The organism is Coprococcus sp. HCN-4056, assembly GCF_037892645.1.
GTDB lineage: Bacteria > Bacillota > Clostridia > Lachnospirales > Lachnospiraceae > Coprococcus > Coprococcus ammoniilyticus.
Map to the genome: position 1 here is coordinate 1 of NZ_JBBKBL010000008.1, position 57671 is coordinate 57671.

55 protein-coding genes and 1 riboswitch (1 of these 56 running past the window's edge) are annotated in these 57671 nt (G+C 41.8%); of the genes, 53 read left to right on the forward strand and 2 right to left on the reverse strand.

Translation table 11 applies throughout. From position 1 onward, the window contains the following. Window positions 1-116 precede the first annotated feature (116 nt). The 44 genes from rplF (at window position 117) to WKT03_RS12165 (ending at window position 46422) form a co-directional block, all read left to right on the forward strand. The gene (rplF, locus tag WKT03_RS11950; protein WP_021944971.1) at window positions 117-656 is read left to right on the forward strand and encodes a 50S ribosomal protein L6; all 540 of its coding nucleotides are present in this window, start codon (window positions 117-119) and stop codon (window positions 654-656) included. 17 nt (window positions 657-673) lie between these two features. Continuing rightward, window positions 674-1042, forward strand: coding sequence for a 50S ribosomal protein L18 (rplR, locus tag WKT03_RS11955; RefSeq protein WP_008402729.1), 369 nt, complete (start codon window positions 674-676; stop codon window positions 1040-1042). 19 nt (window positions 1043-1061) lie between these two features. Next, on the forward strand, window positions 1062-1571 hold the full coding sequence (gene rpsE, locus WKT03_RS11960; RefSeq protein WP_008402728.1) for a 30S ribosomal protein S5: 510 nt from the start codon (window positions 1062-1064) through the stop codon (window positions 1569-1571). A 14-nt stretch (window positions 1572-1585) separates the two neighbouring features. Beyond that, window positions 1586-1768: a 50S ribosomal protein L30 gene (rpmD, locus tag WKT03_RS11965; protein WP_008402727.1), complete on the forward strand. Its 183-nt coding sequence runs from the start codon at window positions 1586-1588 to the stop codon at window positions 1766-1768. A 24-nt stretch (window positions 1769-1792) separates the two neighbouring features. Further along, complete coding sequence (gene rplO / locus WKT03_RS11970; protein ID WP_021944970.1) at window positions 1793-2233, forward strand: 50S ribosomal protein L15; 441 nt, start codon at window positions 1793-1795, stop codon at window positions 2231-2233. Between the two features lie 2 nt (window positions 2234-2235). Then, window positions 2236-3549 (forward strand): preprotein translocase subunit SecY, encoded by a 1314-nt coding sequence (secY, locus tag WKT03_RS11975; RefSeq protein ID WP_021944969.1) that lies wholly within the window; start codon window positions 2236-2238, stop codon window positions 3547-3549. Between the two features lie 170 nt (window positions 3550-3719). Continuing rightward, window positions 3720-4364, forward strand: a complete 645-nt coding sequence (locus tag WKT03_RS11980; RefSeq protein ID WP_118674722.1) for an adenylate kinase — start codon at window positions 3720-3722, stop codon at window positions 4362-4364. 1 nt (window position 4365) lies between these two features. Beyond that, entirely contained in the window at window positions 4366-5133 is a 768-nt protein-coding gene (map, locus tag WKT03_RS11985) for a type I methionyl aminopeptidase (RefSeq protein ID WP_021944967.1), read from the forward strand. A 49-nt stretch (window positions 5134-5182) separates the two neighbouring features. Next, window positions 5183-5401 carry a translation initiation factor IF-1 gene (infA, locus tag WKT03_RS11990; protein WP_008402721.1) on the forward strand — a complete coding sequence of 73 codons (219 nt, stop codon included), beginning with the start codon at window positions 5183-5185 and terminating at the stop codon, window positions 5399-5401. A gap of 178 nt (window positions 5402-5579) precedes the next feature. After that, window positions 5580-5693 (forward strand): 50S ribosomal protein L36, encoded by a 114-nt coding sequence (gene rpmJ / locus WKT03_RS11995; protein ID WP_015533797.1) that lies wholly within the window; start codon window positions 5580-5582, stop codon window positions 5691-5693. Window positions 5694-5938: 245 nt separating this feature from the next. Next, the gene (gene rpsM, locus WKT03_RS12000; protein WP_021944966.1) at window positions 5939-6307 is read left to right on the forward strand and encodes a 30S ribosomal protein S13; all 369 of its coding nucleotides are present in this window, start codon (window positions 5939-5941) and stop codon (window positions 6305-6307) included. Window positions 6308-6419: 112 nt separating this feature from the next. Next, the gene (gene rpsK / locus WKT03_RS12005; protein WP_008402719.1) at window positions 6420-6815 is read left to right on the forward strand and encodes a 30S ribosomal protein S11; all 396 of its coding nucleotides are present in this window, start codon (window positions 6420-6422) and stop codon (window positions 6813-6815) included. A gap of 19 nt (window positions 6816-6834) precedes the next feature. Further along, window positions 6835-7428, forward strand: a complete 594-nt coding sequence (rpsD, locus tag WKT03_RS12010; RefSeq protein WP_008402717.1) for a 30S ribosomal protein S4 — start codon at window positions 6835-6837, stop codon at window positions 7426-7428. Between the two features lie 133 nt (window positions 7429-7561). Further along, complete coding sequence (locus tag WKT03_RS12015) at window positions 7562-8518, forward strand: DNA-directed RNA polymerase subunit alpha (RefSeq protein ID WP_008402715.1); 957 nt, start codon at window positions 7562-7564, stop codon at window positions 8516-8518. Between the two features lie 71 nt (window positions 8519-8589). Beyond that, window positions 8590-9126, forward strand: a complete 537-nt coding sequence (locus tag WKT03_RS12020; protein ID WP_117807171.1) for a bL17 family ribosomal protein — start codon at window positions 8590-8592, stop codon at window positions 9124-9126. 70 nt (window positions 9127-9196) lie between these two features. Continuing rightward, the gene (locus tag WKT03_RS12025) at window positions 9197-11125 is read left to right on the forward strand and encodes an ABC transporter ATP-binding protein (RefSeq protein ID WP_340392260.1); all 1929 of its coding nucleotides are present in this window, start codon (window positions 9197-9199) and stop codon (window positions 11123-11125) included. A gap of 107 nt (window positions 11126-11232) precedes the next feature. After that, window positions 11233-12033, forward strand: coding sequence for an energy-coupling factor transporter transmembrane component T family protein (locus tag WKT03_RS12030; RefSeq protein ID WP_118616355.1), 801 nt, complete (start codon window positions 11233-11235; stop codon window positions 12031-12033). 15 nt (window positions 12034-12048) lie between these two features. Continuing rightward, window positions 12049-12786, forward strand: a complete 738-nt coding sequence (gene truA, locus WKT03_RS12035) for a tRNA pseudouridine(38-40) synthase TruA (RefSeq protein ID WP_118616357.1) — start codon at window positions 12049-12051, stop codon at window positions 12784-12786. Beyond that, the gene (locus tag WKT03_RS12040; protein WP_340392263.1) at window positions 12779-13924 is read left to right on the forward strand and encodes a glycoside hydrolase family 3 N-terminal domain-containing protein; all 1146 of its coding nucleotides are present in this window, start codon (window positions 12779-12781) and stop codon (window positions 13922-13924) included. The genes truA and WKT03_RS12040 overlap by 8 nt, the downstream gene beginning before the upstream one ends. Window positions 13925-14136: 212 nt before the next feature. Continuing rightward, window positions 14137-14571: a 50S ribosomal protein L13 gene (gene rplM, locus WKT03_RS12045; protein ID WP_008402709.1), complete on the forward strand. Its 435-nt coding sequence runs from the start codon at window positions 14137-14139 to the stop codon at window positions 14569-14571. A 17-nt stretch (window positions 14572-14588) separates the two neighbouring features. Beyond that, a complete protein-coding gene (gene rpsI, locus WKT03_RS12050) occupies window positions 14589-14987 on the forward strand; it encodes a 30S ribosomal protein S9 (protein ID WP_008402708.1) in 399 nt (132 codons plus the stop codon). A 189-nt stretch (window positions 14988-15176) separates the two neighbouring features. Next, window positions 15177-16427, forward strand: a complete 1251-nt coding sequence (gene purM / locus WKT03_RS12055) for a phosphoribosylformylglycinamidine cyclo-ligase (RefSeq protein WP_117807176.1) — start codon at window positions 15177-15179, stop codon at window positions 16425-16427. A gap of 135 nt (window positions 16428-16562) precedes the next feature. Continuing rightward, window positions 16563-17354 (forward strand): transporter substrate-binding domain-containing protein, encoded by a 792-nt coding sequence (locus WKT03_RS12060; RefSeq protein WP_021944958.1) that lies wholly within the window; start codon window positions 16563-16565, stop codon window positions 17352-17354. 52 nt (window positions 17355-17406) lie between these two features. After that, window positions 17407-18093, forward strand: coding sequence for an amino acid ABC transporter permease (locus tag WKT03_RS12065; protein ID WP_117785671.1), 687 nt, complete (start codon window positions 17407-17409; stop codon window positions 18091-18093). Between the two features lie 12 nt (window positions 18094-18105). Beyond that, window positions 18106-18885 carry an amino acid ABC transporter ATP-binding protein gene (locus WKT03_RS12070; RefSeq protein ID WP_021944957.1) on the forward strand — a complete coding sequence of 260 codons (780 nt, stop codon included), beginning with the start codon at window positions 18106-18108 and terminating at the stop codon, window positions 18883-18885. 156 nt (window positions 18886-19041) lie between these two features. Further along, a complete protein-coding gene (locus WKT03_RS12075) occupies window positions 19042-19875 on the forward strand; it encodes a metallophosphoesterase (RefSeq protein WP_021944956.1) in 834 nt (277 codons plus the stop codon). 220 nt (window positions 19876-20095) lie between these two features. Continuing rightward, a complete protein-coding gene (locus tag WKT03_RS12080) occupies window positions 20096-20998 on the forward strand; it encodes a sensor histidine kinase (protein ID WP_008402701.1) in 903 nt (300 codons plus the stop codon). 257 nt (window positions 20999-21255) lie between these two features. Beyond that, window positions 21256-22344, forward strand: coding sequence for an MFS transporter (locus WKT03_RS12085; protein ID WP_008402700.1), 1089 nt, complete (start codon window positions 21256-21258; stop codon window positions 22342-22344). Window positions 22345-22538: 194 nt separating this feature from the next. After that, window positions 22539-24245 carry a putative bifunctional diguanylate cyclase/phosphodiesterase gene (locus WKT03_RS12090; protein WP_021944955.1) on the forward strand — a complete coding sequence of 569 codons (1707 nt, stop codon included), beginning with the start codon at window positions 22539-22541 and terminating at the stop codon, window positions 24243-24245. Between the two features lie 107 nt (window positions 24246-24352). Beyond that, window positions 24353-25153 carry an SDR family NAD(P)-dependent oxidoreductase gene (locus WKT03_RS12095; RefSeq protein ID WP_008402696.1) on the forward strand — a complete coding sequence of 267 codons (801 nt, stop codon included), beginning with the start codon at window positions 24353-24355 and terminating at the stop codon, window positions 25151-25153. Window positions 25154-25601: 448 nt separating this feature from the next. Then, a complete protein-coding gene (gene thrS, locus WKT03_RS12100; RefSeq protein ID WP_021944954.1) occupies window positions 25602-27377 on the forward strand; it encodes a threonine--tRNA ligase in 1776 nt (591 codons plus the stop codon). Window positions 27378-27515: 138 nt separating this feature from the next. Beyond that, a riboswitch (NiCo riboswitch) is annotated at window positions 27516-27610 on the forward strand. 128 nt (window positions 27611-27738) lie between these two features. After that, the gene (locus tag WKT03_RS12105) at window positions 27739-28878 is read left to right on the forward strand and encodes a cation diffusion facilitator family transporter (RefSeq protein ID WP_262530048.1); all 1140 of its coding nucleotides are present in this window, start codon (window positions 27739-27741) and stop codon (window positions 28876-28878) included. A gap of 243 nt (window positions 28879-29121) precedes the next feature. Then, window positions 29122-29592 (forward strand): MarR family winged helix-turn-helix transcriptional regulator, encoded by a 471-nt coding sequence (locus WKT03_RS12110; RefSeq protein ID WP_021944952.1) that lies wholly within the window; start codon window positions 29122-29124, stop codon window positions 29590-29592. Continuing rightward, on the forward strand, window positions 29576-30907 hold the full coding sequence (locus WKT03_RS12115) for an MATE family efflux transporter (RefSeq protein ID WP_021944951.1): 1332 nt from the start codon (window positions 29576-29578) through the stop codon (window positions 30905-30907). Before WKT03_RS12110 ends, WKT03_RS12115 begins: the two co-directional genes overlap by 17 nt. 132 nt (window positions 30908-31039) lie before the next feature. Beyond that, complete coding sequence (locus WKT03_RS12120) at window positions 31040-31363, forward strand: DUF6110 family protein (RefSeq protein ID WP_021944950.1); 324 nt, start codon at window positions 31040-31042, stop codon at window positions 31361-31363. A 29-nt stretch (window positions 31364-31392) separates the two neighbouring features. After that, window positions 31393-33474 carry a heavy metal translocating P-type ATPase gene (locus WKT03_RS12125; protein ID WP_117807183.1) on the forward strand — a complete coding sequence of 694 codons (2082 nt, stop codon included), beginning with the start codon at window positions 31393-31395 and terminating at the stop codon, window positions 33472-33474. A 97-nt stretch (window positions 33475-33571) separates the two neighbouring features. After that, window positions 33572-34135, forward strand: a complete 564-nt coding sequence (locus WKT03_RS12130; protein WP_021944948.1) for a TetR/AcrR family transcriptional regulator C-terminal domain-containing protein — start codon at window positions 33572-33574, stop codon at window positions 34133-34135. A gap of 238 nt (window positions 34136-34373) precedes the next feature. Further along, window positions 34374-36656, forward strand: coding sequence for an efflux RND transporter permease subunit (locus tag WKT03_RS12135; RefSeq protein WP_021944947.1), 2283 nt, complete (start codon window positions 34374-34376; stop codon window positions 36654-36656). 20 nt (window positions 36657-36676) lie between these two features. Further along, window positions 36677-38992 (forward strand): hypothetical protein, encoded by a 2316-nt coding sequence (locus WKT03_RS12140; protein WP_117785679.1) that lies wholly within the window; start codon window positions 36677-36679, stop codon window positions 38990-38992. A gap of 619 nt (window positions 38993-39611) precedes the next feature. Next, a complete protein-coding gene (locus tag WKT03_RS12145) occupies window positions 39612-40235 on the forward strand; it encodes a TetR/AcrR family transcriptional regulator (RefSeq protein ID WP_021944945.1) in 624 nt (207 codons plus the stop codon). 99 nt (window positions 40236-40334) lie between these two features. Beyond that, window positions 40335-41036 (forward strand): ABC transporter ATP-binding protein, encoded by a 702-nt coding sequence (locus tag WKT03_RS12150; protein WP_021944944.1) that lies wholly within the window; start codon window positions 40335-40337, stop codon window positions 41034-41036. A 1-nt stretch (window position 41037) separates the two neighbouring features. Then, the gene (locus WKT03_RS12155; RefSeq protein ID WP_340392272.1) at window positions 41038-43548 is read left to right on the forward strand and encodes an ABC transporter permease; all 2511 of its coding nucleotides are present in this window, start codon (window positions 41038-41040) and stop codon (window positions 43546-43548) included. A 529-nt stretch (window positions 43549-44077) separates the two neighbouring features. Further along, on the forward strand, window positions 44078-45367 hold the full coding sequence (locus tag WKT03_RS12160; protein WP_340392274.1) for a dihydroorotase: 1290 nt from the start codon (window positions 44078-44080) through the stop codon (window positions 45365-45367). Window positions 45368-45429: 62 nt separating this feature from the next. Next, window positions 45430-46422, forward strand: a complete 993-nt coding sequence (locus WKT03_RS12165) for a Gfo/Idh/MocA family protein (RefSeq protein WP_117822093.1) — start codon at window positions 45430-45432, stop codon at window positions 46420-46422. Here WKT03_RS12165 and WKT03_RS12170 read toward each other — a convergent pair. Further along, the gene (locus tag WKT03_RS12170) at window positions 46405-47157 is read right to left on the reverse strand and encodes a helix-turn-helix transcriptional regulator (RefSeq protein ID WP_161117541.1); all 753 of its coding nucleotides are present in this window, start codon (window positions 47155-47157) and stop codon (window positions 46405-46407) included. The genes WKT03_RS12165 and WKT03_RS12170 overlap by 18 nt on opposite strands. Window positions 47158-47399: 242 nt before the next feature. On the opposite strand from WKT03_RS12170, the gene WKT03_RS12175 reads away from it, so the two are divergent. The 4 genes from WKT03_RS12175 to aguB all read left to right on the forward strand — a co-directional run bounded on the left by WKT03_RS12175 (window position 47400) and on the right by aguB (window position 52229). Then, window positions 47400-48017 carry a cytidylate kinase-like family protein gene (locus WKT03_RS12175; protein WP_021944939.1) on the forward strand — a complete coding sequence of 206 codons (618 nt, stop codon included), beginning with the start codon at window positions 47400-47402 and terminating at the stop codon, window positions 48015-48017. Window positions 48018-48200: 183 nt separating this feature from the next. Next, the gene (locus tag WKT03_RS12180; protein ID WP_117785683.1) at window positions 48201-49556 is read left to right on the forward strand and encodes a Na+/H+ antiporter NhaC family protein; all 1356 of its coding nucleotides are present in this window, start codon (window positions 48201-48203) and stop codon (window positions 49554-49556) included. 20 nt (window positions 49557-49576) lie between these two features. Further along, a complete protein-coding gene (locus tag WKT03_RS12185) occupies window positions 49577-51226 on the forward strand; it encodes an amidohydrolase (protein WP_340392278.1) in 1650 nt (549 codons plus the stop codon). A 148-nt stretch (window positions 51227-51374) separates the two neighbouring features. Further along, window positions 51375-52229, forward strand: a complete 855-nt coding sequence (gene aguB / locus WKT03_RS12190) for an N-carbamoylputrescine amidase (protein ID WP_340392280.1) — start codon at window positions 51375-51377, stop codon at window positions 52227-52229. Here aguB and WKT03_RS12195 read toward each other — a convergent pair whose 3' ends face one another. Beyond that, complete coding sequence (locus WKT03_RS12195; protein ID WP_340392283.1) at window positions 52230-52535, reverse strand: DUF1294 domain-containing protein; 306 nt, start codon at window positions 52533-52535, stop codon at window positions 52230-52232. Between the two features lie 173 nt (window positions 52536-52708). On the opposite strand from WKT03_RS12195, the gene WKT03_RS12200 reads away from it, so the two are divergent. The 5 genes from WKT03_RS12200 to WKT03_RS12220 form a co-directional block, all read left to right on the forward strand. After that, window positions 52709-53215, forward strand: coding sequence for a GNAT family N-acetyltransferase (locus WKT03_RS12200; protein WP_021944934.1), 507 nt, complete (start codon window positions 52709-52711; stop codon window positions 53213-53215). A 472-nt stretch (window positions 53216-53687) separates the two neighbouring features. After that, the gene (locus WKT03_RS12205) at window positions 53688-54371 is read left to right on the forward strand and encodes a hypothetical protein (protein ID WP_021944933.1); all 684 of its coding nucleotides are present in this window, start codon (window positions 53688-53690) and stop codon (window positions 54369-54371) included. Between the two features lie 18 nt (window positions 54372-54389). Then, window positions 54390-56861 carry a 1,4-alpha-glucan branching protein GlgB gene (gene glgB / locus WKT03_RS12210; RefSeq protein WP_340392286.1) on the forward strand — a complete coding sequence of 824 codons (2472 nt, stop codon included), beginning with the start codon at window positions 54390-54392 and terminating at the stop codon, window positions 56859-56861. Window positions 56862-56921: 60 nt separating this feature from the next. Continuing rightward, a complete protein-coding gene (locus tag WKT03_RS12215; protein ID WP_340392288.1) occupies window positions 56922-57485 on the forward strand; it encodes a GNAT family N-acetyltransferase in 564 nt (187 codons plus the stop codon). Window positions 57486-57605: 120 nt separating this feature from the next. Beyond that, a protein-coding gene (locus tag WKT03_RS12220; RefSeq protein ID WP_008402657.1) for a cold-shock protein crosses the window boundary here: on the forward strand, window positions 57606-57671 show its beginning. It continues 135 nt past the right edge of the window; the window shows 66 of its 201 coding nt (coding positions 1-66); the start codon lies at window positions 57606-57608; the stop codon falls past the right edge of the window.

Below are 57671 nucleotides of genomic sequence, written 5' to 3' on the forward strand. Positions count from 1 at the left end.
TGATAAAACAATCCCTCCGGCATCATTTCCTGAAAAATACCGGAGGTTAAAGCCTGCATGGATACACTCCATGCAGCACAAATACAAATAATATAAATTTTAAGGAGGAAGGCGAAATGTCACGTATCGGAAGAATGCCTATCGCTGTACCTGCAGGAGTGACTGTAGATATCGCAGAAAATAATAAAGTGACTGTTAAAGGACCAAAGGGAACACTTGAGAGAGTTCTCCCAGCAGAAATGGATATTAAGTTAGAAGCTGATGTAATCACAGTTTCAAGACCTAATGATTTAAAGAAGATGAAGTCTTTACACGGACTTACCAGAACACTTATCCACAACATGATCATTGGTGTTACAGAGGGTTATGTTAAGGATCTGGAAGTAAACGGTGTAGGTTATAGAGCTCAGAAGCAGGGCAATAAATTAGTTCTTGCTCTTGGTTATTCACATCCAGTTGAGATGGTTGACCCAGAAGGTATCGAAGTAAAGGTTGATGGTAACAAGATTTCAGTTGTTGGTATTGACAAGGAAAAAGTTGGTCAGTATGCAGCAGAGATCAGAGAAAAGAGAGCACCGGAACCTTACAAGGGCAAAGGTATCAAGTATGTTGACGAGACTATCAGACGTAAAGTTGGTAAGACTGGTAAGAAATAATAAAGGAGTGAGATAAGATGGTTAATAAAGAATCAAGAAGCGAAGTTCGTATTAAGAAGCATATGCGTGTTCGTAATCATTTAGCTGGAACAGCAGATAGACCACGTTTAGCAGTTTTCAGAAGTAATAATCATATGTACGCTCAGATTATTGATGATTCAGTTGGAAACACAATTGTAGCAGCATCAACAGTAGAGAAGTCAATCAAGGAAGCACTTGAGCAGACAGATAATGTAGATGCAGCAGCATACGTTGGTAAAGTTGTTGCTGAAAGAGCACTGGAAAAGGGAATCAAGACTGTTGTATTTGACAGAGGAGGATTCATCTACCAGGGTAAGGTTCAGGCATTAGCAGATGCAGCAAGAGAAGCTGGTCTAGAATTCTAAGAAGGAGGAAGAACAACATATGAAGCGTGAAATAATTGATGCTAGTAAATTAGAATTAGAAGATAAAGTAGTAGATATCAAACGTGTAACTAAGGTTGTTAAGGGCGGACGTAATTCTAGATTTGCATGTCTTGTAGTTGTTGGTGACAAAAACGGTCATGTAGGCGTAGGCGTTGGTAAGGCTGTAGAAATTCCTGAAGCTATCCGTAAGGGTAAGGAAGATGCAGCTAAGCACCTTGTTACAGTTCCTGTAAATGAAAACGGAAGTATCCCATATGATTGGAACGGAGAATTTGGTAGTGCAACAGTATTGCTTAAGTCAGCTCCAGAAGGTACTGGTATTATCGCCGGTGGTCCTGCTCGTAACGTACTTGAGCTTGCTGGATACAAGAATATCCGTACAAAATCCTTAGGATCAAACAACAAACAGAACGTAGTTCTTGCAACAATCAAAGGTCTTTCAGAGATCAAGACTCCGGAAGAGATCGCAAGACTTCGTGGAAAATCTGTTGATGAGATACTTAACTAAGGAGGTATTATAAGATGGCAGATAAGTTAAAAGTTACTTTAGTAAAATCACCAATCGGATGCGTACCAAAGCATAAGAGAACTGTAGAAGCATTAGGTCTTAAGAAGGTAAACAAGTCAGTTGAACTTCCTAACAATGCTGCAACTCTTGGTATGGTTAAGCAGGTTAGTTATTTAGTAAAGGTAGAAGAGATTTAATTATATTTGAAGGAGGTGCAGGTCGTGAATTTATCAACATTAAAGCCAGCAGAAGGTTCTAAGCATAGTACTAATTTCAGAGTAGGCCGTGGTCATGGTTCAGGAAATGGTAAGACTGCAGGTAAGGGCCATAAGGGTCAGAAGGCACGTTCAGGATCACCTAGACCAGGATTTGAAGGCGGACAGATGCCTTTATATAGAAGAATCCCTAAGAGAGGATTTACATGTATCAATCACAAAGATATCGTTGCAATCAATGTTTCAGTTCTTGATCGTTTCGAGGATGGAGCAGAGGTTACAGTAGATACACTTGTTGAATGCGGTATCGTAAAGAACCCACGTGATGGAGTTAAGATTCTTGGAAATGGAGAGTTAACAAAGAAGCTTACAGTTAAGGCAAATGCTTTTTCAAAGTCAGCAGTCGAGAAGATTGAAGCTCTTGGCGGAAAAGCAGAGGTGATCTAATAATGTTTAAAACCTTTATCAATGCATTCAAAGTAAAGGAATTAAGACAGAAATTATTATACACATTCTTTGTTCTCATAGTAGTCAGGCTGGGAAGCCTGATTACTGTACCGGGAATCCGAGCAGCAGCGATTAAAGAATATCTAAGTAACGCACTTGGAGATTCCTTCAATCTGTTCAGCTCATTCACCGGAGGATCGTTCGATCAGATGTCAATATTTGCATTGAACGTAACACCATATATTACATCTTCCATTATCATCCAGCTTCTTACCATAGCAATTCCTGCTCTGGAAGAGATGCAGAAAGATGGTGAAGACGGAAGAAAGAAAATTACAGCAATTACCCGTTTTTTAACGATCGGTCTCGCAATTCTGGAAAGTGCAGGTCTTGCGATCAATTTCGGAAGAAAAGGATTCATGGACAGCTACAATTTCTGGACAGTGCTTTCAATGATCGTTATCCTTACAGGTGGTAGTGCATTTGTAATGTGGCTTGGCGAACGTGTAACAGATCGTGGTGTGGGAAATGGTATTTCCATTATCCTGTTGATCAACATCGTATCAACCATGCCAAATGATTTCAAGAATATTTACACACAGTTCATCAAAGGCAAAGATGCAGTCAGAATGTGTCTGATCGCACTTCTGGTTGTTGCAATTGTTGTAGGTGTAACCATTCTTGTATGTATGCTTCAGGGAGCTGAAAGAAAGATTCCTGTACAGTATGCAAAGAAAGTTCAGGGTAGAAAGCAGATGGGAGGTCAGTCCTCCAACATTCCACTTAAGGTAAATACAGCAGGCGTTATTCCTGTAATCTTTGCTTCTTCACTGATGGCGATTCCTTCTATTATAACGAGTTTATTTGGAAAGAGTCCATCCGGTGTCGGTGCTAAGATCCTTCAGGGAATGAGCCAGTCATACTGGTTTAATCCGAACTATCCTTGGGGATTCCTTGGATTGGCAGTATATATCTTACTGGTATTCTTCTTCGCGTATTTCTATACAGCAATTACCTTCAATCCAATGGAGATTGCAAATAACATGAAGAAGAGCGGTGGTTTTGTACCGGGTATTCGACCAGGTAAGCCAACCCAGGACTATTTAAATAAAATACTGAACTATATTATATTTATCGGAGCAGTTGGTCTTTTGATCGTTGCGATGATTCCTATGTTCTTCAACGGATTTTTCAGTGTAAATGTTTCATTCGGTGGAACATCCATCATCATCGTAGTTGGTGTTGTAATTGAAACCATGAAGAGTCTGGAATCACAGATGTTAGTAAGACATTATCAGGGATTCTTATTAGATTAATTGTAAGATACAGATATAAAAAACACGAAAAATGGGAGTGTACACTTGTGCACTTCCTATTCGTGTATTATAGTATAAGTATCTATGGCTTGTTCATTTGGAGGACGGCTGATAACAGGAGGGATTGCAATGAACGTATCCCGCAGGAAAATAAAAAATGGAGGTTATATATGAAGATAATTATGTTAGGTGCGCCAGGCGCAGGCAAAGGTACACAGGCTAAAATGATCGCTGAGAAGTACGGAGTACCACATATCTCAACAGGAGATATTTTCAGAGCAAACATCAAGAACGGAACAGAACTCGGAGCAAAGGCAAAAGAATATATGGATAAGGGACTTCTTGTTCCGGATGAATTAGTTGTAGATCTGGTAATTGACAGATTCAAAGCAGCCGACTGCGCAAAGGGATATATCCTTGATGGATTTCCAAGAACTATTCCACAGGCAGAGGCACTTGACAAAGCATTATCAGCAATCGGTGATTCTGTAGACTATGCGATCAACGTAGAAGTACCGGATGAGAATATCGTTCGCAGAATGTCCGGAAGACGTGCATGCGTTGGCTGTGGTGCAACATATCATATTGTATATAACCCTACAAAAGTGGAAGGCAAATGTGATGTATGTTCATCCGATCTTATCTTAAGAGATGACGATCAGCCGGAAACAGTATTAAACAGACTGAAAGTATATCATGAGCAGACACAGCCATTGATCGATTTCTATGCTAAGAAAGGAATCCTGAAAGAAGTTGATGGAACAATGGATATGAATGATGTATTTGCAGCAATCGTTAAGATTTTAGGTGAATAAAATGGCAATATCTATAAAATCTGAGAGAGAAATTGAATTGATGAAAGAAGCCGGCAGAATTCTGGCTCTCACACATGAGGAGCTGAAGAAGGCGATCAAACCGGGAATCACAACCTATGAGATCGATAAACTTGGTGAAGAAGTGATCAGAAGCTATGGCTGTATTCCTTCCTTCCTGAATTATAACGGTTATCCGGCATCTATCTGTGTATCCGTGAATGAGGAAGTTGTTCATGGTATACCATCAAAGACAAGATTTCTGAAAGAGGGCGACATAGTAAGTCTTGATGCAGGCGTTATCTATGAAGGATATCACTCCGATGCAGCAAGAACTTATGGAGTAGGAAAGATTTCACCGGAAAATGAGCATCTGATTGCAGTTACAAAGCAGAGCTTTTTCGAAGCAATGAAGGTTGCTGTTCCGGGAAATCATATTCGAGATATCGGAAGGGCTGTAGAGCAGTATGTTTTGAAATTTGGATATGGAATCGTAGAAGATCTGGTTGGACATGGTGTTGGAGCAAATCTTCATGAGGATCCGGAAATACCGAATTTTGAAACGATCAAAAAAGGACCAAAGCTGAAACCGGGAATGACGATCGCAATCGAACCGATGATAACAGCAGGTGATTATGAAGTAGACTGGCTGGATGATGACTGGACTGTCGTAACCGTGGATGGTTCCAATGCAGCACACTATGAGAACACGATCCTTATTACAGAGGACAAACCGATCATCTTGTCGCAGGCAGAAGGATTGGAATTATAGAAAATAAAAAATGAATTCAAAATCTCAAGGATTTTAAGGAGGATTAAAAATGTCAAAGGCAGACGTAATTGAAGTAGAAGGAACAGTAATCGAGAAGTTACCAAATGCAATGTTTCAGGTAGAGATCGAGAATGGTCATAAGGTTTTAGCACACATTAGTGGTAAGCTCAGAATGAATTATATCAAGATCCTTCCGGGTGATAAGGTAACAATTGAATTATCACCATACGACCTGACAAAGGGAAGAATTGTTTGGAGAGATAAATAAATTCTTCTATATAAAGAGGTATGTAATGAACATTCTGTAAAGATATTCCCTTTATAGGATGTGATTTATCATAATAATCCCATTAATATGAAAAAATAGAAAATGGGACTTGCATTCTATTGTGAAAAATGATAGAATGCTTATTCGTAGCGGACTTTTTTTGAAAGGAGATTTTCTAATGAAGGTTAGAGCATCAGTAAAACCTATATGCGATAAGTGCAAAGTTATCAAGAGAAAGGGTATCGTTAGAGTTATCTGCGAGAATCCAAAGCACAAACAGCGTCAGGGTTAATCAAAAAAAGAAACTGGGTATCCGGATGATAGCCCATCCATATGATATCTTGTTTTTTAAGTATCAACACACACGGATGTGTTGTAAATTTTAAAAGCGGCTGTAGCATAATCATTATATGCTAGTAAAAATAAAAAAACAGGCAGCGAGATGGAAACATATGCATTTCACCTCAGCATTTTTATGTTGAGATATGTCGAGATCCGATATGCCGGACAGAAGAATTTTTACGGAGGTTAATTAGAATGGCTCGTATTTCAGGTGTTGATTTACCAAGAGACAAGCGTGTTGAGATTGGTCTTACTTATGTATATGGTATAGGTTTGACATCTTCACAGCGTATCCTTAAGGAAGCAAATGTTAATCCTGACACACGTTGTAATGATTTAACTGATGATGAAGTAAGAAGAATCAGCGAAGTAATCAATGCAACACAGACTGTTGAAGGAGATTTACGTAGAGAAGTAGCGCTTAACATCAAGCGTTTACAGGAAATTGCATGCTACCGTGGTAAGCGTCATAGACAGGGACTTCCTGTTCGTGGACAGAAGACAAAGACAAACGCAAGAACACGTAAGGGACCTAAGAAGACAGTAGCAAACAAGAAGAAATAATACTGTTTTCATTTGTTCTTATATATAGTAGAAGATAAGAGATCTTCTGCACCGGGCAGAAGATAAAGTACATTTGTATAAATTTGGAAAACCATAGGAGGTTTAAGAGTTAATGGCTAAGCAAGTTACTAAAAAAGTGGCTAAGAAGCGTGTCAGAAAGAGTGTTCAGCACGGACAGGCTCATATTCAGTCATCTTTCAATAATACAATCGTTACATTAACAGACGCTGAAGGTAATGCACTTTCATGGGCAAGTGCTGGCGGTTTAGGATTCAAGGGTTCTAAGAAGTCAACACCATATGCTGCTCAGATGGCTGCTGAGACAGCTGCAAAGGCTGCTGCTCCTTACGGATTAAAGACTGTTGATGTTATGGTAAAAGGCCCAGGCTCAGGTAGAGAAGCAGCTATCCGTGCTCTCGCAGCTTGCGGTATCGATGTTGTAAGTATCAAAGACGTTACACCAGTTCCACATAATGGTTGTCGTCCACCAAAGAGAAGAAGAGTCTAATTAGGAGGTACAGAGTAAGATGGCAGTAGATAGAACCCCAGTTCTTAAGAGATGCAGATCTTTAGGCATGGAGCCAATGTATCTCGGAATTGACAAGAAATCAAATAGAAAATCAACAAGAGCAAACAGAAAAGTAAGTGAGTATGGTTTACAGCTTCGTGAAAAGCAGAAGGCTAAGTTCATTTACGGTGTATTAGAGAAGCCTTTCCGTAACCTTTACGCTAAGGCAGAGCAGCAGAAGGGCTTAACAGGTCCTAACCTTATGACATTACTTGAGTTAAGACTTGATAATGTTATCTTCAGATTAGGTTTTGCAAGAACAAGAAGAGAAGCAAGACAGATTGTAGATCACAAGCATGTACTTGTTAATGGAAAGAGTGTTAACATTCCTTCATACCAGGTAAAGGCTGGAGACAAGATCGAGATCAGAGAGAAGAGCAAATCCTTACAGAGATATAAGGATATCATTGCTGCAACAGAAGGACATTTAGTTCCAGGTTGGTTAACCGCTGACAGAGAAAACCTTTGTGGAGAAGTAGTTGAGAAGCCAAACAGAGAGCAGATCGATGTTCCTGTAAACGAGACCCTTATTGTCGAGTTATATTCCAAGTAATAAGAATAAATATGATCATCCGTACATCCATCCGGGATTTACCTGTGTGGATGTCTGGATGCAGAATATATTTATGATAGATATTTGCAAAGTTGGAGTATACCAGTTAATTACCCATAAAGGAGGGGCTTAAATGTTTGAGTTTGAGAAACCAAAAATTGAGATAGTTGAGATTTCAGATGATAACAAGTATGGTAAGTTTGTAGTAGAGCCTTTAGAGAGAGGCTATGGTACAACCCTTGGTAATTCATTAAGAAGAATTATGCTTTCTTCATTACCTGGTACAGCAGTAACACACGTTAAGATTAAAGGTGTTTTACATGAGTTCAGTTCTATTCCCGGAGTAAAGGAAGATGTAACTGAGATCGTTATGAATATCAAGTCTTTAGTAATAAAGAACAATTCATTAACAAATGAGCCGAAGCAGGCTTATATCGATGTAGCTGGTGACTGTGTTGTCAGAGCATCCGATATTCATGTAGACGGCGATATCGAGATCATCAATCCTGATCTTGTAATTGCAAATCTTAGTGGCCCGGATGCAAGACTTGAGATGGAACTCACCATCGGCAACGGCAGAGGCTACGTTGGTTCTGATAAGAATAAAGAAGCAGATGCACCGATTGATGTCATCGCTATTGATTCTATATATACACCGGTTGAGAGAGTTAATCTTACAGTTCAGAATACTCGTGTTGGTCAGGTTACAGATTATGATAAGCTGACACTTGATGTATTTACAAATGGTGCTATCGCACCGGATGAGGCTGTCAGCCTCGCTGCAAGAGTCCTTGTAGAACATTTGAACCTGTTCGTTGATCTGTCTGAGAACGCAAAATCCGTTGATGTAATGGTTGAGAGCGTAACAGATGAGAAGGAAAAGGTTCTGGAAATGAATATTGATGAGCTTGAATTATCAGTTCGTTCATACAACTGCTTAAAGAGAGCCGGTATCAATACAGTTGAAGAATTGATCAATAAGACTCCGGAGGATATGATGAAAGTTCGTAACCTCGGTCGTAAGTCATTAGATGAAGTATTAGCTAAGCTGAAAGAATTAGGCTTATCACTGAATGACAGTGAGGAATAATACTTTTTACCACTCAAGCCGAATAATAGTAAGCACAGTGAAGACCCGCAAGGGTAAGGAGGATAAATAAAATGGCAATGTATAGAAAACTTGGAAAAGCAAGCGCACAGAGAAATGCATTACTTCGTAACCAGGTAACACAGTTATTATACCATGGTAAAATCAGAACAACAGAAGCTAGAGCTAAGGAAGTTGTTAAGATTGCAGAGAAGCTTATCACATTAGCAGTTAAGGAAAAGGATAACTATGATGAAGTTACCGTTACCGCTAAGGTTGCTAAGAAAGATAAAGATGGTAAGAGAGTGAAGGAAGTTGTTGATGGTAAGAAAGTTACTGTATATGATGAAGTAGAAAAGACCATCAAGAAGGATCAGCCTTCAAGACTTCATGCAAGAAGAGAAATGCTTAAGGTATTATATCCGGTTGTTGAAGTTCCTGCAGATGCTGCCGGAAAGAAAGCCGGTACAAAGAAAGTTGATTTAACAAGCAAGTTATTCGATGAGTACGGTACAAAGTACGCAGGACGTAAGGGTGGTTACACAAGAATCATCAAGATTGGTCAGCGTAAGGGCGATGCTGCAATGGAAGTTATTCTTGAGTTAGTATAATTATAAACATAAGGGCTGTCAGGTACATGTATGTGTATTTGGCAGCTTTTTTATTTCTAGGAGCGTGTACATGAGTTTTATTCAGGTGAGAAAGCTTGGACATAAATTTAATATCAAGGACAAGGATGGAAATGTTACAGGTGAGAAATGGGCTGTGAAGGATATGGATTTTGATGCCCATAAGGGACAGATCATTGCCGTTCTTGGACGTAACGGTTCGGGAAAGTCAACATTTGCCAGACACCTGAATGGCTTATATGCACCAAATCAGGGAACGGTATGGATACAGGGAGATTCTGATGTATTAGATACGAGCCGGGAAGGTGATCTGCTGGCCATCCGTCGTGCAGTCGGGATGATCTTTCAGAATCCGGATAACCAAATGGTAGGAAATACGGTTGCGGAAGATGTAGGATTTGGTTTGGAAAATCTGGGCTTCCAGGCAGAGGAGATATGGGAGCGAATCAACGAAGTACTTCGATTGACAGGGATGGAGGCATATCTGGAACGAAATGTATCACATCTAAGCGGTGGACAGAAGCAAAGACTGGCAATCGCATCTGTGATGGCCATGTCACCGGAATGTATCGTTATGGATGAAGCAACTGCCATGCTCGATCCTGTGGGAAGCAGACAGATACTTGATACCTTATATCATTTGAACCGGGAGTTTGGCATCACGGTCATTATGATCACACATCGAATGGAGGAAACGGTTCGGGCAGATCAGATCTATGTAATGGATGATGGAAATGTAGAGTTGATTGGCGCACCATATGAGATTTATCCACAGGTAGAGAAGTTAGAGCAGCTTGGTCTTGACAGTTTATTGCCATATAAGCTGTTGCATGAGTTGAAAGTAGATTATTCCGATGATAAGAAATTTGTCAGAGATTCAGACGAAGACGCAAAAAGTGCGTTGGTTGATAGAAAAGAGGGGCTTTTGTCGGTACAGGATGCTGCGGACAGGATAAAGGCATGTTTGCGTGATGGAAAATCTTTTGTAAACAGACAAGAAACAGCAGAACATTTTAATTCGGCGCAGAAAGATATATCGTCAAGTAAAAATGAGGATGGAATACATGAGGATATCCTTGATAATAGAAATAACATGGATAGAGAAGAACACAATGGTATGTTATTGGATGCCGGGATAAAAAAAGATATCTTGGTCGAGGCTGATAATCTGGAGTATTCTTATAAGGATGGTGCGGTACTGGTTCCTGCGGTAGAGCAGGTGTCATTTCAGATCAGAAAAGGAGAGATCCTTGCGGTGGCAGGACATACCGGTTCAGGGAAAAGTACGCTGTTATATATGTTAAACGGTATTTACCGTCCGATAGGGGGAACACTTAAGGTTGATGGAATTGATGTAGGAAAGACGAAGAATCTGAAAGAATTACGGAAGAAGATTGGATTTGTGTTTCAGTATCCGGAGTATCAGTTATTTGAAAGTACGGTGTTAGCGGATGTAATGTACGGTGCATTGAACTTCGGCATGTCGAAAGCAGAAGCAGAACAGGCGGCAAGGGAAGCATTGGCACTTGTGAATATATCAGAGGAATATTTTGAATATTCTCCGTTTGACCTTTCAGGCGGACAGAAGAAGCGTGTAGCACTTGCAGGAATCCTTGCATATAAGCCGGAGATCCTTATTCTCGATGAGCCGGTTGCCGGCATGGATCCGAAATCCAAACGGGAATTATTTGCACTGATCCGCAGATTACATGAAGAACGGAATATAACTGTAATCTTTGTATCACACGACATGAAGGATGTGTATGAGATTGCAGATCGTATTCTGGTTATGGGACAGGGAAAGCTGGTCTATGATGGAGCAGTAGAGCAGGCATTTGGAACGCCGGAGATGGTAGAAAAACTGGGCTTAGAGATGCCGGAAATGGCGATATTCCGGGAGGCATTGTTGCCGGAGATCAGGCTCACAGCAAGAAGCATGGCGGGCGTGATCGACGAGCTTAGCGAGCTAAAGAATATATAAGAAGAGATATAAAATTAATGAAGCTATAGAGATGAATGGTGACATTTCAAAACATGAACGTAGCATAAGAAAGTGGATAGTTATCAGATAACATAGAGGAAAGAAGCATGGTAAGAGACATTACGATCGGACAATATTATAATACCAGATCACCGATTCACGAGCTGGATGCCAGAACAAAACTGGTGCTCACGATTGTATATGCGGTTACGATCTTCTGGTGCAGGGATTTGTGGACTTTTCTTGCTGCAACAGCATTTCTTATTGTGTATGTGGCATTAAGTCGTGTTCCACTTTCTTTTATCTGCCGGGGACTTAAGGTTGTTTGGGCGTTTATATTATTTACAGCATTTTTCAGTCTGTTTAACGGTGATGGAAGGGTTCTGGTCAGTATCTGGAGATTTCATATCACGACCGGCAGCTTAAAGACAACAGGAATTGTAGTATTTCGTTTCGTATATCTGATCATTGGTTCATCGATCATGACATATACAACGCTTCCATTGGCACTTACGGCAGGGTTGGAGAAGTTGTTTGGATTTCTGAAGATCTTTCGTGTTCCGGTATCGGATATGGCATTGATGCTTTCAATCACGCTTCGATTTATTCCGATTCTGATGGAAGAACTGGACAAAATTATGAAAGCACAGCTTTCGCGTGGAGCCGATTTTGAAAATGGAAATATTTTCAAACGGATACGAAGTTATACCCAGATATTTATTCCGTTATTTGCATCTGCGATCCGACGTGCAACCGATCTGGCATATGCGATGGACGCCAGATGTTATCACGGAAGCGAATGCCGTACCAGCATGAAACCGTTGAGATATAGTAAAAAAGATGCATTTGCATATGGTCTGCTGGTGGTATATGTGGTAGGATTGATCTTGATGAAGATATTTTTATAACAGGAAACCGGGAAAATGAAACGAGTAAAATTAGTAGTAGCCTATGATGGTACGAACTATCATGGCTGGCAGGTACAGGACAACGGAATAACGATAGAGGAAGTGCTGAATCGGACGATCAGCGAGCTGGTGCAGGAAGATATCAAGGTGATCGGAGCCAGCAGGACGGATGCTGGTGTACATGCCTGTGGAAATGTGGCAGTATTTGACACTGAATCCCGGATACCGGGGGATAAGTTTTCATTTGCGTTAAATCAGCGGCTTCCGGAGGATATACGGATTCAGGAATCCTGCGAGGTGGATGCAGACTTTCATCCAAGGTATGCAGATACAGTAAAAACCTATGAATATAATATATTGAACCGGCGGTTTGAACTGCCGACAAAACGGTTATATGCGGCATTTTGCTACTATCCGATGGATATAGAGCGGATGAATCAGGCGGCGGCGTATCTGGTTGGTGAACATGATTTTAAGAGCTTCTGTTCTGCAGGTGCACAGGTGCAGACGACGGTTCGGACGATCTATGCGGTAAATGTGACGAAAGCGGATGACATGGTTCATATCAGGATCACGGGAAATGGCTTCTTATATAACATGGTAAGGATCATTGCAGGAACTTTGATGCAGGTCGGAACCGGGCTGATGGAGCCGGAGCAGGTGAAGGAGATCCTGGAAGCGAGAGACCGAAGCAAGGCAGGACCGACAGCAGTAGCGAAAGGCTTGACACTGGTGGAGATCCGATATGAATAAAAGAATCGTTTGTATATGTATGAGTGTGCTTTTATGTCTGACTGTTATATGTATGGACACAGGCACAGATGTACATGCCGGATATTATGAAGATAATGACAAATATATAAAACAACGTGTAGCTGACAGGATGAAGGAAATGAGCTGGGAGGAGAAAATAGCCCAGATGATCCTGGTGAAGGCTCCTGCTAAAAATGCTGCAAATATCCAGAAACAATATCAGTTTGGCGGATATGTTTTGTTTGGGGAAGATTTTGAAAACAGTACACCGGAGAAACTTAGAAATCGGATCTATGGAATTCAGAAAGCGTCAAAGATTCCGATGTTGATCGCAGTGGATGAAGAAGGCGGAGCTGTAGTAAGAGCATCCAGATACCGTCAGTTCCGATCCACACCATATGCTTCGCCGAGGACAGTATTTTCTGCAGGCGGATGGAATGGTATAGTAAAGGATACGAAGGATAAAGCGAAGTTTCTGAAAAAGCTTGGAATCAATACGAATCTTGCACCGGTTGCCGATGTTGCATATGATTCGAGTAACTTTATTTACAATAGAAGCTTTTCTACAAATGCAGCGGATACTTCCAGATATATCAATCTTGTGGTGAATAACATGAAACAGGAGGATATGATCAGCTCATTAAAACATTTTCCGGGCTATGGAAATAATGGGGATACGCATACAAACCTGATCCATGATTATCGGAGCTATAGTAGCTTCAAGAACCGGGATCTGAAGCCATTTCAGGCGGGAATCCGGTCGGGATGTGATATGATCATGGTAAGCCATAATATTGTACATTGTTTTGATTCTAAAAATCCGGCATCTATATCACCGAAGATAAACAAATACATTAGAAATACAATGGGATTTAAAGGTGTGATCGTTACGGATTCGTTGTCGATGGCAGGAGTACGGAGCTTTACCGGAAGTGAGGGTGAGAGTGCTGTCAGAGCAGTTCAGGCAGGAGACGATCTTCTCTGCACGGAGCATTATAAAGAAACATATCAGGCATTGCTTCGGGCTTACAAGACAAAGCGGATATCGAAAAAACGGATCAATGCATCTGTCAAAAGAATTCTCATGATGAAATACCGCCGTGGTATGAACGGAAGATTTGCGGTCAGACATAGATAGCATATTTGAATGCGAAATGGCAGATGAATGCTGAAAAATAAAGAAAAACGCCTGAAAAAATAAAGAAAGTTTATTGACACACACGGATGAGTATTGTATAATGTCCAAATGTGTGAAGTTTAAAGATACGGTGTGAACCAATGCCCCGGTAAACAACGTATTTGAGGATATACCATATTAATATTTTAGAAAATAATTTAGGAGGTACCACGATGAAGAGCTTTATGGCAAGCCCATCAACAATAGAAAGAAAGTGGTATGTAGTTGACGCTACAGGACATACTTTAGGACGCTTATCATCAGAGATAGCAAGCATTTTAAGAGGAAAGAACAAGCCAACATTTACACCACATATCGATACAGGTGATTATGTAATAGTAGTAAACGCAGACAAGATCAAGGTTACCGGTAAGAAGATGGATCAGAAGATCTACTACAACCACTCAGATTATGTAGGCGGAATGAAAGAGACTACATTAAAAGAGAAGATGGCTAAGAAGCCAGAGGATGTTATCCGTTTAGCAGTTAAGGGAATGCTTCCAAAGGGACCACTTGGAAGAGATATGATTACAAAGCTTTATGTATACGCTGGACCTGATCATAAGCAGCAGGCTCAGAAGCCAGAAGTTTTAGAGATTAAGTACTAAGAAGGAGGATATCATCAATGGCTAAAACAACTAAGTTCTATGGAACAGGAAGAAGAAAAAGCAGTATCGCCAGAGTTTATATCGCTCCAGGTACTGGTAAGATCACAATCAACAAGAAAGATATGGACGAGTACTTCGGACTTGATACACTGAAAGTTATCGTTAAGCAGCCATTAGTTGCTACAGGTACAGATGGTAAGTTCGACGTTATGGTTAACGTAAAGGGCGGCGGCTTCACAGGTCAGGCTGGTGCTATCAGACATGGTATTTCAAGAGCATTACTTGAGGCTGATTCAGAAGAATACAGACCAATCCTCAAGAAGGCTGGATACCTTACAAGAGATCCTCGTATGAAGGAAAGAAAGAAGTACGGCTTAAAGGCAGCTCGTCGTGCTCCACAGTTCTCAAAGAGATAATTCAAAACACGATTTTTGTCCCATGGATATTGGAAAAATCCAGTATCTGTGGGATTTTTTATTCCTCAGATCTATAAAATTGTAAGTATTTTCAACGCATGGTTGAATCCCTGCATGAAACTCACTTTTGTGGTTATTGTTTTGTGCATGCAAAGTAAACTATTATAAAATAAAAACGGAGGTATTTATATGCTTGACAGTATTAAAGTTGGAAATTTTATAATGGGAAAACGAAAGAGCCTTGGCATGACGCAACAGCAGTTGGCGGATAAGCTAAATGTTTCTTTTCAGGCAATTTCAAAATGGGAAAATGGAACAACTTATCCCAATATTGAGATACTAAGAGATTTGGCAATTGTGTTGGATGTGTCTGTTGATGAAATCCTGGCAGGGAGTGAAAGAGGTGCGGAAGGGTTATCTTACAGTAAGGCGGGAATTGATATAACCTATACTGATACCATTAAAAGAGAGATGGCAAAACATTTGGATACAAAGGATGACCGTGTTTTAAATGGTCTGGGACCATTTGCTTCTTTATATGATATAAAATTTCAGGAGATTGAAAATCCGGTTCTGGTATTAAAATCTGAAGAACCCGGATCAAAACAAAAACTCGCGATAGAGTATGGATATTCAGAATCTATTTGCCATGATATGGTCAATCATTTAGTAAATGATATTGTGGTTATGGGTGCAAAACCGTTGGCAGTACTTGACACGATTGTTTGTGGAAATGCGGAAGCGGATACAATAAAGACATTGGTTAAGGGTGTTTCAGATGCATGTAAAGAAAATGAATGTTCTCTGGTAGGTGGGGAAACTTCTATTCAGCCATTGGTTGTTGACCCAGGCGTATATGTACTTACTTCAAGTATTGCTGGAATTGTTGAACGATCAAAGGTAATCGATGGTTCCCAGATTAAAGAGGGTGATGCAGTTCTGGCAATTGCATCAAATGGCTTACATACAAATGGATATTCGTTAGTACGGTTATTGATGGACAAAATGCCGCAGATAAAACTGGATAAGATAGATGGTTTAACCTTTATAGAGCAGATTATGAAACCACATACACCATACTACAGATCAATCAAAGATTTATTTGATAAAGATGTTATACATGGCATGGCGCATATCACTGGCGGTGGTATAGAAGGAAATCTGTGCAGGATAATTCCGGAGGGACTGAGTGCAAAGATCGATCTGTCGAAAATAAAGATATTAGACATATTTAAGTATATCAGAAATAATGGGAATATCAGTGACGAAGAAATGCTGCGGACGTTTAATTGTGGTGTAGGCTTTAATATTGTGACGAATCAAAAAGATAAGGCAGCAGTAATGCATCATGTCAGTCGGTTTTATGATTGCTATGAGATAGGAGTTATAGAATCAGGAGACCGCAAAGTAAAATTTGAAAACAGGCTTAACTGGCTGTAGTTCTTGGAAAATACAAATTCATAAAAACCATAAGATTACGTTTGACTTTATTGTGATAAACTGTTACTATGTTATCGTGTTGCGCCCGGAAGGGGCAGACATATATCTTTTAATTATATTCAGGAGGAAATAATCATGAAAAAGTTAGTAGCACTGGTTTTAGTAGCAGTAATGGGACTTTCTATGGTTGGCTGTGGAAAGAAAGATTCATCAAATGACTCAAAGAGTGATCTGGAATACGTAAAGGAAAAGGGAACTCTTGTTGTTGGTGTTACAGATTTCGCACCAATGGATTACAAAGACGACTCAGGTAACTGGATTGGATTTGATGCAGACATGGCATCCGCATTTGCTGAGAGCATCGGCGTGAAAGCAGAATTCGTAGAGATAGACTGGGACAACAAGATCATGGAGCTTGATGGTAAGACAATCGACTGTGTATGGAACGGTATGACACTTACAGACGAGGTTACAAGTTCAATGGCATGTTCTGATGCATACTGCAACAATGCACAGGTAGTAATCGTGCCACAGGACAAGGCAGATCAGTACCAGACAGTAGACAGCATTAAGGAACTTACATTTGCTGTAGAAGCAGGAAGTGCCGGAGAAGATCAGGCAAAGGAACTTGGACTTAATTATACAGCAGTGAAGGCACAGTCAGATGCACTTATGGAAGTTGCAGCAGGAACATCTGATGCAGCAATTATCGATTCCCTTATGGCAGCAGCTATGGTAGGTGAAGGCACAGGCTATGCAAATCTTACATATACAGTAGGCCTTAACAGTGAGGAATATGGTGTAGGTTTCAGAAAAGATTCTGATCTTGCAGCAGAGCTTAACAAGTTTTTCAAAGACAGCAAGGCTGATGGATCTATGGAGAAATGTGCAGAGAAGTACAAGGTACAGGCAGCACTTACAGAGTAATTAACAGACTATAAGACGGTTATTTTGATTATTACTTAGAGAGAAAATTATTATGGATTTGTTTTTTGAACAGCTCCCAATTGTACTTGGGGCGCTTAATACAGGATTTATTCAAACTTTAAAATTGTTCTTTGTGACCTTGCTTGGTGCATTTCCACTGGGACTTTTAATAGCATTTGGCTCTATGTCAAAGTTTAAGCCACTCAGCTATCTTATGAAATTTATCGTGTGGATCGTTCGAGGCACACCTCTGATGATCCAGATGCTTATCATCTATTATTTTCCGGGACTTGTATTCCATAACCCGATCTGGGGCGGTGGCGAAGGCGGAAGATTCGTGGCAGCATCGGTATCGTTCATCGTGAATTATGCCTGCTATTTTTCAGAGATATATCGTGGAGGAATTCAGGGAATTCCTGTTGGACAGGAGGAAGCAGGTCTGGTGCTTGGTATGACTCCAAAACAGATATTCTTCAAGGTTAAGCTTCTTCAGATGATAAAGAAGATCGTACCTGCAATGTCCAACGAGATCATTACGCTGGTTAAGGATACATCACTTGCACGTATCATTGCGTTGCAGGAGATTATCTGGGCAGGACAGGCGTTCATGAAAGGTTCACAGGGAATCTCAGGTGCGATATGGCCATTGTTCTTCTGCGCATTCTATTATCTGATCTGGAATGGTGTACTTACTGTTTTACTTGGAAAATTAGAGAAGAAACTGGATTTCTTCAGATAGAGGAGGAGCTGTATGGCGATATTAGAGGTTGAACATATAAAAAAGAAGTTTGGTAAGACCGATGTACTTAAGGATATCAGCTTCTCATTAGAGCAGGGAGAGGTTCTGTCGATCATAGGATCATCAGGAAGTGGTAAGACTACATTGCTTCGCTGCCTGAATTTCCTTGAAATGCCGGATAACGGAATTATCCGTGTAAATAATGAGATCCTTCTCGATACGGATAAGCCGGAGACACTTAAGGAGTCGGAGGTTCGGAAGAAACGGTTGCACTTTGGACTGGTATTTCAGTCATTTAATCTGTTCCCGCAGTACACAGCACTTCAGAATGTTATGCTGGCAAGGGAGCTTCTGGCAAAGGAAAGACCGGACTATAAGGCAAATAAAAAGAACATACTGGATGAGATAAGAGTACAGGGCGAAGATCTTCTGCGTCAGATGGGACTAGGAGACCGGATGAACAATTATCCACATCAGTTATCAGGCGGGCAGTGTCAGCGAGTTGCGATCGCAAGAGCACTTGCTATGCAGCCGGATATCCTGTGTTTTGATGAACCGACATCAGCTCTTGATCCGGAGCTTACCGGCGAAGTGCTGAAGGTTCTCAGAAATCTTGCAGATAAAAAGACAACGATGATAATTGTCACTCATGAGATGGCATTTGCAAGAGACGTAGCCAGTCAGGTTATATTCATGGATGATGGATATATACTTGAGCAGGGCAGACCGGAAGAGGTATTTGACAATCCGGAGCAGGAACGTACAAAGCAGTTTTTATCATCATATTCATAATTATTTATTTGACGCACGACAAATGATTTTATATCCTATAAGAGGAATAAAATTTGCCGTGCGTTATTTTTTGTATCAAAATATTATAGGCAGGAAGTATCGCAGGGTAAAGACGATAGATAAAAGATGGGAGCGGTTATTTGTGACCGTGAATAGATGAAGATGAAAAAAATACCACACAAAAAGATTATCATTCTGATGCTTATAATCATTATTTTGATTCCGTTTTGCCTGTTTCAGAATAAGCATCTGGTAATTACCACATATACATATGAATCAGAAAAGCTTGGCGCAGATCTCGATGGATACCGGATCGTACAGATATCGGATCTACACAACGCTGAATTTGGAAAAGAGAATAAGAAGCTGTTAGAAACCATACGAAGCTGTTCGCCGGATATCATTGTTATTACCGGGGATCTGGTGGATTCTAATCATACAAATGTGGAACGTGCGGTAGCATTTGTGAAAGAAGCAGTGAAGATCGCACCGGTATATTATGTGACCGGCAACCATGAATATTGGCTTGAGCCATCGGAAAATGAACAGATGATGCAGGGGATTCTTGCTGCCGGAGCATGTGATCTGGATGATGAAGCCGTCTGCATTGAAAAAGGGGATTCCTCTTTTATGTTGGCAGGGTTAGATGATCAGCACTTAAGTGATGAGACATTAAAGAATCTGCTTCAGGAGCAGAAAAATGAATTATCCATCGTACTTGCGCATGAGCCACAGTACCTTCAGAACTATGCAAATGCCGGAGCTGATCTTGTCTTGACCGGACATGCACATGGAGGACAGATCAGACTTCCATTTGTCGGGGGAATCGTTGCACCCGATCAGGGATTTTTACCGGAATACACATCAGGAAAATATAACCGCGCAGATACAGAAATGATAGTCAGCAGGGGACTTGGCAACAGCATAATTCCGGTTCGCCTGTTCAATTATCCGGAGGTTGTGTGCGTAGAGCTTAGATGTAAAAACTAACGATTTATGGAGAAACAATATGCCAAAGCTACTTGTGATTGAAGATGACAGAGAGATCAATCATCTCATCTGTGAATATATGGCGGAAACCGGACAAAGATAAAGAAATATGACGACCGGGAATACATAGAAATCATATGTGTTATCATATAATAGCTATAAGAAAAGATGGTTCAATTAGGGTGTTGGATCTTTGATAGCCTGAGGAGAATTTGTATACATGGATAAATGGTATATCATAATTTCAGGACTGTTGCTTTTACTGGCAGCAGTCCTTTTTATACGTTTGATACAATATAAAAGACAGATGCGGATATTTGCAGCCAAGCTTCAGAAACGCTTGCATGGAGGAGTGGATCAGGAGATCCATGTGGAATATTTTGATCGTGACATCGTAGCTCTTGCAAAAGCGTTAAATGATTATTCGGATCAGATCAAGGAGAGAAACCGTGCGCTGGAGCAGGACAGAACCAGACTGAAAAATGTGATCGCAGGCATTTCTCATGATTTCAGAACACCCCTTACAGCAGTAAAAGGATATCTGCAGTTGATGAAAAAAGGTGGACGCATAGACGACCGGGATATGGAATATCTGGATATCGCGATCGCAAAGACAGAGTATCTCCGTGTGTTGTCGGATGCATTTTTTGAGGTATCTTATGCAGAGGCAAAGGATGAAGCCATTGACATCAGGAATATAGATGTGGCAAGAACTTTGACAGCACTTGTGCTGGAGCAGTATGAATGGATTCAGGAGTCCGGGATTCAGGCAGCATTTGACATACCGGAAAGTGTAGTCTGGGTTCAGAGCAACGAGAAAGTGCTGAACCGGATATTTACAAATTTCTTTTCTAATGCCAGAAAATATGCGGATACCAGAATCAGCGTCTGCTTACAACAGGATGCGGACGGAGTATCCATTACATTCACGAATGACATAGAGGCTGACAATGAGATCGATATCGACCATGTATTTGACGCCTTCTACCGTGGCAATTCCCGCCGGGAGGAAGGCGCAGGACTTGGTTTATATGTTGTAAAATGCCTGGCCGATAAGCTGGGGCATGTGGTTTCAGCAGAGGTAAAAGATAAGCAGTTTTCGGTAATGCTGCGAATAAAGTGAGTTTTTATACCCTTGCAAATGAAGGCAGGATATGCTATCCTAACCGTACAATTCTATGAGTTGATATTGAAAGGATTAAGATTATGTTCTGGAAAATGACAAATCTACAACTGAAAAAAGGTTATACATGTGTTCCTTACGGGGATAGTGCGCCTTTTTTTAGAACAAGTCATATATCAGAACAATGATATAAAACGTAATAAAAAAGTACACTATCTCCTTATCCATTTAAGAAAAATAGATAAGGAGATTTTTTTATGAACACAATTAGAAAACAAATAGGATATTTATACACATCATCCGTCCTTGGAAATTTATCTTTAACAGGGGCTTGGGTGGCAATATTGGCTGCCAGAGGATATAGTTTGGTCGAAATAGGTTTTGTGGAAACGGTCTTTCATGTAACCAGCATTATTTTTGAGATACCGTCAGGAATATTTGCGGATGTATTTGGAAGAAAAAATATGTTGATTGTGAGCAGTATTTTACGAATGATTGCAAATGTTGTTATGATCGCATCAGGGAATTTGTTTACGATATGTCTGTCTATTGCACTTCATGCGATGAGTTACAATTTTTCATCAGGATCGGGAGATGCTTTAGCATATGATTCTTTAAAAATCTATGGAGAAGAATCCTATTATGCAAAATATGAATCAGATCAGTTGAGTATATACCGTTTGTGTAATGGAATATCAACTTTGTGTGCAGGATTTGCGTTATACATTGGTTATAGAGCCGCATATGGAACGGATATTTTAATGTGTCTGGTTCAGATATTTGTTTTAAATAGAATATGGGAACATAGAGAACACAGGGATCATAAGGCAAATACAATTGTCCGTGCATTGGTTGACTGCTGGTGGGAAAGTATTCAGTTTCTAAAGGATGCAAGGAGAGCAATAGTTTTGATGTTGGTAAATTCGCTGGTAGGAGCAGGGGATATTTTACTGTTATTTTTCTTACAGGCTAAGCTGCCGGAGAGTGGAATCCCAAATGCCTTGCTTGGAATGGCACTCTTTATTATGGAACTTGGAGGAATCCTTGGAGCAAGGGTGATTCTGTTGTGTGATCGTTTACGGTACAGAACAGTATTTGTATTAACCGGATTCCTTGTTCTTCTTGGTATAGCAGTGGAACATTCTGGTAATTATGTGATTATGACATTAGGTGGATTTATTGCGGCATTTAGTGATGATGCATTACAGGTAAGAACAAATACGATACTTCAGAATATGTTCCCTTCGGAACAGAGGGCAACATTGATCTCTATGGAATCTTTTACATTTTCCATGATCATGATCGTGTTGTCACCGCTTACAGGTATTCTATTTTCATGGTGGTAATTGTAACACCTGTATATTTGTCATATAAGAAATAACGCCTGTCATGTGATTTCCAACCTGTTCAAAATCTATCAAAAAACTATCTTTTTTCCCATAAAAGTGAAAAGCATGTTATAATAAACACATGATTGTTTGTATGTAAAATAATAGTTTTGTGGTGTATAGAGTAGTAAAGATGAGAGGGAGGATCACCCGTGACAGTGGATGATATCAGAGAGAGAATTAAGAAAAAAGATATAGAACTGTATGTACAGGAATTACTACAGTTTGAGAATACATTTGATGGATTCAAAAAGGCGATCGAACCTCTGGCTGAGCGGCTTAAGATCGGCAGGGTAGCGGGACATTTGCACATTGAGGCAAATATCAAATCTGTACAGGATGAAGATCGTCATGATGTATTCTATGCCGGGGATGGCTTGTATTCCGAGAAAGGCAAATATCAGAAGACATTTCAAGCGGTAGAAAACGGATATTGTGAGCTTACGGCATTCCCATATGAAAATGTAGAATGGAGCGAGGAAGAAAAAGAAGATATAGCTCTTCTCCTTGAGGTTTTATATCTTCATGTGACGAGATCCAGACTGATCCGTAAGACAAGAGAATATTCGTATTGTAATCTGATCACGATGCTCCCTAACAGTGCAGGCTTTGTCAGGATCATACAGCAGCATTTGCAGGATCAGACGATCTGTCAGTACAACGGCTTTTATTTTAACCTGAAAAGCTTTGGACTGCTCAGCTATAAGTATGGTGGTGCAGAAGGTGATCTGATGATCAAGCGTTATGCAGTCGCTGTCAGAAAATGGCTGGCAGAGGACGAGACACTGGCGCATCTGGGCGGAGATAATTTCATGGCGCTGGTCAAGAAAAGCAGAACGGCAGAGTTCCTTCATCTTCTGGAAAAGGTTGAGGTAACAGCAAAGTATATGGGACGGGTCGTTCCGGTATATATAGCGGCAGCGGCAGGTGCCTATGAGATAACGGCAAAGGACAGAGATCCCGGAAATATTATGAATGGTTTGTCGATTGCCGTCAGTTATGCCAGACAGCACAAGCTTCCGTATGCGTTTTTAACGGACAAGATGCTGGAAGAAACAGTAGATGTTCAGCGGATGGAACAGATGCTTCCTGAGGCGTTGGAGAAACGGGAATTTCAGGTGTATTATCAGCCGAAGGTTGATATCCGGACAGGTCAGATCGTAGGTACAGAGGCACTTGCAAGATGGATTCATAACGGAGAAGTGATACAACCATTTCGGTTTATTCCGACCATGGAGAGGAATGGATTTATCATTCATCTGGATCTGTATATTCTGAAGCGGGTCTGTGAGGCTATAAATGAATGGATTGAGAAAGGGTATAAGCTTGTTCCGATATCTGTGAATATATCGAGAAATGATATTTCCGGGGTTGGGCATGATCCACGGATGTTGGCGGAACGAATTATAAGGATCATAAAAGAGTATGATATTGATCCAAAGTATATCATCATAGAAGTAACAGAGACGACAGAAGCGAGTGAACAGAAGGATCTGTATGACTTTATCAGGAATATGTCAGAAGCAGGTATTGCGACATCAATTGATGACTTTGGTACAGGCTGTTCGACCTTGAGTGTTCTTCGGGATTTCCCGGTAAACGAGATTAAGATCGATCGGTCATTTATCAATCATGAGGCATTTTCAACACAGGATCAGATCATTATTAAGAGTATCATTCAGATGGCAAGACAGTTGAATCTGAATGTCATAACCGAGGGAGTTGAGACGGAGGAGCAGGCAAGATTTCTTCTGGAACTTGGCTGTAACCATGCACAGGGCTATCTGTATGATAAACCATTAGAACAGAGTGCATTTGAAAGCAGGCTGTCAGTGGGAGGATATGATCGAAAGATATAGAAGATAATGAGCATTATATATGATACAAACGGACTGGGACATTTGTATAAGGCCGGAAAGCAGTCTGAAGGTATCGGATTTCAAATAATATAAGGAGAAAACAGAAAATGGGATTTTTAACAGGTAAAACAGTTATTGTCACAGGTGGAGGACGTGCCGTATTAAGTGATGGCAGATGTGGTTCGATCGGTTACGGTATCGCTACAGCATATGCAAAAGAAGGCGCAAATGTCGTGATCACAGGACGAAATGTGAAGAAGTTGGAAGATGCAAAGGAAGAACTGGAACGCTTATATGGTATAAAGGTTCTGGCTGTTGCAGCAGATGTATCTGCCGGTGCGGATAATGAGGCAGTTGTTGCAAATGTTGTAAAGCAGACGATCGATACATTTGGCAGTATCGACGTATTGGTTAATAATGCACAGGCATCGGCATCCGGTGTTCCGCTTGCTGACCATACAACAGATCAGTTTAATCTGGCATTATATTCCGGACTGTATGCAACCTTCTATTATATGAAAGCGTGCTATCCATATCTGAAAGAGAGCAAGGGATCCGTTATCAACTTTGCATCCGGTGCAGGACTGTTCGGTAACTTTGGACAGTGTGCGTATGCAGCAGCAAAAGAAGGAATTCGTGGACTTACAAGAGTTGCAGCAACAGAATGGGCAAAGGATGGCGTAAATGTAAATATCATCTGCCCGCTTGCATGGACAGCACAGTTAGAACAGTTCAAGAATGCATATCCGGATGCATTTGACAAGAATGTTCATACACCTCCGATGGGTCATTTCGGTGATTCAGAGCTTGAGATCGGACGTGTATGTGTACAGCTTGCATCCCCTGATTTCAAATATATGACAGGAGAGACGATCACTCTGGAAGGCGGACTTGGACAGAGACCATAGTCTTAGGTATTAACGGAAAATCTTTAGATCATTCAATAAGAAAAAAATGATAATAAAACCGGAAAAAGCTACTTGACAGTGCGGAACAGTTGAAATATACTTTGAATAACGTGTTGATGAGAACAGTACTGAACGAAGAATCTACAGAGAGAGATACATTTGGTGGAAGTATCTTAGAGGAGTCATTCAGGAAGACCAGCTCTGAGCGGCCCTAATCCGGTCCGGTGATTCCGTTATCGTCATGAATGAGATATTTCCACAGGAAATAAAAAGGGTGGAACCGCGATATAAGAATTATAATCGCCCCTTGTATAGATGAAAAAACGTCTGTACAGGGGCGTTTTTTGTGCAATAGACAAAGAAACAGAAGGATTCCTGTACAAATAATTATCGGACATTGTACCATCGGGTGGGATGTCAGTTCAGGTAAAAGAAAGGAAACAAGAAAATGGTAGATTTTAAAGCAGACGAGAGATTAAATACTCTCAATCATTCCTGCGCCCATGTTATGGCACAGGCCGTAAAGCATTTGTATCCACATGCAAAGTTCTGGGTTGGACCGGTTGTAAAAGAAGGTTTCTATTATGATATCGACCTTGGCGATGATGTTGTAAACGATGATGTGATCGCAGCTATCGAAAAAGAAATGAAGAAGATCTGTAAAGAGGGCAAGAAGATTTACAGACGTGAAGTTACAAAGGCAGAAGCACTTGAAATGTTCAAGGATGATTTCTACAAGCTGGATCTGATCGAAGGCTTAGAGGATGGAAATATTACAGTTTACGATCAGGGAGATTTCACAGATCTCTGTCGCGGACCACACGTTGATAACACAAAATTATGTAAGAACTTCAAGTTAGTAAAATATTCCGGTGTATACTGGAAGGGTGATGCCAAGAACCATGTAATGCAGAGAATCTATGGTGTATGCTTCCCTACAGCAGAAGAACTGGAAGAACATCTGAAGTTATTAGAGGAAGCAAAAGACCGTGACCACAGAAAGATCGGTAAAGAGATGAATCTGTTCATGTCAGATGATCTGGTTGGACGTGGACTTCCTATGTTCCTTCCAAAGGGTTATATCGTATGGCAGGAGCTTGAAAATTATATCAAGAACAAGGAAAGAAAGCTTGGCTACCGTCATGTTATGACTCCTTGTGTTGGTACGGTAAATCTTTATAAGACATCCGGTCACTGGGATCATTACAAAGACAATATGTTCCCTGCAATGGAAGTTGAGGGTGAGTCTTTCGTGCTTCGTCCAATGAACTGCCCGCATCATATGATGATCTATGCAAACAAAATGCATTCCTATAAAGATCTTCCGATTCGTATCGGCGAGATCGCACATGATTTCCGTTTCGAAGCCAGTGGTACTTTAAAAGGAATCGAGAGAGGCAGGCATTTCTGTCAGAACGATGCCCATCTGTTTGTAACACCGGAGCAGATTGAATCTGAATTCAAGCAGGTTGTTGACTTGATCTTCGACACCTATAAGGATTTCAATATCACAGATTATCGTTGTGTTCTGTCCTTAAGAGATCCTGAGGATAAGGTGAAATATCATGATGACGATGAGATGTGGAATACAGCGGAGGACGCACTCCGTAAAGTGTTGGATGATATCGGTATCGAATACACAGAAGAGATCGGTGAAGCAGCATTCTATGGTCCAAAGCTTGATGTAAATGTTAAGCCGGCGATCGGAAATGAATATACATTATCTACATGCCAGCTTGACTTCTGTCTTCCTGCAAAATTCAACCTGACATATATTGATAAGGATGGTACAAAGAAGACTCCTGTCGTTCTTCACAGAGCAATCCTTGGTTCCTTAGATCGTTTCATGGCATACATTCTGGAGGAGACAAAAGGAAATCTGCCACTTTGGTTAGCACCGGTACAGGCCAGAATCCTTCCTGTAAAGAATGAGGATGAGGAATTAAATGCATATGCACATGAGCTGTATGATTTCTTAGATGACAACAACATCCGTGTTGAGATCGATGAACGTGCAGAGAAGCTTGGCTATCGTGTAAGAGCTGCCCAGGTTGAGAAGGTTCCGTATCTGATCATCCTTGGTAAGAATGAGGTAAATGATAAGACTGTCAGCTACAGACTTCATGGTGAGCAGAAGACAACAACTGTTCCTATGGATGAGTTCCTTGCAATGCTTCAGGATGAGATCAAGACCAAGAAGTTAAATCCTGCCGCATCCAAGTAATACAGAGTACAAATAAGGATAAGCCGCCGGAAACAGATTTCCGGTGGCAGATCCTTTAAAATATCAGAAACCGGCACTTGATGTATGGGTAACCGCATGCTATAATGTATCAATACTTTTTGCACTGCATATCAATCTACAGTACAAACTGAGCAGGCGGTGGGATGACCACAGGGCCGGGCCACACAGGGTGGCAGCAGATAAAGAATGAATTTATGATCTGCGGGACAGTAGTTACTATTTGTTCCGCAGGTTTTTTATTATTCCGGCTACAGCCGGTCGGAGATAATTCTATAAATCTGATGGAAAGATTATTAATTGCGTTGCATAAAGTTATCTTATATATGCGGAGGTAACTATTATGGCACAAGAAAATCAGGATTCTAAGAAAAGGGCAGCGGTCGGTAAGATGACCGGTTTCATAGGGGTATTGTGTAACCTGCTGTTGGCAGGCAGCAAGCTTGTGATCGGAAAGTTGGCCGCATCTACATCAATTACTGCAGATGGATTGAACAATCTGTCAGATGCAGCAAGCTCCATTGTAACATTACTCGGATTTAAGCTGGCAGAGAAGCCGGCAGACAAAGAACATCCATACGGACATGCGAGATTTGAATATCTGGCAAGTCTGGTTGTGGCTGCTATGATCCTTGTGATCGGATTTGAATTGGCAAAGACATCGGTACTCAAGCTGCTCCATCCGGCATCAATCGAATTTTCCATGCTGATGATCATTGTGCTGATCGGTTCGATCCTGGTAAAACTCTGGATGATGTTCTTTTATCGTAAGATGGGAGATAAGATTCAGTCAAATACCTTATTTGCTGCAGCCGCAGACAGCAGAAATGATGTGCTGACAACAGCTGCAGTTCTTGCCGCAACAGTTGTAGAACATATCAGCGGATGGAAAATAGATGGCCTTATGGGTGGGCTGGTATCTGTTTTTATCATTGTAAGTGGAATTTCGCTTGCAAAGGATACAATCTCTCCGCTTCTTGGAGAAGGTGCAAATACCGGTTTGCGGGAACAGCTTATTGGATATATAAGCAGCTGCCCATTGGTACTTGGCTGCCATGACCTGTTGGTACATGATTATGGACCGGGCAGACAGTATGCAAGTATTCATGTAGAGATCGATAAGAAGATCGATCCAATGGTGTGTCATGATGAGATTGACCGCATCGAACGGGAATGTCTGAACCGATTTGGTGTGCATATGGTCATTCATTATGATCCGGTTATTACGGACGATGCAGAGCTTGATCAGATGCATCATCAGGTACTTACTATCCTGCAGCAAATAGATGCAGAAATAACAATCCATGATTTCCGCGTACACACTCATGGTGGAAAGAAAGAACTTGTTTTTGATATGGTTGTTCCATCGGAATGGCAGGGGCAGGAAAAGAATATCGTACGGGAACTAACGGAACGGTTGCAAGAAGAAAACAAAGAGACATATTTGATAAAAATTACGTTTGACCTTGAGGACAGGGCGTAGTACATTAACAGAATAGTTTACACTGGGGGAATATTGGAAGACAGGGAACAAGAGGTATTAAGAGAACTTCTGAAATAGACGGCTGCCGGCAGATAAAAATCTGCCGGCAGTTTTGGTATGCCATAATCTGATTTTAAATAAAGGTACAGAATTATTGTACGCGATTCAGAAAATATGGATTGACAGTGCTTTTATTTCTGTTATAATCCCATTTGGGATTATGAAAGAGAGGAAGATAATAATATGGATCGAAAGACTTTGCAGATTATAAATGCATCCAATCACAGTATCATAAAGCTGCGTGGAGTGTATGCAGACTGGTCTCGCAGACACAACATTAATTATAATGAGATGCTGGTACTTTATACGATACGCGAGAACGGATACTGCACTCAAAAACAGGTATGTGACAATTATCTGCTTCCGCGTCAGACGATACATAATGTAATTTCAAGGATGCGTGAACAGGGCTATCTGATTCTGGAACCGGAAAAAGGAGAAGGACGGGAAAAAGCATTTGTATTGACAGAGAAGGGCAGGAAATATGCAGAGATATTTTTCTGTTCGCTAGCTTCTATAGAAGAAGCATCTGTAAAACGATTTGGCTATGAGAAGATGCAGATGCTGACAGAGCTTATGAAGGAATACCAGGAAATATTGGCTTCTTGTGTAGAGCAGGAGGCAGGAGGCAGCAGAGATGGAAACAAACAGTAGTTTTTACGGCACAGAAAAGATCAATAAGATCTTTTTTAAAATCGCACCGCCTGTCATGCTGGCACAGTTGATACAGGCTCTTTATAATATAGTAGACAGTTTATTTGTCGGGAAATACTCAGAGAGCGGTCTGACGGCGTTATCGATCATTTATCCTGTTCAGCTTCTGATGATCGCACTGGCAGTTGGAACCGGTGTTGGAATCAATACAAATATTGCACATTTTCTGGGAATAAAGAGGTATAAGAAGGCGGATGAGGTAGCAGGCATCGGCTTTAGTCTGGCGATCATTATGTGGATCTTATTTGCAGTAAGCTGTTATCTGTTGATGCCTGCATATGCACGGTTGCAGACAAATTCGGATACAGTAATTGCTGATGTAATTACCTACGGAAGGATTGTGTGCGTGGGCAGCATTGGATTGTTTACAGAGAGCATATGGACAAAGGTACTTCAGGCAAACGGAGATATGAAGACACCGATGATCGCACAGATCACAGGAGCTATCACGAATATTGTGTTAGATCCGATTTTGATCTTTGGGCTTTTTGGTATACCAAAGCTTGGAATAGCAGGAGCTGCATTTGCAACGATCACAGGACAGGTTGTAGCGGCACTTCTTGTTATGAAGAAGGGATTTCATCGTTCGCCGTCTCTTTGCAAATATCCAGAGGATATCCGCAGGATCTATGCGCTTGGAATTCCGAATATCATCATGCAGGCAACGTATACATTTTACATATTTGGATTAAATATGATCCTTGCAGGATTTTCCGATGAGGCAGTGACAGCACTTGGATTGTATTACAAATGGCAGACATTTTTCTTTATACCACTGGGTGCTCTTCAGACCTGCATTGTACCCATCATTAGCTATAACTATGCGGCAAAGAGTATTGATCGTTGTAAACATACGATGACGGTTGCCTTTATATGGGGAATTGCATTGATGTTCATCGGAACGTTATGCTTTGAATTTATTCCGGAACCTATGCTTTCTGTGTTTACGAAGGACAGCGAAGTTATCCGTATCGGAGTGCAGGGATTCCGATTTATTGGGATCAGCTTTATACCGATGGTAGGTGCGCAGATTTATCCGGTCTTTTTGCAGGCAACCGGCGAAGCCTTTAAGAGTTCATTTCTAACCATTATGAGAACGGTGTTCTTATTTGTACCGCTTGGATATCTGTTTTCCAGATTCGGATTTGTGTATTTCTGGCTGACTTTCCCGATTACAGAGGTAATCACTACTATAGTAGGATTTATGTTTTATCGAAGGTTTTACAGACAACATAAGATGATAGTTCACGAGTAGAACAAGTGTACATGTTTGCGAATGATCAGATGTAAAAAATATGTGAATAAAATGATAATATACATGCAAAAAAAAGAAATGATGCTATAATGTGCTTCAAAATATATTAATACAATCAGGAGGTAAATTATCATGGATATTAAGAAAGTTGGAATATTTGCAGCAGGTTTATTGTTTGGTACGGCAGGTATCAAGGTATTATCAAGCAAGGATGCAAAGAAGGTTTACACAAACTGTACAGCAGCGGCTCTTCGTGCAAAGAAGTGTGTTATGAACACAGCTACAACCATTCAGGAAAATGTAGATGACATTTACCAGGGCGCTAAGCAGATCAATGCAGATCGTGAAGCAGAAGAAGATGTCGTTGTAGAAGATATTCCTGCAGAGACAGCAGAAGAAACTGCTGAGTGCGCATGTGAAGCTGCAGCAGAAAATACAGAAGCAGTAGAGGCATAAGAAAAATTTAGATAAGAGGATGAGCTGAATTGAAATTCATAATAAAAGATAAGATGAAGGGCAGACTGCGTGTGCATATGTGTCAGAATCATATGTCATATGAAGAAGCTGATATTCTTTTATATTATCTGGAGTCTTTTGAACCGGTCAGCTCGGCAAAGGTGTATGACCGGACGGCGGATGCAGTGATCTGTTATACGGGAAATCCGGATATCATTATCGACAGACTTCGCAGATTTCATTATGAAGATGTAAAAGTCCCAAATGGTTATCTGGAACGAAGCGGCAGAGAGACGAATGCGATGTATCAGGAGAAGCTGGTCGATAAGATTATCTTCCATTATGCAAGAAAGTGGCTTCTGCCATATCCGATATCAGCAGCTTATGCAGGTCTGATGTCTGTTAAGTATATCTGGAAAGGCGTTAAGACTCTGACAAAGGGCAAGATCGAAGTTCCGGTGCTGGATGCAACATCCATTGGAGTATCTGTTTTACGAGGGGATATGAAGACTGCAGGTTCGATCATGTTCCTGCTCGGAATCGGTGAACTGCTTGAGGAGTGGACACATAAGAAGTCGGTCGATGACCTGGCACGTACGATGTCATTAAATGTCGGAAAAGTGTGGTTAAAGACAGAGAATAACGAGATATTGGTTGATTCTGATACGATTGCAAAAGGAGATCATGTCGTTGTCAATGTCGGAACGATCATTCCGTTTGACGGAACTGTCTGTGATGGTGAAGCAATGGTGAATCAGGCATCACTTACCGGAGAATCCGTATCCGTCAGACGTACGGCAGGAAATGTCGTATATGCCGGAACAGTGGTAGAAGAAGGCTCGCTCATAATAGAAGTAAAAGAGGTATCCGGTTCCAGCCGATATGAGAAGATTGCGCAGATGATCGATGAGTCTGAGAAACTGAAATCCAATCTGGAGGGCAAGGCGGAGCATCTGGCAGACCGTTTGGTGCCGTACAGCTTAGGCGGTACGATACTTACCTATCTGCTTACAAGAAATGTAACAAAAGCCCTTGCGATCCTGATGGTTGATTATTCCTGTGCATTGAAGCTTGCTATGCCTGTATCGGTATTATCGGCGATCCGTGAGGCAGGAAACCGTAAGATTACAGTCAAAGGCGGAAAGTATCTGGAAGCGGTAGCAGAAGCGGATACGATCGTATTTGATAAGACCGGAACACTGACAAAGGCACAGCCTACAGTTGCGGGAGTCGTTTCCTTTAACGGAACAAATGAAAACGAATTGCTTCGTATCGCTGCCTGTCTGGAAGAGCATTTTCCACATTCAATCGCAAAAGCCGTAGTGGATGCGGCAAAACGAAAAAATCTGGATCATGAAGAGATGCATTCAGAAGTAAAATATATCGTAGCGCATGGAATCTCGACAACAATTGGGGATTCCAAGGCGATCATCGGCAGTTATCATTTTGTATTTGAGGACGAAAAATGTACGATACCGGATGGGATGGAAGAAGTATTTGAGAATCTTCCGGCGGAATATTCCCACCTCTATCTGGCGATCGATAACGAGCTTGCGGCAGCAATCCTGATTGAGGATCCGTTAAGGGAAGAATCTGCAGATATTGTAGAACGGTTAAAGTCGGTTGGAATCTCCAAGGTCGTTATGATGACCGGTGACTGTGAACGGACTGCAAAGGCGATCGCAGAGCATGTCGGTGTCGATGAATATTATTCAGAGGTACTGCCGGAGGATAAGGCTGCATTTGTAGATCGAGAGAAGGCAGCAGGCAGAAAGGTTATCATGATCGGTGATGGTATCAATGATTCGCCGGCACTTTCAGCAGCAGATGCAGGCATCGCGATCAGTGATGGTGCGGAGATTGCCAGAGAGGTTGCAGATATTACGATCGATGCGGACAGTCTGGATGAGATCGTGACATTGAAGATACTTGCAAATCTTCTTATGAAACGGATTCACAGAAATTATCGTTTTATCGTAGGGTTTAATACCGGGCTGATCGTGCTTGGAGTTGCGGGTGTGATCGCACCGACAACATCTGCACTTCTGCATAATACATCAACCTTGATGATCGGATTAAACAGCATGAAAGACATGTTGCCCGAGTTATAATAGATGTGCTATACTATCTCCATGTGTTTCAGGTGCGGAAGAAAATCTGCATTTTAGACATATGGGGATATTATTATATAGAAAGAGTTATACGAATATGCCGGAATCAAATCTTACAAAGAAAGCGATTGCATTAAGTGCAAAAGAACTGACCAAAGAGAAACCATATGACAAAATATCGATCAGTGATATTGCAGACCGATGCGGAATCAAGAGACAGACATTTTACTATCATTTTCAAGATAAATACGAACTGTTGGTCTGGATCTATTTTAATGAATTATTTGCTCCTAATATGGAGGACATATCCTTAGAGAACTGGGATGAGAAATTAGGCGCGATCCTCACACAGATGCAGGAGGAGAAAAAGTTCTATATTAACACGATCAAACATGCAGAGGATTATATTATCCAGTATATGCTTGAGGTTGCAGAACAGACCTTTGAAGAGGCAATTGATAAGTTAGACGAGAAATCTCATCTGAAAAACGAGGAACGTGGTATATTTGCCCGGTTCTTCGCATATGGGATCTGTGGGATTATCGTTGAATGGGCAAAGGGTGGCATGAAGATGGCACCGGAGAAGCTGGCTGATTATATGAGGGAGATGCTTGAGAAGTGTAAGCAGGCAGTCTATATATCCGATCATGACAGACAGTAGCAGAAGCCGGGCAGACCTTGGTGTACAGACAGTACAGAAAATGATAGAATTTATCAGGTATTCAGGCTTTTTTTATACTTATTTTAGAATTCGTTTTGACATTTCCGGATAAATGTCAAAAAAATTGTCAACCCTAAAATCTTGTATAATTACAAACAAACAAAATAATCATATTCTATGAACGGAAACAAGAAAAAGGTTTCCGTTCATTTTTTGTATTAACGAAAGGATTGATTCTATGAACAAATTTGGAAAGGCGATTGTAAAGCTTCGTGTACCGATCTTAATTATCAGTATCCTGCTTTTGATCCCGGCAGCGATTGGTTTCTTGAAAACCAGAGTAAACTATGATGTACTTTCATATTTACCAAAGGATATCGAAACCATGAAAGGTCAGGACATTCTGGCGGATGATTTCGGAACGGGTGCTTTCTCCCTGTGCCTGGTAGAAGGGATGGACGATAAAGATGTCGTCAAATTAAAAAAACAAATGGAACAGGTAGACAATGTTGATTCTGTAATCTGGTATGACTCGATTATGGATATTTCTATTCCGGATGAGATTTTACCGAAAGATATCAGAGAGGCATATCGTAATGATGATTGTACGATGATGGCAATTATCTTTAAAACAACAATGTCTTCCGATGAGACAATGGAAGCGATCACTCAGATCAGAAAGCTTGCAAGTAAGCAGTGTTTCATCAGCGGAATGTCAGCCGTTGTTACGGATACCAAGGATCTGTGTGATAAAGAGGTTCCAATCTATGTAACCATAGCAGTTATCTTATCGCTGATCGTATTATCACTGACTATGGATTCCTTCCTCGTACCGATCTTTTTCTTATTAAGTATCGGTATGGCGATTGTATATAACTTGGGAACAAATGTATTTAAAGGAGAGATCTCTTACATAACACAGGCACTTACCGCAGTCCTGCAGTTGGGTGTAACGATGGACTACTCGATCTTCCTGTGGCACAGTTATCAGGAAGAGAAAAAAGTAAATGGCAAAGAGAATAAAGAAGCTATGGCAGATGCGATCGCTTCCACCTTCTCATCTGTTATCGGTAGTTCGATCACAACAGTAGCAGGTTTCGTTGCACTGTGCTTCATGACCTTTACCTTAGGCCTTGACCTTGGTATCGTTATGGCAAAGGGTGTCGTTATCGGTGTTATCTGTTGTGTAACCGTACTCCCATCCATGATCCTGATCTTTGATAAGCCGATTGAAAAGACCTGTCACAGATCTTTACTTCCTAAGTTTGATAAGCTTAGCAAATTTATCGTGAATAAGTACTGGATCTTCCATATCTTATTCCTGATCCTTCTGGTTCCTGCGTTATATGGTTATACACATACAGATGTTTACTATAACCTCGACAGCTCATTACCGGAGGATCTTCCAAGTATTCAGGCAAACCAGAAGCTGGAAGAAGAATTCAATATGAACTCTACACATATGATCCTGCTTGACAGCAATCTGGATGAAAAGAGTATTAATAAAGTTATTTCAGAAATTAAGACTGTCAAGGGTGTTAAGACTGTACTTGGTCTGGAATCTGTAGTTGGTCCTATGATTCCACAGAGTATGATTCCACAGGATTTGAAATCCAAGCTTGACAATGGCGAATGGAAGCTGATGTTAGTCATGTCAGAATACAAAGTAGCAAGTGATGAAGTAAATACACAGTGTGATGAGATCAATACGATTCTTCACAAATATGACAGTAAGGGTATGCTGATCGGTGAAGCTCCTTGTACAAAGGATCTGATCGAGATCACAGATAAGGATTTTAACACAGTAAGTACCGTATCCATCGGTGTTATCCTGCTGATCATATTATTCGTCTTCAAATCCGTATCACTTCCGATCATTCTGGTATGTGTAATCGAATTTGCAATCTTTATCAATATGGGTATTCCTGCATTTACAAATACAACATTACCATTCATCGCATCCATCGTTATCGGTACGATCCAGCTTGGTTCTACCGTTGACTATGCGATCCTGATGACAACAAGATATAAGAGAGAGAGAAGTAATGGCCTTGCTAAGAAAGAAGCAGTTACAGTTGCACTTCAGACATCTATGATTTCCATTATCGTAAGCGCATTAAGCTTCTTTGCCGCAACCTTCGGTGTTGGCTGTTACTCAGAGATCGATATGATCAGTTCTTTATGTACGTTGATGGCAAGAGGAGCTATCATCAGTATGTTTGTCGTCATCTTCCTGCTTCCTGCAGCGTTGATGTTATTCGATAAGCTGATCATCCATACAACAATCGGATTCAAGGGTATTACCGGCAAACAGAAAGTAGCTTATGCCGGAGCGGGAAATGTTGATCCGGCTTCGGAACAGAAAACGGCAGATGATGATGATTTCCTGAATGAAGACAGACCATTTGCAAAGAAGAAATCCGGAAACTTTGATAACTATGATTTTGATGACAGTTACAGTGACGATGATAAATATATAGATGTAAATAATGATTCCAATGGTCCTGCTGACCGGCAGTAGTAAATTAGGAGGTAATTAGTATGAGTTATAAAAATATGAAAGCAAGAAAAAGATTTATGGCGATCGCTCTGAGTGGTGCAATGATGTTATCCGTTACAGGCTGTGGTAGTACAGCAACAGGAGATGTACAGACATTAGAGAACCCGGAGATCATGAGTAAGAGCGATGAAGAATTGTCAGATGTACTTGAGAATTCTGTCGGACTTTCCGAGAATACAGACAGTGATAAAGATGAAACCGTTTACGTTATTGCTGATGCAGCAGGTAATAAGCAGGACGTTATCGTCAGTGAGTGGTTAAAGAACACAGATGGTGAGGCAACCATTAAGGATAGCAGTAACCTGACTGATATCGAGAATGTAAAAGGCGACGAGACATTTACAGAGAATAATGGAGAACTTGTATGGAAGGCAGATGGCAATTCCATTTATTATCAGGGCAAGTCAGAGGAGCAGGTTCCTGTAGAAGTTAAAGTTACTTATTATCTGGATGATCAGGAGATCACACCGGATCAGCTGGCAGGCAAGAGCGGCAAGGTAAAGATGAGATTTGAATATGTCAATAATTCAAAGAGTGGAGATGTATATACTCCTTTCCTGATGGCAACCGGTATGATCTTATCCAATGACAAATTCTCAAATATCAAGGTTGAGAATGGTCAGGTTGTAAATGATGGAAACAACAGTATCGTTGTTGGTATGGGTATGCCTGGTCTTCAGGACAGCCTGGATCTGCAGAAATTAGATGTTGAGATTCCGGATTACTTTGAGGTTACAGCAGACTGTACAGATTTCTCTCTGGACATGACAATGACAGTTGCTTCTACCGGATTCTTATCCAAGGACAGCGATAACAAGGATCTGAAGGATGCTGAATCTGATATCAACGAACTGATCGACACATACAGCGATGGTATGAATTCCCTCGTTGAAGGAATTACAGAATATACAGATGGTGTATCTTCCGTATCCGATGGTATTGGTCAGGTAAAGGATGGCGCGGACAGCTTATATCAGGGTTCCTTAACTCTGGCACAGGGTGTTGATTCTGCAACAACAGGTGCCGGCACATTAAAAGCAGCATTCGAAGGTGAAAATGGTATCTTATCCGGTTCCAAGCAGATCAGCGACGGGCTTGCAACATTAAACAAAGCCGTAAAGGGAATCGAACTTCCAACCAAGACAGAATTAAGTGATAAAGAAAAGAAAGCAATCAAGAGCACGATCACAGAGAATATTACAAATAACCTGACAGCAAACAAGGATAAGATTGCGGATGGTGTTGATAAGGATGCTGTAACAGCAGAGGCACAGAAGAATGGTAAAGCAGCAGCACCTTCTAAGGAATCCGTTGTAAAAGAGGCACAGGCAGCAGCACCTTCCGCTGATACAGTTGCAGCAGAAGCACAGGCAGCAGCACCTTCCGCTTCTACGGTAGCAGCAGAGGCACAGGCAGCAGCACCTTCATCATCAACAGTAGCATCCGAAGCATCTGGTCAGTTTGCAACTTATTTCCAGGAATTTGTATCCGCATATGCACAGATGACAGGTTCCCAGCCGGATGATGCAACACTTGCTGCATTACAGGGAGCGTTTGCAACTGCATATGGTGATGTATATGGAGCAGCTTATAAGTCAGGATATGGTACAGCTTATGGTTCCGGTTACAAATCCGGTTACGGTACAGCTTATGGCACAGCTTATACATCCGGCTACAGCACAGCATACGGTACAGCATATACCAATGCTTTCACAGCAGGTTATGGCAGTGCGTATGGTACAGCTTATCAGTCTGCATATGGTACAGCTTATGTAGAAGGTTATAAGTCAGGATATGCAACAGCATATCAGGATGGTCTTTCTTATGGTGCGAATCTGGTACTTGGCAAGCTGAGTTCATTCTCCGGACAGATCACAACTCTGAAGAAGAGTGTAGACGCCCTGGCAACTGGTGCATCAGCACTGAACACAGGCCTTGGCAAGGTATATACAGGCACTTCTGATCTGTATAATGGTATGGTTAAGTTGAATGGTGGTGCAGGCAGCCTTACAAAGGGTGCAAATACTCTGAAAGAAGGAGCAGGCACATTAAAGGATGGCGCATCAAAGCTGACAGATGCAAGTGGTGACTTAAAGGATGGCAGCAAGCAGTTATCAGATGGTACAGATAAGATCGTTGATGCAGTAAATGACGCAGAAAAGGATCTGGATTCTCTGTCAGAAAAGTGCGATAAGGTCATCAAGGCCGGTGAAGCTTATGAATCCTTCGGTGGAATCTCAGATGATATGAAGGGTAGTGTTAAGTTTATCATCAAGACCGATTCAATCAGCAAATAATTAATAAATGAAAATCGTTTGCCCTATAAAAAGCATTGGTTGGATTTTGTTTACGATTTAAGACAAAAGGATACCTTGTTAGGACATCCGAAGTAGGAAAAAAGAATATAGTTTGACATAGGGGCTCCGGTTTCGCATGTTTTTCAATGAATCAATCCTTGAATATATGCCGGAGCCCTTTTAATGTGTACTAAGTGCATTTCCGGTTTTATATTCTGAATATGCCGATTACTTCCTCTTGATAAAATCTCTACATGAGACGCACTTGTTTTTCTATTTGAAACACATGCCTGATTCACACCTGCTCCGTGCTAACTCGCTCTTCGAGCTCAAACAAGCACCCGCAGGTGTTGGCAATGTGTTTCGCATAACGAAAAACTGCGTGAATGTCGTCATGTAGAGGTTTTATTATACGGAAGCAACGGCAATTATGTTATATGAACCGGAAATGCCTGTTGCAGCATGGAAAGGCGTCAGGCAGATTTAATGTTTAGCCGGAAATACAGAGGCTATTATATAAAAAAGAGGTTGACATATATACAGTTTAGATGTAACATAACGATGTTATGTGAATGACTATTCATATGTTGAAATGGAATAAAACTGGTGGTGAGATGAGATGAAGGACGATCGGGAGACAAAAGAAAAACTGCTTGCAAGTGCAGAGCATGAATTTATGGAGAAGGGCTATCAGGGCGCATCCCTCCGTAATATCTGTAAGAATGCAGGTGTGACGACCGGTGCATTATATTTCTTCTTTAAAGATAAAGATGATATATTTGCTTCACTGGTGGCACCGGTGCTTGGAAGTATCCGTACGATGATGGAAGCACATATGCAGCAGGAGTTGCAGGAGGTAAAAGGCGAGCTTCAGGAGGGGAAGGATGATTTCAGCGATGACATCTATGCATCCCGGCGGATCATTCATGAACTGTATCAGAATTATGACCGGGTACAGCTTCTGCTGACAAAGAGTCAGGGATCAAGTCTTGCAGGATGTATTGATGAATTTGTGGCATTTACAGAGAAGAATTACCGGATGCTGGCAGACGCACAGGCAAAGGTGTGTGGAGTTGCTGCACCGGATGATTATACGATACACTGGATGGCACATATGCAGATCGATGCATTTGTCCATCTGCTGACACATGAATCCGATGAAGAAAAAGCAGTTGCCCATCTGGGAGACATATTGAAATATCTGCTTGCCGGATGGTATGCACTGTTTCAGAGAGATGAATAGATAACAAAAAGCTATGTGAAATTTTATTTTGCATAGCTAAAAAAATGATAACAACATAACGGTGTTATGTAAGCGAAAAAATAACAGGAGGAAGCGAGTATGTATTTAGAGGTATCAGATGTAAAAAAAAGTTATGGAGAAGGTGGAAGCTACATACAGGTTTTAAAGGGAGTATCCCTTCAGGTAAAGCAGGGCGATATGTGTGTCATTCAGGGAACCAGTGGTTCCGGTAAGTCTACGTTATTGAACTGTATCGGTGGACTGGATACGATCGAATCCGGTTCGATCAAGGTAGACGGAACCGAGATCGCAGGCATGAAAGCAGATGAATTATCTGACTACCGAAGAGATTATCTGGGATTTATCTTCCAGTTCTATAATCTGGTACCGAACCTTACCGTGCGGGAGAATATACAGATCTGTGAATATCTGACAGATCAGCCGCTTAATATGGATGAGCTGCTTGAGATACTGGGACTGACAGAGCATCAGAATAAGTTTCCGGCACAGTTGTCAGGTGGTCAGCAGCAGAGATGTGCGATCGCAAGAGCACTGATCAAAAATCCGAAGCTGCTCTTATGTGATGAACCGACTGGAGCACTCGATTCCAAGACATCAAGGGATATCCTGATCCTTCTGGAGAAGATCAATGCGACCTATGGAACGACAATGCTGATCGTAACGCATAATAATTCCATTAAGAATATGGTCGATCAGGTCGTGATCGTAAAGGATGGTCAGATCAGGAAAGATTATTACAATGAGACAAAGGTACCGGCAGCAGAATTGGAGGATTTATAAGATGCAGAAAGTATTGAGAAAAAGGATTTGGAGAGATTTCAAAAGCAACCTTCCAAGATATCTGGCATTGTCCCTTCTGATCATACTTGCCATGTATCTGGTAGTCAGTCTGGTCGGTGCGGCAGAAACGATCATTCGCGGAAGTGAGAATGCTGACAGCAGACAGTGTGTTGAGGATGGAGATTTTTCACTGTTTGTACCGATGAAGGATGAAGAAATGGAAGATTTGGAGGCGGATGGAGTGACGATCGAGCCACAGTTCTATATGGACTATGAGATTGACGAAGATCACACGATCCGTATCTTTGCAAACAGGGATGAGGTCAACAGGATCGATCTGGTAAAGGGCACACTTGCAGAAAAGGGAAATGAGCTGGTGGTAGAACGCCAGTTTGCAGAGAAGAATGATATATCAGCAGGTGATGTGATTACATTTGGCGGACGGGAATTTACCGTTACCGGAATCGGTACAACACCGGATTATGATAACGTATTAAAATCTCTGGGAGATACCGGATGCGACTGCCTGCATTTTGGTACGGGATTTGTTGCAGCTGATGTATACGATACACTTCGTGCGGAAGAAAAAAGTATAAAGTCAGAGGAATATTATTATGCATACCGGTTAAATGGTGCTATGACGGATGATGAATTAAAAGACCGCTTGGAGGAGCTGGAATTTACATCCGGAGATGTAGAAGATCCATTTTTTCAGGAATACTGGGATCGTACGATGGGAAAGAAGGACGATCTGACAGATGGTATTCAGGAGCTGTTAGATGGAGCAAAAGAGTTAAAGGAGCTTAAGGCATTTGAAGATGGAATTATAGAATATACAGACGGAACAAAAGAAGCTGAAGATGGTTCCAATGAACTGCTGGATGGTATTCAGGAGTTAAAGGATGAGATAGATGATATGATCGATGACATCTTCTCAGAGGATGCACAGAACCTTATGACTTTTGTAAAGGCAGGGGATAATGCGAGAATTCAGGCGGCTTCTGGTGATCAGGAATTATACCGGAGCGTTGGTACGATCGCAGGTGCGATCCTGTTGATCCTGATCTCTTATGTATTATCAGTGTTCGTTGTACATTCGATCGATCAGGAAAGTGCCGTTATCGGTGCGTTATATGCACTTGGGGTAAAGAGAAAGAATCTGATGGCACATTATGTAACACTTCCGACTGTGATCACATTTGTTTCAGGTCTGATCGGAACACTGCTTGGATATTCAAGCCTTGGTGTGCCGATCCAGATGCAGGACTGCTACAACTATTATTCCCTTCCGGATCTGGATGTTATCTATATGCCATATCTGTTCATTTATGGAATCGTGGTTCCACCGGTTATTTCTATAATCGTTAATTCACTGGTTATCCGAAAGAGGCTGTCGAAGCCGGTTCTTACAATGATCAGGAATGAGCAGAAGGTTGGTAATGGTAAGGATATAAGGCTTGGAAATATGAGCTTCATGAATCTGTTCAAGATCCGCCAGATGCTTCGTGAGAGCCGTACCGGATTTACGGTAGTATTTGGAATGTTTGTAAGTCTTCTGCTGGCGATGATGTCACTGGAGATATATACTTACTGTGCGAATGTAAATCGTGATTATGTAAATGATACAAAGTATGAGTATATGTATACCTACAAATATCCGACAGAGGAAGTTCCGGAAGGTGGATATGAGGCATATGCAAAGACACTGAAAAAGAAAATTTACGGTTACAACTTTGACATAACAGTTATGGGACTGACAGAGAATAATCCGTTCTTTGATGTGAATCTGTCAGATTCATCCAGTAAGGTTGCGATCAGTTCTTCGATCGCTTACAAATACGGCCTGGATGTTGGTGATACTCTGACACTAAAGGATGATGAAGCAGATAAGATCTATGCATTTGAGATCGCATCTGTTGCGCAGTATGCTCCATCCTTTATGGTATTTATGCCATATGACAAGGCGCTTGAGTTATTCGACGAACCGGAGGATTATTTCAATGTTGTATTTTCCGACCATGCACTCGATGTCGAGACCGGAAGATTATATGCAACAACGACAAAGACCGATGTGAAGAAGGCTGCCGGTATCTTCTCGGATATAATGCAGGGAATGATCCTTACAATTGGAGGAGTATCTGTTCTGATCTTCATTGTTGTAATGTATCTGATGATGAAGGTTATGATAGATCGGTCTTCTTTCAACATTGCGTTGATTAAGATCTTCGGATACCGGAATAAGGAAGTGAAGAAGATGTATCTGGATGGTAATTTCTATATCATAACGATAGGAGCATTGATTTCGATTCCACTGACCAAATGGATCATGGATGTGGCTTATGAGCCTGCTTTTGTTCCGAATATTGCCTGCGGTATCGACAAGTCCTTCCCATTCTGGATGTACCTTGCCATCTTCGCAGGTATCCTGATCCTGTACTTCATCATCAACCATCTGCTGATCCGCAGAATCCGCAAGATGGTGCCTGCTGAAGTGCTGAAGAACAGAGAGTAGTAATTGCGAACATATAAGTTTTAATGTGAATGAGCTCGCTTGATATTACCAAGCAGGGGACGCTTTCGCTCGTTTCGGTCTGCAGCGGTACTAAGATGCCGCATATGCGCCATCTAAGGACCGGCGACCTCAAATGCCCCTGTCTCGGTAATTCAACGAGCTCATTCATAATTTAAGCTGAGAAGTTCGCAATTATTCTTTTTCGCCCAGTATTATAGCTCAAACAAGCACCCGCAGACGATGGCAATGTGTTTCGCATAACGAAAAACTTCGTGAGTGTCTCATGCAGGGGGATTATGTGGAAGTAATACCAGTTATGATGTAAGAACCGGAAATGCTTGTTGCGTTCATATAATTAAGATGTTACAGCAGATATAAGATAAGAGCAAAAAGGCGGTTGTGTTGAAAAGACAGGTTGTGGTAAACTGGCATTGCAGGCAGGTGGATCAGGTATAGCGTAAAGAGAGTCTCAGGATGGAAGTGAGATATGGCACATGCCTGCGGATAGTATATATCAGGAGGATATTGCATGTTATTAATAAAGAACGGCAGGGTCGTTGATCCTGTGACAAATACAGATCGGAAGCTGGATGTGCTGGTTGATGGTGCGGTGATCACAGAAGTGGAACAGCAGATAGATCCGGAAGCATGCAGGGAAAAGTATGGTACAGATGATATTTGCGTGATCGATGCGGAAGGTCTGGTGGTTGCACCGGGGCTGGTCGATACACATGTACATTTCAGAGATCCGGGCTTTACTTATAAAGAGGACATCGAGACCGGAGCAGAGGCTGCCGCTTATGGCGGATTTACGACGGTTATCTGTATGGCAAATACGAAGCCGGCAGTTGATAATGTAGAGACACTTGAGTATATTCAGAGAAAAGGGGAAACGACTGGGATCCATGTGATCCAGACGGCGACCGTTACAAAGGATCTGAAGGGAAAAGAACTTGTAGATATGGAACTGCTGGCAGAACATGGTGCTGCCGGATTTACAGATGATGGTATCCCGATCATGGATGAAGAAGTCTTAACGGAGGCAATGCTTCGTGCGAAAGCGCTTGATCTGCCGATTAGTCTGCATGAAGAAGATCCTGCATTTGTAAAAGGTGCAGGTGTGAATATGGGAGCCGTATCCGAGCAGCTTGGCTATGGTGGGGCTTCCAGAACAGCAGAGGATGTCATGGTCGCAAGAGACTGTATCCTTGCCCTTCATACAGGAGCATCTGTCTGTATTCAGCATATCAGTTCCGGAAATTCCGTTGAGTTAGTAAGGCTGGCAAAGAAGCTTGGTGCGGATGTTCATGCAGAAGCAACACCACATCATTTTACACTGACAGAGGATGCAGTTCTGACCTATGGAACAATGGCAAGAATGAACCCACCGGTCAGAGAAGAAGCGGACCGGTTGAAGATCATTGAAGGTATTCAGGACGGCACGATCGATATGATCGTAACCGATCATGCACCGCACAGTGCAGAAGAAAAGGCACGTCCGATGGCACAGGCACCGAGTGGGATCACAGGCCTTGAGACATCACTGGCACTGGGAATCCGTTCACTGGTACAGCCGGGCTACATCACACTTATGAAGCTTATGGAGCTGATGAGTAAGAACCCGATGGAGTTCTACCGGATGACACCGGGCAGCATCCAGGCGGGAGCGCCGGCTGATATTGTGATATTTGGAGAAAATGAAGAATGGACCGTTGAACATTTCCATTCCAAAGCCTTGAATTCACCGTTTTTTGGTTGGACACTTCCGGGAAAGCTTCATTACACGATCTGCAACGGTAAGATCGTAGCAGAGAACTAGAACACAGGGGATACGGGTACATACAGGGAATCATACATTTTTTTGTACAGGAGGAAGAAGAAATGGCAAAAGAATTAAGATGGGCAGTACTTGGTACAGGTGTAATTGCAAATGAAATGGCACAGGCGCTGGAACAGATGGGTAAATCCTTATATGCGGTAGGAAACCGTACCCATGAGAAGGCAGTTGCATTTGCGGAGAAATATCATGTAACAAAGGTATATGATGATTTTCATGAGATGTTTACAGATCCGGAGATCGACATTATCTATATTACAACGCCGCATAATACCCACATTGAATTCCTGAGACAGGCACTTGCAAACGGCAAGCATGTATTGTGTGAGAAGTCGATCACGTTGAACAGTGATGAATTAAATGAGGCATTGCAGATTGCAGAGAAGCATCATGTGATACTGGCGGAAGCCATGACGATCTGGCATATGCCATTATATAAGAAATTATGGGAGATCGTATCATCCGGTGAACTCGGAAAAGTTCAGATGATACAGTTGAACTTTGGAAGCTATAAAGAATATGATATGAATAATCGTTTCTTTAACATCAATCTTGCCGGTGGTGCATTGCTTGATATCGGAGTATATGCACTCAGTCTGATGCGCAGCTTTATGGCAGAGACACCGGATCAGGTGATGAGTCAGGTGCGGTTCGCGCCGACAGGGACGGATGAGCAGGCAAGCATCATCCTGATGAATAAAGAACAACAGATGGCAGCTATTACGCTGTCCATGCATTCAAAGCAGCCAAAGCGTGCAATGATCAGTTGTGAAAAAGGGTATATCGAGATCATGGAATATCCAAGAGCTGATAAAGCGATTATCGTAGATGCTGCAAGCGGAGCAGTTACACCGGTAGAAGCCGGTGAAACAAAGCGTGCGCTTGAATATGAGATGCGGGATATGGAAGAAGCGGTACAGTCCGGAGATGTAAGCCGGATGCAGATGCCTTTTACCGGAGATGTCATGAACATCATGACAGACCTTCGAAAGAACTGGGGCTTAGTCTATCCGGAAGAATCAAGAAAGACGGAGTAGATCCCATTTTGATGAGGTTCCGGTCTTTCGGAAAATATTCTGTAAGTGCTTCTGGATCGTGTTCTCACTGATCCCGAGAGTGGCTGCAATCTCATCGTTATTTGCAAATGAAAAGATCAGAGACAGGATCTCTGTCTCTCGTGGAGTAAGGTCATAGCCTTTTGCAAGTGCCGGGATACGGTTTGCAAGAGCGGTATGGCCTTTCTCTTTTTCCGGATATAGGATCTGTTCATAGGTTACGTTGATATGCTTGCCAAGAGAACGGAAGAAGAACATATCATCGTCTGTAAAATCCCCATCGATCTTGGTACGAAACAGCGTCAGGATACCGGAGAATTCTCCACTGCAGATCATGCTGTACTGTAAGGAATCGTAGACATGGAATTTCTGATAACAGTGCTGATAGAGAGAAGAGTTCAGACGGACATCATCATTTACCAGATCGCTTTCTCTTACAAGCTGGGATTCCCGTACATTGTTGATCCAGAGCAGATGATCCTCACTCATATGATCGATGTAGAGCAGTTCTGCTTCATAGAAATAATCAGGAAAGCAGACCGGAGTCGGTACGATCTCAGTTCGGTTTTCCGGATTGACGGAGATAATGCTCGCATAAGTAAATGGGATCAGCAGGCGAAGTCTTGGGAGAAATTCATCTCTCAGTGCTTCATAGGATTTACATTGGTACAGCGTATATACGATATCGTTATAGATCAGAAAGTTGTTCTTTTCCATTGTGGGTCTCCTTCGCGTGAAATGATGTTGATTTTCAGGCAGATGCCAAGACTGCTTCATTTGCATAGCAAGCCATCCGGTCGAAAGTTATATAAATACAATTATATATTACAAAATACTTGTTTTCAAGTATATACTACCGAAAATGATTAGCATTTACCTCAAATTAATAATTGAAAAACAGTAGGGAATTGAGATAAGCTATAAAACGAAAAAGAGATCAGAGAAAGGAAGCGTTGCGGATGAAGGATAAAAAATATGTTATAACAATTACGAGACAGTTCGGAAGTCTTGGAAGACCAATCGCAAAACTGATGGCAGAACAACTGGGAATAGAGTATTACGACAGAGATATCGTGGATCAGGCAGCCAAGCAGTTGAAGCTTCCCGCTTCTGTTGTAGACGAAGAAGAAGAAAGCGCAAAGAAGATCTTCAAGAATCCGTTTTCCAGAATGGTACTTCCGCTTGGCGGTGGCACGAACAGTACCCAGGATGATATTTTCGATGCACAGCAGAATATCATACGATTTCTTGCAGAGAAAAGCTCATGCGTGATCGTTGGACGTTGCTCTGACTTTATTTTAAGCGAGATGGACAATGTGATGAATATATTCATCTATGCTCCGTACCCGGATCGTGTTGAGAATTGTGTGAATTCGATGGGACTGGAAATCGATGAAGCCCGTAAGATGATCGTAGCCGTTGATGAGGCGCGTGATTCCTATCACATGAATTATGCCGGATATAAGCCGGGAGACATCAATCATTGTGATATCCTGATCAACAGCAGTCTGCTCGGTGTAGAAAATACTGCAAAGTATCTGGCAGAACTGGTACGTGAGAAGTTTATCAGTGATTAATAAGGATTAGACGTAATTAAAATTAAGTAGAAACTTATCATATATAATAATTGTAAATAAGTAAATGAAATTGTAAACTAAAAGCAGTTGATACGAAGGCGTATCTGCAATGCTATAAGGCATTGCGGATGCGCTTTTTGTTGTTTTATAAGGAAAAATACAAAACGGAAAGGAAGAATGGTTATGACACATGGCTTGGTGGCACTGTTAATAGTGCTGATCGTAATTGTCGGTTCGATACTGACACATCGCTGCGAAGAATTTATGATCGGGGGTTCTCTGGTCGGCGCGGCAGTTTTATTTAAAGGTTCATTTCTGACACAATGGTGTACGATGCTTCAGGAGACGATTTCGGAAAATGTCTGGATCGTTGTAGTATGCGGATTGTTCGGCAGCCTGATCGCCTTACTTCAGACAGCAAAGGGAAATTATGGTTTTTCTAAGCTGGTTTCCAAATTATGTAATTCAGAGCGAAAGACATTACTTACCACATTTATACTTGGTATATTGATCTTTGTAGATGATTATCTGAACGTTTTATCGATCGGTGCCTGTATGAAGGGTGTTTACGATAAACGTAAGATACCGAGAGAGACACTGGCGTTCATGCTGGATTCCACAGGTGCTCCGGTCTGTGTACTTCTTCCGTTTTCAACATGGGCAGTTTTCTATGCAAGTCTGTTCATTGATCAGCCGAGTGTACAGGCATATGGATTCACCTCCGGTATGAAAGCGTACTTAAGTGCCATTCCATTTTGTTTTTATCCAATCATTATATTATTGATCGTATTTTTATTCTGTATGGGAATCATGCCAAAGCTTGGTGGTATGAAGAAAGCATATAAGCGAGTAGAGGAGACCGGCAAGGTCTACAGTGATGCCAGCAGAAAGTACAATCATGAAAACCGTGCAGGTTATGAAGAAGACGGAAATATCTGGGATTTCGTTATTCCGATGGCAGTCCTTGTAGCGATCGCCATTATCACAGGTGATCTTCTTCTGGCAGTTGTTCTTGCGATCGCATGTTGTATGCTGATGTATCTTCCAAGAAAGGTTATAGCTGTAAATGAATTCTTTGGTGTGATCGTAAAGGGATTTGCGGATATGCTTCCAACCCTTACCTTACTGGTACTTGCGTTCTTATTGCAGAAGGTAACAGAACAGCTTAACATGACAGATTATATAATCGATCTTGCACAGCCATTATTAACAGGCTCTCTGTTCCCGATGATCACATTTATCCTTGTTGCGGCGCTTTGTTTTGCAACCGGATCCTTCTGGGGCATGAGTGCAGTCGTTGCACCGATCGTATTCCCGCTTGGCGCAGCAATCTCCGCAAACCCGGTTCTGATCATGGCAGCAATTATCTCCGGTGGTGCATTTGGAAGCCATGCATGCTTCTACTGTGATGCAACGCTTCTGTCATCGAACAGTGCAGGCATTGATAATATGGAACATGCAGTATCCCAGCTCCCATATGTTATGATCGCAGCTATGTTGTCAATCGTTGGCTTCCTGATCTGTGGATTTATAGTTTAGAGTAAAAGGGGGCATGTGATATGGCAGAATATATTATAAAGAGCCGGGCAGTATTTGATGGTCGGGCGGATAGCTGTAAGCCGCTTGCTGTCTGGATCAAAGATGACAGGATAAAGAAGCTCCTGCCATATGATGAGACAAATGCCGTTCCGGCGGATGTTCCGATATACGATATGGGTGACAAGCTTGTCATGCCGTCCTTTATCGATGCACATACCCATATATTTACCGGAGCGGTAGCCGCAAGTGAATATGTATGCAACACGTTGGATGCCTGCCATTCGGAACAGGAATGTGTGGAGCAGATGGCAGCATATGTAAAGGCGCATCCCGGACAGAAGCGAATCCGCGGAACTGGATGGTTTATCGGGAACTGGACGGAGGATCGTATGCCGGACAAACGAAGTCTGGATGCATATTTCCCGGATACTCCGGTATATCTGGAATGTGCGGATGCACACAGCATGTGGCTGAATTCAGCAGCACTTGTTGAAGCCGGGATCAGACCGAATCCGAGTCTTGCAAATGGCATGATCGAGACTTACCCGGATGGAGAGCTTACCGGAATGTTGATCGAACCGGAAGCCTATGCGCCCGCCATGGAAAAGTTCATGGATTTTACGGATGAAGAAATGACAGAAATACACAGACATTTCAAACAGGTACTTGCGGAGAACGGAGTTGCAGGCTTAAGTGAGATGTTTGCAGAAGATTATACAGAAGAGACTTATAAGAAATATGAATTGCTGAAAAAGCTGGATGATGAAGAAGGGCTGTATGCAAATGTATATGTCTACACGAAGTTATTTGGCTATACCTCATTTGAAAAGTTCTTTGAGATGAAGGAAAAACTGGATTCCAGACATTTTCAGATCACCGGTTTAAAAGGGTTTATTGATGGGGTGACGGAGACTTATACCGGACTGCTCTTAGAGCCATATACAGACCACCCGGATACCTGTGGGGAGAAACTTCCGCTCTGGCCGAGAGCGAAGATGCAGGAGGAGATCACTGCGGCAAATGAGGCAGGCATACAGGTCAGACTTCATTGTATCGCAGATGGTTCTGTGCGCATGGCGCTTGATATGTACGAGGAAGCGGAAAAAAGAACCAGAAGAAAGGATCTCAGAAATACGATCGAGCATATCGAAAATATTCATCCCGATGATATCAGGAGATTCAAGGAACTGGATGTCGTAGCATCGATGCAGCCATATCATCTGATCCTGTCCAATAATGACAAGATCGTGCGGCTTGGAAAGAAGCGGTGCAGATATGAATGGCCGATGAAAAGTATCACGAATACAGGAGCGGCATTTGCAGTCGGAACGGATTATCCGGTTGTGGGATTAGATTCATTTCAGACAATCTATGCGGCAGTGACCAGAAAGGATGCAGACGGAAGAATATCCGGTCAGAATCCGTGGGAGGTCATTGATATGGCGACAGTCTTAAAAGGATATACCTACGGAGCTGCTTACGTCTATCAGGCAGAAGACCGAACCGGTTCGATCGAAGAAGGCAAATGTGCAAACCTCATCGTGCTGGATCAGAATCTGTTTACGATCGATCCTGAGAAGATACCGGATACCAAAGTGGTATGGAATATATTTGAGGGACAGACGATATATGACAGACTGAATAATCTGGCAGGTGTGAGTGGAATATAAGCCGTTGAAAACAGACAATCGGTGGAAGATAGATTTGGCAGATGTAAGTAGAAGGTAAGCCGGAAATCAATGGCAGAAAATATAGGATAAAGAAATAAGATGTTCTGATAACAGTATATAGATATTTTGATAACAGGAGGATATGAGTATGAGAAAGGTAAAGGTAGCGGCTACCCAGATGAGCTGTAGCTGGAATAGAGAAGAAGTGTTAGACAAGGCAGAGAAGCTGGTTCGAAAGGCAGCAGCAGAAGGAGCAAATATTATCTTGTTACAGGAATTATTTGAAACTCCGTATTTCTGTCAGAAGCAGAAATTTGAATATTTTGATCTGGCAAAGCCACTTTCAGAAAATGCAGCAGTAAAACGATTTACCGAGGTTGCAAAAGAGCTTCAGGTTGTTCTGCCGATCAGTTTTTATGAAAAGGCGGGAAATACAGCATTTAATACAATAGCGATCATTGATGCAGATGGAACGATCCTTGGCACATATCGTAAGACCCATATCCCGGATGGACTTCCATATGCGGAGAAGTTTTATTTTACACCGGGAGATACCGGATTTAAGGTATGGAAGACAAAATATGCAGATATCGGCGTTGGCATCTGCTGGGATCAGTGGTTTCCGGAGGCTGCCAGAAGCATGGCACTTCTTGGCGCAGAGCTGTTGTTCTATCCGACTGCGATCGGAAGCGAGCCTACATTAAATGTTGATTCCAAGTCACACTGGCAGCATGCGATGCAGGGACATGCAGCAGCCAATATCATGCCGGTGATCGCATCGAACCGTATCGGAACAGAGACAGATGATGAGTCTTCGATGACATTTTACGGTTCTTCCTTTATCGCAGATCAGACCGGAACGATCGTGGAGGAGACAGACCGTGAGACAGAATCTGTGCTTGTCCATGAATTTGATCTGGATGCGATCGCACAGATGCGTAGAGAATGGGGCGTGTTCCGTGACCGCAGACCGGAGATGTATGGAACTTTGATGCACCATTAATTAAAAATATTTCAAGTATAAGATCACACACATAAGTTCAAGAATGAAGATTGCAGGAAGCCCAATGTAGAATTTGGGCTTCCTGATTTTATGTCGGAATAACAGCATACCAAGAATCGCACCAAAGATTCCGAACACTCCGGCGAGGATCAGGTGGGCTTCCGGGATGCGCCACTTGTGGTGGATGGCTTTCCATTTGTCGATGCCATACAGGAAAAATACGATCAGATTGATCAGGATATATATACTTAAGAATAAATGATCTTTTATCAGTTCAAATAACATATGTGGTTGTACTCCTTTCATCCGTACAGACTGCTTTCACAGAGAAGAAGTTCGTTCCTTCGCAGTTCCCAGTCAAGCAGATTTTCATTATATGCATTTTAAGATGATTTTTGTGGATTGTCTATATTTATATTCTTGAAGCCTGTTTGATACGGGCTTATAATGATGCATAAAATAAGAAAGAAGGACGAAAGATGAATATACAGATCAGAGAATATAAAGATTCAGACATACAGGAGATGAACCGCATCTGGAACCGTGTGGTAGATGATGGAGTTGCTTTTCCACAGGAGGATGACCTGACAGAGGAGACAGGCAGGGGATTCTTTGCAGGCCAGACCTATACTGCGGTGGCAGAGGATACAGACACAGGAAAGGTGCTCGGACTTTATATCCTGCATCCAAATAATGTCGGACGCTGCGGTCATATCTGCAATGCCAGCTATGCGGTAGATGCGGATGTAAGAGGATTTCATATCGGAGAGAAGTTGGTGTCTGACTGTCTGGTACAGGCAAAGGCGTATGATTATCTGGTGCTGCAGTTTAATGCGGTGGTGGCTACAAATGTGCATGCAAGACACCTCTATGAGAGGCTTGGATTTACGCAGCTTGGAACGATTCCGGGTGGTTTTCGCATGAAGGATGGACACTATGAGGACATCTGCCCATATTACTTTGACCTGCGTGAACTTGGCAGATGATCGTTGTTAATTGAAAATTGATTTCAGACATGGAATGGCGGTCAGATAATATAATGTAAGACAGTAAAGATTTCTATTCGGTTCGTGCACTGATTTGTCGGCAGTCGCCCAAACTCGTCCGTATGGACTCAAACATGGGCTTGGTGCTGACAGTTAGCACAAACCTCATAACGAAATCTTTTCTATGTCATTGCATTATATTATCTGACCGGCAATTCATTGCCTGAAATCAAATACAGATTAAGATACGATCATCTGCCAAGTCTTTACGGATCAAAGTAATATGAGTTGAATAAAATGTAATTTTAAGAGCGAAGACAGTATGTGGTAGAAATATATAATGAAGAAAGCAGTATGTTTTCTTTACACAAGTCAATTAAAATGGTAAAATAATTAATGTGCGTAATAAGAACGATATAATTTATTTGATGTGTCAAATAAGACTTTAGAATAGAAATCAGGATAGATAATCATGTTTAAATATAGATTTTTTCAGGTGATCCTTGCGATCGCAGTTGTAATGCTGATCGTGTCGTCTGCGGTGTTTATCTCATTCCAGGGAGTGAATATCAGTGAAGCAGAGTACACATCAGAGATGACCGGACGAACATTTGAGACAGATGGAGCAGATGGTTCGGAAACTGCTCTGACGGAGTTCGAGGCGTGGCTGGAGTACAGCATCATTGCGGATGGACTGAAGGAAACCGGAAATAATGTTGATTTTGATAAAGGAAATGTGAAGCTTTGCGACTATAACCTGACGCAGCTTAGACAGTTGAAGAAGGTGAAGGATGAGGCGAAACGAATGATGTTCCTGTCGGTGATCCTGCTTATCATAGGATTTCTGGCAGTAAAGAAAAGACGAATGTATGAGTGTGTCGTATGGGGCGGCGTTGCAGCAAGTGTGATCGGAATAGTATCACTGATCCTGCTCGCGGTATCCGGAAGCGGCATTTTCTATGGCGTTCGTGAGATGGTATTTAAAGGCAGGTATGATGTATTTTTCTCAGGGGATGACAGACTGATCGCGCTGATCCCGGATAATCTGGGACTTCGGATGTTCCTGATCTATACAGGAGTGATACTTGCCGGACTTGTTATTACGATCATAGTACGACTGATAAGCTGGCGAAAGACACAGCCACACAAATTCTAATATATTCAGGAGGGTTATATGAACAAGAGAATCAACGATTGGATCAACTGGGTACTGTATGATGAACTGATCGCAGGTAAACTGAATGCACCAAAGCACCTGTTGGGTATTCATGAATATGGGGAAGGACAGATCATCACAGCCTATCGTCCACATGCGGTGGAAGTGAAGGTTACATCCAGAACAGGTAAAAAAGTTCATACGATGGAGAAGGTAACGGATGAGGGATTTTATGCGATCTTTTTCCCTAAGAAGGAATTTAGCGGAACAAAATACAATCTGGTGACAACTTATGAGGATGGAACGACTGTTACGACAGCAGATCCATATGCATTTGACAGCCAGATTTCAGATTTTGATTCTTATTTATTTGCAGAAGGCAAGCACTACGAGATCTATAATAAATTTGGAGCACATCCGATGACGATCGATGGCGTAAAGGGAACCTATTTTGCAGTATGGGCTCCGGACGCGCGGAGAGTCAGCGTTGTCGGTGATTTCAATATGTGGGATGGTAATTTACATCCGATGCAGCTTCGACCAAACGGTGGAATCTATGAGCTGTTTATTCCAAATGTGCTTTCCGGCGCAGTATACAAATACCAGATTTTGACCCGTTATGATGAGATCTTATATAAGAGTGATCCATACGGAAATCAGGCACAGATGCGTCCGGACAATGGTTCGGTTGTTGCAGATCTGACGACCTACAAGTGGAAAGATACTGCATGGGTAAATAAGAGAAAAACCTACAGCAGAACAGATCGCATGAAGATGCCGATGACCATCTATGAGATGCATCTCGGTTCATGGAGAAAGAAAGTTGAAGACGATGACAGCGGCTTCTTCAGTTATAGAGAGTTAGCTCCGATGGTTGCGGATTATGTAAAGGATATGGGCTATACACATGTGGAGATCATGGGTATCGCAGAGTATCCGTTTGATGGTTCCTGGGGCTATCAGGTAACGAATTATTATGCACCGACATCCAGATACGGATCGCCGGAAGATTTCATGTATTTTATTGACTATTTACATAGTAAGGGAATCAGTATCATCTTAGACTGGGTACCTGCACATTTCCCGAAGGATGCACACGGACTTGGCAGATTTGATGGTATGCCGCTCTATGAGCATCCGGATCCAAGAAGGGGCGAGCATCCGGATTGGGGTACTTATATTTTTGATTATGGCAGAGCAGAGGTTGCAAACTTCCTGATCGCAAATGCACTTTTCTGGGTGGAGAAGTTCCATATCGATGCGTTACGGGTAGATGCTGTTGCATCCATGTTATATTTGGACTATGGTAAGCAGGATGGACAGTGGCTTCCAAATGAAAATGGCGGCAATGAGAACCTGGATGCAATTAAGCTGCTGCAGAATATTAATGCAGTTATGGAAGAAAAGAATCCGGGAGCATTCCTAATCGCAGAGGAATCAACTGCATGGGCCGGTGTGACTGCTCCGGCATCCATGAACGGACTTGGCTTCCTGTTCAAATGGAATATGGGATGGATGAATGACTTCCTCGAGTATATGAAGATGGATCCATATTTCAGAAGCTTTAACCATAACAAGCTGACCTTCAGCTTATCCTATACATATGCAGAGAATTATGTTCTTGTCATTTCACATGATGAGGTCGTACATCTGAAATGTTCAATGATCAATAAGATGCCGGGAAGCGAACCTCAGAAATTTGCAAATCTTCGTCTGGCATATGGTTATATGTATGGCCATCCGGGCAAAAAGCTGTTATTCATGGGTCAGGAATTTGCACAGCCGCGCGAGTGGAGCGAGGCAAGAAGTCTTGACTGGTTTGTCCTTGACAATCCGTTGAATCAGGGTGTACAGCGTTGGGTAAAAGCGTTAAATAATCTGTACAATGCGAATGATGCGTTATATGCAAATGACAGCGATGTGATGGGCTTTGAGTGGATCGACTGTGACCATCCGGATAAGGGTGTGGTTTCATTTATCCGTCGAGGTTCTACACCGAGTAAGCAGTTGTTATTTATCTGCAATTTCGTGCCGGTTGAATATGATAATTATGAAGTTGGAGCACCTTGCTTCACAACATATAAAGAAGTCCTGAATTCCGATGACGTACAGTTTGGCGGAGCAGGAAGATTAAACAGTGGTAAGATCAAGGCTATCGATAAGAAGACAGAACGTATGCCTTATTCGATCAGTGTAATAGTACCGCCACTTTCTACTGTTGTTCTGGAATATGATTACACCGATGTAACACCGGAGGATATTCTGAAGAAGAAAGAGGCAGAAAAGAAAGCGGCAGCAGCAAAACGCGCGGCTGAGAAGAAAACGGCTGCGAAGAAAACTGCAACGGAAAAGAAGGATGTAGAGACGACGGAAGTTGTAAAAAAGGAGTCGGAGAAGAAGACGGCTGCGACAAAGACAAAAGAAACAGTAAGTAAGACAAAGCCTGCACAGACAAAAGCGGCGGTTTCAAAGAAGACTACTAAGAAATAATAAAAAATGCTGGATCGTACTTGTGCGGTTCAGCATTTTTTGTAGGCATAAGGAGAAGACATGAAGATAGAAAAAGTAAGTACAGCAGATGCGGAGGAGCTTCTCGCAATCTATGCACCCTATGTAGAAGAAACAGCAATATCATTTGAATATGAAGTACCGTCTGTAGATGAATTCAGGAACAGGATTGAGCAGATCTCAGCAAAGTATCCATACATAAAGGCAGTCGTGGATGGGAAAATCGCAGGCTATGCATATGCAGCAGGTTTCAAAGACAGAAAGGCATATGACTGGTCAGTGGAAACAACGATATATATTCGAAAAGACTGCAGGCAGCTGGGGCTTGGCAAAGCCCTATATGAGAATCTGGAAAAACTACTGAAGAAAATGGGAATCCTGAACATGAATGCCTGTATCGCAAGTCCGGCAGCAGAGAGCGGACATCTGACGGATGACAGTTACAGATTCCATAAAAAAATGGGCTTTACGCTGGTTGGGCGTTTTCATAACAGCGGCTATAAGTTTGGTGAATGGTACGATATGATCTGGATGGAGAAGATGATCGGCGAGCACGAGAAGAATATGCCGGATGTAAGATTTGGTCAATGGAAAAGAAATTTATAAAAAACACTTGCAAAAAGATAATCCAAGCAATATAATACAGGAGAAGTGCAAAGAGGCACAGAGCGAGAAGCTCTGTGCCTCTTTAGTTTTCCAGGTATTAAGTTTTAGGAGGAAATTCAAATGAAAACAGGTACAGTAAAATGGTTTAATGCAAAAAAGGGATATGGATTTATCAGCGATGAGAAT

Bases quoted from the DNA above. Each gene is read 5' to 3' on its own strand.
- WKT03_RS12155 (WP_340392272.1), top strand. From the start codon at position 41,038: ATGCAGAAAGTATTGAGAAAAAGGATTTGGAGAGATTTCAAAAGCAAC.
- WKT03_RS12070 (WP_021944957.1), top strand. From the start codon at position 18,106: ATGGCGATATTAGAGGTTGAACATATAAAAAAGAAGTTTGGTAAGACC.
- WKT03_RS12165 (WP_117822093.1), top strand. From the start codon at position 45,430: ATGGCAAAAGAATTAAGATGGGCAGTACTTGGTACAGGTGTAATTGCA.
- purM (WP_117807176.1), top strand. From the start codon at position 15,177: ATGCTTGACAGTATTAAAGTTGGAAATTTTATAATGGGAAAACGAAAG.
- aguB (WP_340392280.1), top strand. From the start codon at position 51,375: ATGAGAAAGGTAAAGGTAGCGGCTACCCAGATGAGCTGTAGCTGGAAT.
- glgB (WP_340392286.1), top strand. From the start codon at position 54,390: ATGAACAAGAGAATCAACGATTGGATCAACTGGGTACTGTATGATGAA.
- WKT03_RS12115 (WP_021944951.1), top strand. From the start codon at position 29,576: ATGGAAACAAACAGTAGTTTTTACGGCACAGAAAAGATCAATAAGATC.
- WKT03_RS12170 (WP_161117541.1), bottom strand. From the start codon at position 47,157: ATGGAAAAGAACAACTTTCTGATCTATAACGATATCGTATATACGCTG.
- rplR (WP_008402729.1), top strand. From the start codon at position 674: ATGGTTAATAAAGAATCAAGAAGCGAAGTTCGTATTAAGAAGCATATG.
- rpmJ (WP_015533797.1), top strand. From the start codon at position 5,580: ATGAAGGTTAGAGCATCAGTAAAACCTATATGCGATAAGTGCAAAGTT.
- WKT03_RS12150 (WP_021944944.1), top strand. From the start codon at position 40,335: ATGTATTTAGAGGTATCAGATGTAAAAAAAAGTTATGGAGAAGGTGGA.
- WKT03_RS12105 (WP_262530048.1), top strand. From the start codon at position 27,739: ATGGCACAAGAAAATCAGGATTCTAAGAAAAGGGCAGCGGTCGGTAAG.
- WKT03_RS12060 (WP_021944958.1), top strand. From the start codon at position 16,563: ATGAAAAAGTTAGTAGCACTGGTTTTAGTAGCAGTAATGGGACTTTCT.
- map (WP_021944967.1), top strand. From the start codon at position 4,366: ATGGCAATATCTATAAAATCTGAGAGAGAAATTGAATTGATGAAAGAA.
- WKT03_RS12140 (WP_117785679.1), top strand. From the start codon at position 36,677: ATGAGTTATAAAAATATGAAAGCAAGAAAAAGATTTATGGCGATCGCT.
- WKT03_RS12130 (WP_021944948.1), top strand. From the start codon at position 33,572: ATGCCGGAATCAAATCTTACAAAGAAAGCGATTGCATTAAGTGCAAAA.
- WKT03_RS12015 (WP_008402715.1), top strand. From the start codon at position 7,562: ATGTTTGAGTTTGAGAAACCAAAAATTGAGATAGTTGAGATTTCAGAT.
- WKT03_RS12205 (WP_021944933.1), top strand. From the start codon at position 53,688: ATGTTTAAATATAGATTTTTTCAGGTGATCCTTGCGATCGCAGTTGTA.
- WKT03_RS12120 (WP_021944950.1), top strand. From the start codon at position 31,040: ATGGATATTAAGAAAGTTGGAATATTTGCAGCAGGTTTATTGTTTGGT.
- WKT03_RS12180 (WP_117785683.1), top strand. From the start codon at position 48,201: ATGACACATGGCTTGGTGGCACTGTTAATAGTGCTGATCGTAATTGTC.
- WKT03_RS12175 (WP_021944939.1), top strand. From the start codon at position 47,400: ATGAAGGATAAAAAATATGTTATAACAATTACGAGACAGTTCGGAAGT.
- WKT03_RS12135 (WP_021944947.1), top strand. From the start codon at position 34,374: ATGAACAAATTTGGAAAGGCGATTGTAAAGCTTCGTGTACCGATCTTA.
- rplF (WP_021944971.1), top strand. From the start codon at position 117: ATGTCACGTATCGGAAGAATGCCTATCGCTGTACCTGCAGGAGTGACT.
- WKT03_RS12030 (WP_118616355.1), top strand. From the start codon at position 11,233: ATGGTAAGAGACATTACGATCGGACAATATTATAATACCAGATCACCG.
- WKT03_RS12040 (WP_340392263.1), top strand. From the start codon at position 12,779: ATGAATAAAAGAATCGTTTGTATATGTATGAGTGTGCTTTTATGTCTG.
- rpsM (WP_021944966.1), top strand. From the start codon at position 5,939: ATGGCTCGTATTTCAGGTGTTGATTTACCAAGAGACAAGCGTGTTGAG.
- WKT03_RS12110 (WP_021944952.1), top strand. From the start codon at position 29,122: ATGGATCGAAAGACTTTGCAGATTATAAATGCATCCAATCACAGTATC.
- thrS (WP_021944954.1), top strand. From the start codon at position 25,602: ATGGTAGATTTTAAAGCAGACGAGAGATTAAATACTCTCAATCATTCC.
- WKT03_RS12025 (WP_340392260.1), top strand. From the start codon at position 9,197: ATGAGTTTTATTCAGGTGAGAAAGCTTGGACATAAATTTAATATCAAG.
- WKT03_RS12185 (WP_340392278.1), top strand. From the start codon at position 49,577: ATGGCAGAATATATTATAAAGAGCCGGGCAGTATTTGATGGTCGGGCG.
- rpsD (WP_008402717.1), top strand. From the start codon at position 6,835: ATGGCAGTAGATAGAACCCCAGTTCTTAAGAGATGCAGATCTTTAGGC.
- WKT03_RS12065 (WP_117785671.1), top strand. From the start codon at position 17,407: ATGGATTTGTTTTTTGAACAGCTCCCAATTGTACTTGGGGCGCTTAAT.
- WKT03_RS12020 (WP_117807171.1), top strand. From the start codon at position 8,590: ATGGCAATGTATAGAAAACTTGGAAAAGCAAGCGCACAGAGAAATGCA.
- WKT03_RS12215 (WP_340392288.1), top strand. From the start codon at position 56,922: ATGAAGATAGAAAAAGTAAGTACAGCAGATGCGGAGGAGCTTCTCGCA.
- rpsI (WP_008402708.1), top strand. From the start codon at position 14,589: ATGGCTAAAACAACTAAGTTCTATGGAACAGGAAGAAGAAAAAGCAGT.
- WKT03_RS12085 (WP_008402700.1), top strand. From the start codon at position 21,256: ATGAACACAATTAGAAAACAAATAGGATATTTATACACATCATCCGTC.
- WKT03_RS12095 (WP_008402696.1), top strand. From the start codon at position 24,353: ATGGGATTTTTAACAGGTAAAACAGTTATTGTCACAGGTGGAGGACGT.
- secY (WP_021944969.1), top strand. From the start codon at position 2,236: ATGTTTAAAACCTTTATCAATGCATTCAAAGTAAAGGAATTAAGACAG.
- WKT03_RS12160 (WP_340392274.1), top strand. From the start codon at position 44,078: ATGTTATTAATAAAGAACGGCAGGGTCGTTGATCCTGTGACAAATACA.
- WKT03_RS12075 (WP_021944956.1), top strand. From the start codon at position 19,042: ATGAAGATGAAAAAAATACCACACAAAAAGATTATCATTCTGATGCTT.
- WKT03_RS11980 (WP_118674722.1), top strand. From the start codon at position 3,720: ATGAAGATAATTATGTTAGGTGCGCCAGGCGCAGGCAAAGGTACACAG.
- infA (WP_008402721.1), top strand. From the start codon at position 5,183: ATGTCAAAGGCAGACGTAATTGAAGTAGAAGGAACAGTAATCGAGAAG.
- rplM (WP_008402709.1), top strand. From the start codon at position 14,137: ATGAAGAGCTTTATGGCAAGCCCATCAACAATAGAAAGAAAGTGGTAT.
- WKT03_RS12195 (WP_340392283.1), bottom strand. From the start codon at position 52,535: ATGAAAGGAGTACAACCACATATGTTATTTGAACTGATAAAAGATCAT.
- WKT03_RS12200 (WP_021944934.1), top strand. From the start codon at position 52,709: ATGAATATACAGATCAGAGAATATAAAGATTCAGACATACAGGAGATG.
- WKT03_RS12080 (WP_008402701.1), top strand. From the start codon at position 20,096: ATGGATAAATGGTATATCATAATTTCAGGACTGTTGCTTTTACTGGCA.
- rpsK (WP_008402719.1), top strand. From the start codon at position 6,420: ATGGCTAAGCAAGTTACTAAAAAAGTGGCTAAGAAGCGTGTCAGAAAG.
- truA (WP_118616357.1), top strand. From the start codon at position 12,049: ATGAAACGAGTAAAATTAGTAGTAGCCTATGATGGTACGAACTATCAT.
- WKT03_RS12145 (WP_021944945.1), top strand. From the start codon at position 39,612: ATGAAGGACGATCGGGAGACAAAAGAAAAACTGCTTGCAAGTGCAGAG.
- rpmD (WP_008402727.1), top strand. From the start codon at position 1,586: ATGGCAGATAAGTTAAAAGTTACTTTAGTAAAATCACCAATCGGATGC.
- rpsE (WP_008402728.1), top strand. From the start codon at position 1,062: ATGAAGCGTGAAATAATTGATGCTAGTAAATTAGAATTAGAAGATAAA.